The organism is Alteromonas sp. CNT1-28, assembly GCF_022348345.1.
Taxonomy (GTDB): domain Bacteria; phylum Pseudomonadota; class Gammaproteobacteria; order Enterobacterales; family Alteromonadaceae; genus Alteromonas; species Alteromonas macleodii.
Genome location: NZ_JAKREZ010000031.1, coordinates 57,381 through 109,965 on the forward strand (window position 1 = coordinate 57,381; position 52,585 = coordinate 109,965).

At 44.5% G+C, this 52,585-nt stretch carries 41 protein-coding genes (1 of these 41 running past the window's edge); 14 read left to right on the forward strand and 27 right to left on the reverse strand.

Translation table 11 applies throughout. The annotated features are described in order from the left end of the window. The 8 genes from MHN02_RS16775 to MHN02_RS16810 form a co-directional block, all read right to left on the reverse strand. A protein-coding gene (locus tag MHN02_RS16775) for a VWA domain-containing protein (RefSeq protein WP_014977566.1) crosses the window boundary here: on the reverse strand, positions 1-550 show its 5' portion. The gene continues 401 nt to the left of window position 1, outside the view; only the first 550 of its 951 coding nucleotides appear in the window; the start codon lies at positions 548-550; its stop codon lies off the left edge, out of view. Next, positions 550-1,608 (reverse strand): vWA domain-containing protein, encoded by a 1,059-nt coding sequence (locus tag MHN02_RS16780; RefSeq protein WP_014977565.1) that lies wholly within the window; start codon positions 1,606-1,608, stop codon positions 550-552. Before MHN02_RS16780 ends, MHN02_RS16775 begins: the two co-directional genes overlap by 1 nt. Before the next feature lie 15 nt (positions 1,609-1,623). Then, entirely contained in the window at positions 1,624-2,394 is a 771-nt protein-coding gene (locus tag MHN02_RS16785) for a MotA/TolQ/ExbB proton channel family protein (protein WP_014977564.1), read from the reverse strand. 125 nt (positions 2,395-2,519) lie between these two features. After that, positions 2,520-4,502 carry an SUMF1/EgtB/PvdO family nonheme iron enzyme gene (locus MHN02_RS16790; protein ID WP_239247431.1) on the reverse strand — a complete coding sequence of 661 codons (1,983 nt, stop codon included), beginning with the start codon at positions 4,500-4,502 and terminating at the stop codon, positions 2,520-2,522. An 11-nt stretch (positions 4,503-4,513) separates the two neighbouring features. Next, on the reverse strand, positions 4,514-5,962 hold the full coding sequence (locus MHN02_RS16795; RefSeq protein ID WP_239247432.1) for a hypothetical protein: 1,449 nt from the start codon (positions 5,960-5,962) through the stop codon (positions 4,514-4,516). 77 nt (positions 5,963-6,039) lie between these two features. After that, positions 6,040-7,296, reverse strand: coding sequence for a hypothetical protein (locus MHN02_RS16800; protein ID WP_239247434.1), 1,257 nt, complete (start codon positions 7,294-7,296; stop codon positions 6,040-6,042). A 22-nt stretch (positions 7,297-7,318) separates the two neighbouring features. Further along, positions 7,319-7,864 (reverse strand): hypothetical protein, encoded by a 546-nt coding sequence (locus MHN02_RS16805; protein WP_039233996.1) that lies wholly within the window; start codon positions 7,862-7,864, stop codon positions 7,319-7,321. A gap of 237 nt (positions 7,865-8,101) precedes the next feature. After that, on the reverse strand, positions 8,102-11,437 hold the full coding sequence (locus MHN02_RS16810; RefSeq protein ID WP_239247435.1) for an amidohydrolase family protein: 3,336 nt from the start codon (positions 11,435-11,437) through the stop codon (positions 8,102-8,104). 170 nt (positions 11,438-11,607) lie between these two features. On the opposite strand from MHN02_RS16810, the gene MHN02_RS16815 reads away from it, so the two are divergent. The 3 genes from MHN02_RS16815 to MHN02_RS16825 all read left to right on the forward strand — a co-directional run bounded on the left by MHN02_RS16815 (position 11,608) and on the right by MHN02_RS16825 (position 17,337). Next, positions 11,608-12,738, forward strand: a complete 1,131-nt coding sequence (locus MHN02_RS16815) for a PepSY-associated TM helix domain-containing protein (protein WP_171337415.1) — start codon at positions 11,608-11,610, stop codon at positions 12,736-12,738. An 89-nt stretch (positions 12,739-12,827) separates the two neighbouring features. Then, positions 12,828-14,945: a TonB-dependent receptor gene (locus MHN02_RS16820; protein WP_171337414.1), complete on the forward strand. Its 2,118-nt coding sequence runs from the start codon at positions 12,828-12,830 to the stop codon at positions 14,943-14,945. A 130-nt stretch (positions 14,946-15,075) separates the two neighbouring features. Next, positions 15,076-17,337 carry a molybdopterin oxidoreductase family protein gene (locus MHN02_RS16825; protein WP_239247436.1) on the forward strand — a complete coding sequence of 754 codons (2,262 nt, stop codon included), beginning with the start codon at positions 15,076-15,078 and terminating at the stop codon, positions 17,335-17,337. 309 nt (positions 17,338-17,646) lie between these two features. On the opposite strand, the gene MHN02_RS16830 is transcribed toward MHN02_RS16825, so the two are convergent. The 6 genes from MHN02_RS16830 to MHN02_RS16855 form a co-directional block, all read right to left on the reverse strand. Beyond that, positions 17,647-18,096, reverse strand: coding sequence for a hypothetical protein (locus tag MHN02_RS16830; RefSeq protein WP_239247437.1), 450 nt, complete (start codon positions 18,094-18,096; stop codon positions 17,647-17,649). 128 nt (positions 18,097-18,224) lie between these two features. Continuing rightward, the gene (locus tag MHN02_RS16835; protein WP_239247438.1) at positions 18,225-21,332 is read right to left on the reverse strand and encodes a CusA/CzcA family heavy metal efflux RND transporter; all 3,108 of its coding nucleotides are present in this window, start codon (positions 21,330-21,332) and stop codon (positions 18,225-18,227) included. Between the two features lie 60 nt (positions 21,333-21,392). Next, complete coding sequence (locus MHN02_RS16840; RefSeq protein WP_061093929.1) at positions 21,393-22,328, reverse strand: efflux RND transporter periplasmic adaptor subunit; 936 nt, start codon at positions 22,326-22,328, stop codon at positions 21,393-21,395. After that, positions 22,328-23,662 (reverse strand): TolC family protein, encoded by a 1,335-nt coding sequence (locus MHN02_RS16845; RefSeq protein ID WP_029937684.1) that lies wholly within the window; start codon positions 23,660-23,662, stop codon positions 22,328-22,330. The genes MHN02_RS16840 and MHN02_RS16845 overlap by 1 nt, the downstream gene beginning before the upstream one ends. A gap of 72 nt (positions 23,663-23,734) precedes the next feature. Beyond that, a complete protein-coding gene (locus tag MHN02_RS16850) occupies positions 23,735-24,130 on the reverse strand; it encodes a hypothetical protein (protein WP_004588585.1) in 396 nt (131 codons plus the stop codon). Then, a complete protein-coding gene (locus MHN02_RS16855) occupies positions 24,117-24,734 on the reverse strand; it encodes a cation transporter (protein WP_015065928.1) in 618 nt (205 codons plus the stop codon). Before MHN02_RS16855 ends, MHN02_RS16850 begins: the two co-directional genes overlap by 14 nt. Before the next feature lie 79 nt (positions 24,735-24,813). Between MHN02_RS16855 and cadR the strand changes: the two genes are divergently transcribed. Together cadR and MHN02_RS16865 are read left to right on the forward strand one after the other, a co-directional pair. Beyond that, positions 24,814-25,203 (forward strand): Cd(II)/Pb(II)-responsive transcriptional regulator, encoded by a 390-nt coding sequence (cadR, locus tag MHN02_RS16860; RefSeq protein ID WP_015065929.1) that lies wholly within the window; start codon positions 24,814-24,816, stop codon positions 25,201-25,203. 128 nt (positions 25,204-25,331) lie between these two features. Beyond that, complete coding sequence (locus MHN02_RS16865; protein ID WP_239247439.1) at positions 25,332-26,135, forward strand: AraC family transcriptional regulator; 804 nt, start codon at positions 25,332-25,334, stop codon at positions 26,133-26,135. A 344-nt stretch (positions 26,136-26,479) separates the two neighbouring features. Here MHN02_RS16865 and MHN02_RS16870 read toward each other — a convergent pair whose 3' ends face one another. From MHN02_RS16870 to MHN02_RS16910, 9 genes are all read right to left on the reverse strand, one after another. Beyond that, complete coding sequence (locus MHN02_RS16870; protein WP_236547131.1) at positions 26,480-26,896, reverse strand: hypothetical protein; 417 nt, start codon at positions 26,894-26,896, stop codon at positions 26,480-26,482. Beyond that, positions 26,889-28,937: an integrase gene (locus MHN02_RS16875; RefSeq protein ID WP_239247440.1), complete on the reverse strand. Its 2,049-nt coding sequence runs from the start codon at positions 28,935-28,937 to the stop codon at positions 26,889-26,891. Before MHN02_RS16875 ends, MHN02_RS16870 begins: the two co-directional genes overlap by 8 nt. Before the next feature lie 41 nt (positions 28,938-28,978). After that, positions 28,979-30,682, reverse strand: a complete 1,704-nt coding sequence (locus tag MHN02_RS16880; RefSeq protein WP_239247441.1) for a hypothetical protein — start codon at positions 30,680-30,682, stop codon at positions 28,979-28,981. Continuing rightward, positions 30,669-31,865 carry a site-specific integrase gene (locus MHN02_RS16885; protein ID WP_239247443.1) on the reverse strand — a complete coding sequence of 399 codons (1,197 nt, stop codon included), beginning with the start codon at positions 31,863-31,865 and terminating at the stop codon, positions 30,669-30,671. Before MHN02_RS16885 ends, MHN02_RS16880 begins: the two co-directional genes overlap by 14 nt. 89 nt (positions 31,866-31,954) lie before the next feature. After that, a complete protein-coding gene (gene gorA, locus MHN02_RS16890; RefSeq protein WP_239247445.1) occupies positions 31,955-33,301 on the reverse strand; it encodes a glutathione-disulfide reductase in 1,347 nt (448 codons plus the stop codon). Positions 33,302-33,544: 243 nt separating this feature from the next. Beyond that, the gene (locus tag MHN02_RS16895; RefSeq protein ID WP_239247447.1) at positions 33,545-34,852 is read right to left on the reverse strand and encodes a response regulator; all 1,308 of its coding nucleotides are present in this window, start codon (positions 34,850-34,852) and stop codon (positions 33,545-33,547) included. A gap of 70 nt (positions 34,853-34,922) precedes the next feature. Next, on the reverse strand, positions 34,923-36,590 hold the full coding sequence (locus MHN02_RS16900) for an ATP-binding protein (protein WP_239247449.1): 1,668 nt from the start codon (positions 36,588-36,590) through the stop codon (positions 34,923-34,925). Between the two features lie 10 nt (positions 36,591-36,600). Next, positions 36,601-37,425 (reverse strand): phosphate/phosphite/phosphonate ABC transporter substrate-binding protein, encoded by an 825-nt coding sequence (locus tag MHN02_RS16905; RefSeq protein ID WP_168533330.1) that lies wholly within the window; start codon positions 37,423-37,425, stop codon positions 36,601-36,603. Between the two features lie 23 nt (positions 37,426-37,448). Continuing rightward, positions 37,449-38,009 carry a response regulator gene (locus tag MHN02_RS16910; protein WP_014977552.1) on the reverse strand — a complete coding sequence of 187 codons (561 nt, stop codon included), beginning with the start codon at positions 38,007-38,009 and terminating at the stop codon, positions 37,449-37,451. Between the two features lie 316 nt (positions 38,010-38,325). Between MHN02_RS16910 and prlC the strand changes: the two genes are divergently transcribed. The 9 genes from prlC to MHN02_RS16955 all read left to right on the forward strand — a co-directional run bounded on the left by prlC (position 38,326) and on the right by MHN02_RS16955 (position 48,475). Continuing rightward, positions 38,326-40,362 carry an oligopeptidase A gene (prlC, locus tag MHN02_RS16915; RefSeq protein ID WP_014977551.1) on the forward strand — a complete coding sequence of 679 codons (2,037 nt, stop codon included), beginning with the start codon at positions 38,326-38,328 and terminating at the stop codon, positions 40,360-40,362. A gap of 6 nt (positions 40,363-40,368) precedes the next feature. Further along, positions 40,369-41,070 (forward strand): DNA-3-methyladenine glycosylase I, encoded by a 702-nt coding sequence (locus tag MHN02_RS16920; RefSeq protein ID WP_014977550.1) that lies wholly within the window; start codon positions 40,369-40,371, stop codon positions 41,068-41,070. 172 nt (positions 41,071-41,242) lie between these two features. Next, positions 41,243-42,040, forward strand: a complete 798-nt coding sequence (gene ubiE, locus MHN02_RS16925; RefSeq protein WP_014950941.1) for a bifunctional demethylmenaquinone methyltransferase/2-methoxy-6-polyprenyl-1,4-benzoquinol methylase UbiE — start codon at positions 41,243-41,245, stop codon at positions 42,038-42,040. Beyond that, positions 42,040-42,675, forward strand: a complete 636-nt coding sequence (locus MHN02_RS16930; protein WP_239247451.1) for an SCP2 sterol-binding domain-containing protein — start codon at positions 42,040-42,042, stop codon at positions 42,673-42,675. The genes ubiE and MHN02_RS16930 overlap by 1 nt, the downstream gene beginning before the upstream one ends. Before the next feature lie 23 nt (positions 42,676-42,698). After that, positions 42,699-44,327, forward strand: a complete 1,629-nt coding sequence (gene ubiB, locus MHN02_RS16935; RefSeq protein WP_014950939.1) for a ubiquinone biosynthesis regulatory protein kinase UbiB — start codon at positions 42,699-42,701, stop codon at positions 44,325-44,327. Positions 44,328-44,620: 293 nt separating this feature from the next. Beyond that, the gene (locus MHN02_RS16940) at positions 44,621-44,830 is read left to right on the forward strand and encodes a cold-shock protein (RefSeq protein WP_012519905.1); all 210 of its coding nucleotides are present in this window, start codon (positions 44,621-44,623) and stop codon (positions 44,828-44,830) included. Between the two features lie 397 nt (positions 44,831-45,227). Continuing rightward, on the forward strand, positions 45,228-45,872 hold the full coding sequence (locus MHN02_RS16945; protein ID WP_239247453.1) for a hypothetical protein: 645 nt from the start codon (positions 45,228-45,230) through the stop codon (positions 45,870-45,872). Between the two features lie 79 nt (positions 45,873-45,951). Next, a complete protein-coding gene (locus MHN02_RS16950) occupies positions 45,952-46,434 on the forward strand; it encodes an Lrp/AsnC family transcriptional regulator (RefSeq protein ID WP_014977547.1) in 483 nt (160 codons plus the stop codon). A 445-nt stretch (positions 46,435-46,879) separates the two neighbouring features. Next, on the forward strand, positions 46,880-48,475 hold the full coding sequence (locus MHN02_RS16955) for a methyl-accepting chemotaxis protein (RefSeq protein WP_239247455.1): 1,596 nt from the start codon (positions 46,880-46,882) through the stop codon (positions 48,473-48,475). A gap of 34 nt (positions 48,476-48,509) precedes the next feature. Here MHN02_RS16955 and MHN02_RS16960 read toward each other — a convergent pair whose 3' ends face one another. The 4 genes from MHN02_RS16960 to MHN02_RS16975 all read right to left on the reverse strand — a co-directional run bounded on the left by MHN02_RS16960 (position 48,510) and on the right by MHN02_RS16975 (position 52,028). Next, positions 48,510-48,674 carry a hypothetical protein gene (locus tag MHN02_RS16960; protein ID WP_014950935.1) on the reverse strand — a complete coding sequence of 55 codons (165 nt, stop codon included), beginning with the start codon at positions 48,672-48,674 and terminating at the stop codon, positions 48,510-48,512. Between the two features lie 392 nt (positions 48,675-49,066). After that, complete coding sequence (locus MHN02_RS16965) at positions 49,067-50,074, reverse strand: cytochrome d ubiquinol oxidase subunit II (protein ID WP_014950934.1); 1,008 nt, start codon at positions 50,072-50,074, stop codon at positions 49,067-49,069. Between the two features lie 11 nt (positions 50,075-50,085). Beyond that, positions 50,086-51,459 carry a cytochrome ubiquinol oxidase subunit I gene (locus MHN02_RS16970; RefSeq protein WP_014980453.1) on the reverse strand — a complete coding sequence of 458 codons (1,374 nt, stop codon included), beginning with the start codon at positions 51,457-51,459 and terminating at the stop codon, positions 50,086-50,088. Positions 51,460-51,470: 11 nt separating this feature from the next. Next, positions 51,471-52,028 carry a MarR family transcriptional regulator gene (locus tag MHN02_RS16975; protein WP_014999724.1) on the reverse strand — a complete coding sequence of 186 codons (558 nt, stop codon included), beginning with the start codon at positions 52,026-52,028 and terminating at the stop codon, positions 51,471-51,473. Positions 52,029-52,585 lie beyond the last annotated feature (557 nt).

Sequence of the window (52,585 nt, forward strand, 5' to 3'; positions counted from 1 at the left end):
AACCTTTCATTTTAGGATGGTTTTTTAAAATGTCGTTTACGATGGTGATCACGCGATTCCAACCACTGCCAGAGGACATGGAACCCGAGTTATCGATAGCAAAAATAACGTACTCAGCATCGGTGGGAATTCCACCAACATCATCGTCAGGGGTATCTGTCGGATTCGGCGTATTTAACATAGCGGTTGCTTGGCGTATTTCGTTACGCAGCGACGAAGCTTTGTCTTTCAGTTGATTAATGGTTTGTTGTGCGCGTGGTATCGATGAGTCTAAATTGTCTTTCTGTTCCGTGACGGAAGCCGTTTTGCTTTGTGCTGCTTTCAGTTCTTGTTGCTTATCTGACAGTGCGCCTTTGAGCGTTTCCACATCAACTTGAGCCTGTAATACCTGGTCAATAAGAACGCTTACGTTACTAGGGCCGCGCTCGGTGTCTTCAGTACCGTTTTTGGCCAGAAGCACCAGCATAACTACGGCGCCGAAAGCACAGGAAATTATGTCGAGAAAGGCAATGTTGAATACCTCAACGGGGGCTCGTTGAATTTTGCGCATTAAGGCCACTCCGGAGCAGGTGATAGGAAAGTGCCGCTTGTTGCGCGGGTCCATTCCCAGTACATAGGTGAAGCAAAAGGATCGCCCTCAATGGGCAGCAAAATCACATTGTAATGCACGCCTTTCTTAGCGCGCTTAACGGTTTCAACAAATAAGGTCTTACGGCAATCTGATGAAATTGACTTTTTACTACTAATGAAGCTTTTGCAGCTCATAGGTAGTCCGTCACCCAAGGTAGGAAGGCCATCGGTGACAATATACACATCGGTGATGTTTGGGTTAGCTTTAAATAAAATGCTTAAACCTTCTTGAAGATTTGTTCCTCCATTGGGGACGACAGCACCGAGGTCTTTAACTATTGCGTTCATCGAACCGCTGACTTTGGCACTATTTACATCACGAAGGCCTAGTGTGGTAGCGGTGTCTGAAAAAGTCACTACGGTGACTCTTGATTCTAAAGGGACTCGCGCGAGCATCCATTGGGCTACCCGTTTGGTGCGTATCCACTTCGGCGTAGAGACCTTCTGGCTATCACTCAACGCTAACTTGCCTAAAATATCCACCAAGTTGTCGCCCATCATTGACGCACTTTTGTCAATTAGCAGACCTATTTCCGGGCCCTCTATTTTCATGCCAGTGATGTAGTTCTGTTCGCCGGTACCTTGCATTTGAATGTTGGCTGACTTTTCTACTTCTTTAGACAATGCGGCTAGCTGGTTTTCAAGATCAGCCACTACTGCCATTTCTGTAGAGATATCTTGCAGTAGTTTTGACTGGTCTTGCGTTGTATCTGCTTGCGCTTGCTGAGCATCGTCTTGCTTCGCTGACTCAAGGGCAATTTTATCGTTTAATTCGTCAATCGACTTTTTGAGTTTTTGTTGTTCTTGCTCTGCGGCGGCGAGTTCCTGCTCTAATTTTTCTTTCTCTTCAGTTGGTGTAGGTGTAAACGCTTTAAAGTCGACCAGAATGAAAATAAGAATAACCGCGCCAAGGCCACAGGCCATAACGTCTAAAAACGCCAGGTTAAATCCGTCTTCGGCTTTACGCACTTTAGGCATTACTGTCTCGCCTAATTAGTTGTGAAGGTGTGACAGAAGGTGGTGTTCACAAGACTCTTGTGTGCGAATTACCATAGTGTCTTGGCGACCATTTAACAGGTGCATTAACAACATTAATATAAGCGATATAAAAAGCGCGACGAGCGTAGAGTTGAACGCAACGCCCAGCGAAGCCGTCATTCCCGCGATATCACCATCTAGGGCTGCGTCTGCTTGCGCAAGGGCTGCGCCAATACCGCGAACAGTGCCAACGAAACCAATCGAAGGAATAGCCCAGATTATGTAGCGAATCACGTTATTACCACTTTCAAGCTGGGCAGCAATATTTTCTACCGAAGCGTGGATTGCATCGGCAGCATGCTGCACGTTCTGTGTGTTTTTAAAGCGTCTAATGCAGTTTATCCACGTGCTGTATGCGGGGGTGTCGCTATAAGATGAAGACGAAAGCTCATCTAACGCTTTATCTACATTTAGTGGCGTATCTTTGTTGTGCTCAGGCAGTAAGTCTCGTGAGTAAATCTCTTCTTCATCCAGCAGCTTCCAAAGTTTGTAAACCATTAGGAAAATGCAAAACAGCATCAGCGAGATACAAACCTGTTGCTCGATATCTTTAAGAATAACCCAGAAAGAGGATAGGGACGCTGTGCCAGCCGTTGCCATGACTTTTTCGGCCGCGGGGCGAATGACACCGGCAAATAGGAAATGTACCAAGGCAAATATAAATAGAAAGACCCCGCCACTTACAAGAAAGCTGGGGTTCATTGACAACGTATTCTCTTTATTCATCATCATTCCTTGATAGTTAAATGTTAGTTGGAAAGTCTTGCGGCGAATCTAACGATACAAAGTACGCACTTGCGGTGCCCGCAATGGCCAACAATACAGCAGCAATGATCAGTTTCTTTTTCATATTAATTCTCGTATCTCGCTATGCGAAAGCCTATATCGTCAGCAGGTTCAGTCTCACCGCTGCGCGCGCTTGCGCGAATATTTTTAAGCCGACCCGTTTGAAACGACGCGCCTTTTACTACGTGTTTACCTTGTCCAACAGGGCCTAGGTAGTCGTCAAAAGTACCAGACTGGTTTGATGGTGAATTCTGGTAAACATCGTGGACCCACTCACGCACATTGCCATCTAAATCGTAGAATCCACCGCGTTCAGCTTTGAACGAACCAACAGGAGCTTTGTCGGCAAATCCGTCATCGTAGTCTTTTAAAATAAAGGTCTGTTTCCCACTTAGCGACGCATCAGCGAAGTTGCCTTGCTTATCGCGAAGCCTAAACTGATTACCCCAAACAAAGATTGTTGGTGATGCTCGGCGATTCATTTTTGCAACGAATTCCCACTCGGCTTCCGTAGGTAAACGATAGCCTTTCGAGGTTTTATCAATACCCGTTACTCTGCCATTTTGAACAACATAAAACGGTGTTAAACCTTCCTTCTCGCTTAGCCAATTTGTAAACGCAACCGCATCACTCCACGAAACATTCGTGATCGGTAGCTTGCTGCTAGCGCCTTTCCCTGCGAACGCGGCGAACTGCGCCTGAGTAATCTCGTGATTAGACATCCAGAATTTACGCGAAAAAGATACGTCTCTTTGTGTTTCATTGCGCTGGCGATCCTTTTCGTTTGCAGGAGAGCCCATAGTGAAGGCCTTGGGTGTAACAAGCGAAAGTTGAATACCCAGTGTATTTGCAAAAAGCGGCTTACCTTCACGCCGCCTTGCTTCAAACTCTGTAAGCATATCAGCGTGTACTTTCACCGGCTTGTTTGCACTAGGTGTAATAGTCTTGGTAACACTGCGATATCCTTCACGTTCGAATGTTACTGTGTGCGGTAAAGCTTGAAGCGTTAAATTAAGCGGCGTTTGACCTTTAGATGAACCGTCGATGAAAACTTTTGCACTTAACGACGCGCTTATATTCACTTGTCCTCGCTCTTCTTGAAGGTCGAACGTAAGCGCTTTGTTCTCGCCGGGAGCTAGCGTAATCCGCTGGCTTTGTGAAATAAATCCGGTTTTTTCATACTTGACGATATGTGGCGTATTCGCATCCACACGAGATCTTGTATCAGTCGGTTTATTATTGACTGTCAGTACGCCGCCTTGAGGGTCTGTCGAAACTGTTATCTGCGCTTGAAGGGGTTGAAGGTTATAGTTTCTTGTCGGGTTAGGGCGTTGGCTAGTGACTTCAATGGTGTCTTCCAATGGCTCTAGCCCTGACTTTGTCACGACAATTTCGTACTTACCGCCATTCATATTAATAGAAAGTGGCGTGACACCCATATCTTTACCGTCAAGGGAGACATTGGCGCCAGAAGGGCTTGAGTTTATGCTAATTGCGCCCTTAACTGGAGAAAGTGAAATAACTTGTTCAATTTCCTGCGCGATATCTGCATCAAATTGGATCTCACCCGTTTCATAATGCGGATGACTGGCGCTCGCTCTGTAGCTGCCCTTTTTTAATTCCGTCACGTAGGTTCTCGATACCGCTACTTTCTCAGCGTTTAAATGCCAGGTTATTTCACTCAACGAAGGGGAGGTTGATAGGGTGACTTTTGCCGGTAAAGGAACGAGCGTAACATTAATAGTGCTTGGCGAGTTGTCGTTAATAACAACCGTGGCATCTTGATATTTTGGGGCCGAAACCTGGACTTCAGCATGGCTACCAAACACGTAAAGCTTGTCACTAATGAACATCGCACTACCACTTAAAACAGCAAATTGCGGATTTTGTGCTGCACGTTCTGGAGAAACTGCAAAGGCATAACCTTTGGTAAGAAACAGCCAGCCAAAATAAACAACGAGAACGGCGGCCAGTCCTATTAATGAAGCTATAGCAACGCCCTTTCTTCGCTTCTTTCCTTTGGCAATGGCGTCATCAATACTGCTCACTAGATAGGTCCTTATACTTTTTCAGTACATACAACATGTACTGATAGGTTGGTGTCTGACGGTGAAACTACAATCTCTTGAATGGTTGAGCGATAACCCTCGCGGCTCCCTTCAATGCGATATGTACCAGGTTTCAGCTGAATGGTTTTTGTTTTTACTTCCCCCACGAGGCCTACTCCAAGTACCTTAATATAGGTATCGTTATCCGACGTTATTGTTACGGAACGGGGCTGATTGATATTGTCGATCACTTGCTCAAGTGAAGATATTTGGGCACGCAGTTTTGCGCTCTTTTCTGCATGTGAACCTGCTCGCGCAATGTCTTTAAGGGCTAGATTTCTGACATTGTTATCCGATAAACGTTCTGGCCGCCTTTGGTAAGCGCTCAAGCTTTTTTCTGCATCGAGTATGGCTTCGGCATTTTGTTTTGCCTCAAGTAAAGCAGGGCTGGCTGGAAAGCTAGCGAGGCCTTTATTAGCTAGCAGCTTTACGGTTTGCCATTCATCTGCGCTGACAAACAAGGCGACTTGATTTTCAATTTTCTGCTGCTCTTGTGAAGCAACTAAAGACGCGAGCTTTTTACTAATGGTGGCAAGCTCAGTGCTTGAAGCTTTTAGACTTTTGGCGTCATTGAGGAATTCTGCGGCAGCAGGGTAGTCACCTTGCTCGATAGCTCGATTTGCCTGAGCTAGCAGCGTATCAAATCGGCTGTCTTGCAATTGCCGGTTAATAGCATCAAGTGCTTGCTGTGCGTCCTTACGGGCAGGATCTAACTGTACTATTTTTACGTACGCTTCGCGCTGTTTGCTGATGTTGTTTTCGACCTTACCAATGCGTGCCTGCTCGTAGGCGTCTTGCACCTCGTCAAATACATCAATGCGTTGCTGCAAAATGTTAGCTTTTTCGAAATCAGGGTTTATCGTTAGCGACGTTTTATTTAGGTTAAACGCGCTTGAAACATTCCCGTTATTGAAGGCAAGGAGGGCGTCTTCATAAGGTTGAGTGTAGGCGTTTTCGTAGTCAGTATTTATTGTGTCAACTGAGCTCTTTATATCATCCAGTGCATTCATAACTGCGCTGTAGTTGGATGCGCCATATTCATTAAACGCGCTATTCAACTTGCGCTCAACTTCACTCGCTTTTTCTAAGAACATCTGGGAGTGTGAAACGCGACTAACCAAGTCGTTTACACTTTGTTTTGACTCGCTAAGCGCTATTTGAAGGGCTTTTCGTTTTTCTTCATTAACTTCCACAGCGGGTGTGGATTTTGCGGTTTGGGGTACTGCTGTTGTGTCATCCGTGGCGTCCATAACGTTCGATGTGACAGTTGGCATATATGAGATAAGGAGCACGCCTGCGACGCCTATCAACATGATCAGTGAAAAACCGAGCAGTGATTTTTTTATGAGTGCCTTTTTCTTTGCTCTGCTTTGCTCTATTTGTTGCTCAACGCTTGGCATGCGTAACCCTTTACTCTCTAACTTAACAATAGAATAGATATCTTATTTAATGGTTTTGATAACACCAACGACTGGGCTTATAGCGCAGTCATTGGTGTGGATTCCATGTCATAGATATCTTTAAGGCGAGCGCGAAGCTGGTAGTATTGTTCGCTTGCTGTGCCTTGAAGCTCAATTCGTTGATTGTCTATTTCAACAATTTGATCGGCTACCTGAATATCAAGGTTTTGCCCCATTTCATCGAATAGATCCCGTTGGGCGTGAAGCTCTTTGTTAGTTTTGATTGCTTCACTCAGTGTGCCAATTGCGGCAATACCAGCACCTGCAGCGGCTACTTGACCAGCCGTTGAGCTAGAGTTAGAGCCTAAAAGCACTGACGCGACTGCGAATAACCCTGCCGTGACTTGTTGTGTGGTGCGCTCTGCTTCAAGTTCTCTGATTTTCTTGGCTTCAGGAAGTGTCTCTTTCTGGTACTTACGGTATGGCTCTTCAGTGGTTACCCAAAAAGAATCATAGGTTTCTTGAAGGCTATCTATAAATTGTTCATCTTTTGCCTGTATGGCGCGCACGCGACGAAGCATTGGATCGCTATCTGAAGGCGCACTTACTAGCTCAATCTCACCTCTTCTGCCTTGAGTAAGGTATTGGCTAAACGACTCAGGGCTATACATTTGTGCGTAGCGCAGGTCTGACACCATTTGCACTTCTTGCTTGTAGGCATCGGATTTCTTTATAAGCAAATCATAAACGAATTTTGCAATTTGCTCGAAAACTGGGCCGTTAGGGTTTTCGCCGCGAGACATGGCATCGCGATACCAGCCTTCACTTACGCGGTATTCAAATTCTTCTTCACCCCATACTGTGTTTTTAGCGTCCATCACTTTCACGCCAATTTCTACAGTTTCAGTATCTGAGTAATTAATTTTGCCCAGCACGTAAACATCGGCAAGTGCAGAAGTATCTGGCGTTACGTTAATGCTGCCGAAAGATTTGGTTTCACCTAGGGCTTCTTTGGTTGCTATCGCAAAGCGGTTAGCTTCTAAGCGACGCACTTGAGGCCAAATCCCTTCCTCTTCTATTTCATCGTAATCGATAGTGCCATCACGTTCTGTAGGAAAGCCTGGGTCAAATACAGGTATGGCAACATCCATGTAAATTTCGGAGTTGTAGTTGTAGGTATTTTTTTGTGCGCCTAACGCCTGACCGCCTCCTGGGCCTACCATAGATGGTCCTACACTGGTGACATTAGTCTGCGTTGAGCCACATCCGCTCAAGAGTATAAACGATGCTGTTGCGACCACGGTAAACAGGGCCTTGGGTTTAAATGAAGACATATCCTTTCCTTCCTCTGATTTTTTATTTACAACCGTATTGCTCTTTTAATGCTTGGAAATGCGCCTTTTCAGACTCAGTTGTTGCTCCTTGCAAGCCGGCAATTACGGCGTCACATACCGCTGAACTTCCACCTTTCGCTTGTCCTCCAACAGACTGTTTTGAAGGATCTGAACTTGAAGTGGTTGTTTGTGTATTCGTCGATGATTCTTGAGACTCAGTGCTGCTTTGTGAGCTAGACTGCCCAGCGCCTGCCCCCGAAGATGATGTGCTCGAGGTATTACCCGCACCAGCGCCTTGTCCTGTACCTTGACCCGCCGCGCTAGCTACGCTTTGTGCGCTCGATTGCGCCGCTGCGTTCATGCATTCTTCGCTTTGGTTTAGCGCGCCAAATAAGGAGTCGTCTAACGCTTGTATTTTCTCCGCTTCTGTCATCGTAGATAGATCTTGTTCGCCAAAATCGAGAACGGCGCAATCTTGATAATAGGTAGGGGCTTCGCTCGTTTGAGCGCCAGCTGAAGCAAAAATGAGTGCGTTAAGCAGTAATGCTAGTGGCAAATAATACTGCATGGCGAATAAGTCCTTTTAATCTGATTTGGGGTGGTTCATATATTACCCTCCATCCTTAAAGCAGTTATACCACTCTTTTACTTAAGACTAAACTCAGTTTTAAACATGCACAGGTAAGTTTTCATATTCAGAAAATAAAAAGCCGACGAAACAGGAAGCTTTCGTCGGCTTTAGCGTTGGGTTAATTAAGGCCTACTAGTTTATGTTATTTATTACTACAGGCCTTTGGACGCAGAATTAATGCTCCCAATGATAGTGGTGCGCTTTCGCTTCCACATCATCTGCCGTTTGTTGCGGCATAAAGGTGGCATTGTCTTGTTCAAAGAAGAACGGTTTGCGTTTTTTCTTACTGCCCACTTCGTTCATGGTGGCCGACTCGTATACGCGTCCATTTAGTACAGTGTATTCTACGAATTCACTCTTTCTAATGTCGCTTAATACGTCGCCATCAATCACCACTAGGTCAGCAAGTTTACCTTTTTCGATACTGCCAAGATCTTTGCCCATACCTAGGTGTTTCGCGCCATCAATAGTACCGCCGCGTAGCGCTTCCCAAGGCGTGAAGCCGCCTTGTTCCATGATCCACAGCTCCCAGTGAGCAGCTAAGCCTTCACGCTGTCCGTGAGCACCAATATGTACACTGACCCCATTATCTCGGAGTTCTTTGGCGTAGCTTGCTACGTTTTGGTGGTTGTACTGATTTTCTGGCGCAGTAGGTCTGCGGATCGCACGGCTATCTAGAATCGTCGACGGGGTATAGCGAAGAAGACGCGGGTTCTTCCACACTTCAGTTTTATCGTACCAGTATTCTTCACCCATCATGCCGCCGTACGACACAACAAAGGTCGGCGTATAGCCGAACTCCGTGGCTTTCCACAGTTGAGTGACGTCGCTATAGCCTTTTTCCACAGGAATGCTGTGCTCAAGACCCGTATGGCCATCTACCAACATAGTCAGATTCTGCTGAAGCTTACCGCCCCCTTCAGGCACTACCATCATCTCTTGATTTTTTGCTGCCCACAGCACTTGCTGACGCTGGTCACGACGCGGCTGATTGTAGCTTTTCACTGAAATAGCACCGGCTTCTTTCAAGCGCTCTACGTGGAAATAGGCATCTTCATAATTGTTGATAATCGCTTTGTAACCTAGTCCTTCTGCACCGTATAAAATCGTGCCGGTGGAGTAGATACGTGGCGCAACAATATCGCCTTTACGCTGTAATTCTGCCGCAGCAAAAATTTCTGTCGTGTCGTTTGAAGGATCATGAATGGTTGTTACGCCGAACGACACATTCGAGTACTGACTCCAGTTTTGCTGAGGAATAATCTCATTGCGGCCCTGCGAGCCGTGAGCGTGCGCATCAACAAGCCCTGGGATAATGGTTTTACCCGTTGTGTCTATTTTCATTGCATCATCAGGAATGGTCACATCGCCACGTTTACCCACTGCTTCAATGCGGTTGTCTTTAATCAGCACAACGCCATCTTCAATCACCTCTTGGGTGTTGTCGGCATCGCGCATGGTTACCACTTTACCGCCAACCAAAGCTTTGTAACCAGATGGCTTGTCAGCTTTAGTGGTAAACGACAAATCCATACCTTCAGCTACCGGCTCAGGCAGCATTTCCGCTGCGCCATCAACAAAGGCAAAGGCTTCATCGAGTGAACGGCTAAATAGCGTAGGGCCGTTAAACCAGCTAAGGGTTCTATTGTCAGGAGACCACGTTAAGTATTCACCTGCACGGCTTGAGAGCTGCGTTACCGGCAGTGAGGTCATGTTCGGGCCTATGGTGATGCGCTTGCCATTTTCGACAAATGGCGCCACGTACGTTTTGAACTGGTAAACAAACGCAACCCATTTCTTATCGTGTGAAAGTTTGTACTCACTTACTTTATCTGCACCGTAAAGGTGAGTTCGCTTGTCGTTACCCTTAAGGTTAACGCTTGAAAGCTGGGTTTCGTAGTAAGCTTCGCCGCCCGCTGATTCGGTGAAATACACTCGGTCGTCGTTACCCGCGAAATGCGCGTTGTAGCCGCCATCAGAGACTTTTTCTACGGTGTCTTCTTCAAGATCTGCTACGTAAATTCCTGGCTCAACCGAGTATTTGGGGTCTAATAAGTAGCCGCCCGTAAACTTGCGGAAGACGACTTTCTCGCCATCGGCAGAGAACGACGGCTCAATGTAGTGACCTGGCTGCTGGGTAATAACCTTTCCTTTCCCGCCACGAGCAGAAACCACGCGAACGGTGCCTAGGTCTTGGTCATTCCATGTCGTATAAACAATCGACTTTCCGTCGTTAGAAAAGCGCGGATAGTATTCGTCATGGTCGTTTTGTTTCGTTAAACGCTTAATTTTGCCAGATTTAACGTCGCGCACATAAAGTTTACCTAACGCTTGGAAGAGTACGGATTTACCGTTGGGCGACATTTGAGACCAGCGGATCATGCGAACGTCAAATTCATCAGGCGCGACATCTACGTCAAAGCGTAACGCATCGGCAAATTTCACCGTGCCTTCAACGGTCACGTCCATGGTGCTGGTGGATTTATCTTTCACGTTGATAGTGTGGAACTTACCGCCTGTCCAATATACGATTTCGCTGCTGTCTGGCATCCAGTCGAAGTAGGCAAAGTAACCTTCCGAACCAAAGCCTTCCTGCATATCTCGCTCTAGTTCTAACGTCAGTGGTGTTTCTACACCTGTCTTGATGTCTTTAATGAAAAGCGCGGTTCTATCTTTAACGCGACGCACAAAAGCGATGTATTTACCGTCAGGTGAAGGCGTAGGAACCACAGCGCCGCCCGTACCGCTAATATAGCGGCTCTCTTCGCCGGTTTCGCGGTCGTAGCGAGTGATAGCAAAAATGCCTTCTAACGGGTCGCGGTTATATTCAAAGCGGGCGCCCGGAACCGTATTTTCGGTAAAGTAAATATACTTGCCGTCATGAGAGAATACAGGGTCAGCAATGTTTTGTTGGTCGCGCTTTCCGCTGTTACGAGCTTTAATTTGTAGGCCGTCACCACCTGATTTGTGGTACATCCAAATCTCGCCCGCAGGAATACTACGGCTAGACATGATGCCTTTGGTTACCACTAGGTATTCGCCGTCTGGGCTCCATTTAGGAGAGTGGATAAGATTGCTTTTCTCTTTGGTTACCTGACGAAGATTACTACCGTCAATGTCCATAACCCATACGTTACTTAACCCATCTTTATCCGAGATAAATGCGATCTGTTTACCGTCTGGAGAAATTGAAGGGTGAATATTCCATGCGAAGTCTTGGGTCAGCGGGGTCGCATCGCCACCACTCATGCTCACTTTGTACAAGTCGCCCAGCATGTCAAAAACCATAAACTCGCCATTTGGTGCAACGTCTAAGCTAGACCACGTGGTTTCGTTTGTTTTGATAGTGACTTCGTTTAATGCATAAGGTGGGTTGCTGACTTCCCACGTTTCAAGCTCGGATTCTGTTTTTTCTTCACTGTCGTTTTGGGCGTATAAAGTAGGTGCGACGCCCAAGCCCAGGGCGCTTACTAGCGTGATGGCCAGTAAACTTTTCTTTGTCGTTATCATAATTGTGTTTCCAACCGCTTGTTATTTATTTTCTGTCTACATCAGAGTACATGACTTAACATGAAGATACGTACTCTTGAATTGTAAAACTAAGGTTAATCTTACTGCAAAGTAGGATAGATTCATTTAGCTTATGCGATTGTAAGCACGATTTTAGCGTTTAACTTTCATTGACCAATTTTCGAGAATCGTTACTATTCGCGTTTATTTCGCAATTTGTGAGCGCTGTTTTGAAACTTTGGGTACGACGACTGCACCTTCTATTAGCGCTGGTATGTGGGTTATTTATTATTTGCCTTAGCATCACCGGTGCATTGCTAATTTATGCAAAAGATATCCAAACCTTTGTCCAACCAGAGAAGTGGACCATAGAATCTCACGAATCGCCCTTACCCCTTTCTTACATAGTGAATGCGCTGGAAGACGAGACGGGTCAGAAAGTCGAGCTTTTAATGCCCGAGTCAGACCCTGAACTCGCTTGGCAAGGGAAGCTCAACAATGGCGAATACGTAAGCGTAAACCCCAACTCTACCGAAATACTTCATAGATACGATTATTACAGCACGTTTTATGGGTTCACCATGGCTATCCATCGATGGCTGTTGTATCAAGATGGTGACAACGAAAGGCCACTTAGAAATTGGGTGTCTGTTAGTGCCTTAGTTCTACTTCTTGAAGTAATTGTGGGTTTTTACCTTTGGGTAAAGCCAAAAAATAGAATAAAACGCCTTGCGATTAAACGCCGCGCCAAGTTTCGAATTCTCATGTATCAACTTCATACAGTGCTGGGCGTTTATTTGGCTATACCACTAATACTCATCGCTTTTAGTGGCATGGCGTTTAATTGGAAAAGCGCTACGCAGCAGGTGGTGGAAACCGTTACTTTTTCAAAAGTTGAGAAAAGGCCCGTACCTGAACCGTTATCCCACGATGCTAGTAGTGCTTCAGTGGCTATCGATACATCTTATCAAAACGCCATAGCGGTGTTTCCCAATGCGTCACTATTTCGCATTTACTTCCCAAAAAATTCAGGCGAACACATAGGTTTCAGAATGCAAAACCCCGGCGAGTCTCACGCCTACAGCTGGGTTTGGACAAACCCTCAAAATGGAGAAATAACGGGTTATTACGATGCATCAAAAGCGAATGTAGCGACGCAGGTTTGGAACTTCAAATACAAGTTTCACATTGGTGATTTCGCGGGCCCATTGCTTGAATTTATCTGGTTATTAATCGCATTACTCCCTGCGTTTTTTACGATAACAGGGTTTTACTTTTGGTATAAACGCCACTTTAGATAATGAGAATAATTTTCATTATCTTTACATTGTTCTTCTACACCTTTAGTATAACGCGCCTTTCGTAACCTTATTTTCTTAAAAGAGTTTTCATGTTTAGACCATCGCTTACGCTCATTGCCTTAGCCGTTAGTGCGCCTTCTTTTGCTAATGATGCCCAAAAGGATATGGAACGTATTATCGTTTCTGGAAGTCGTGTTATTGAAAGTATTGATGAAGTACCAGCGTCAATCACCGTTATTTCAAGAAAGCAGATTGAAGATCACCTAAAGGTAAATCCCGAGTTACAGAGCTTGTTAGCGCAGATGGTGCCGGGCTTAGCTCCAGATACAGGTAGTTCGAGCAATACTGGCCAGTCTTTGCGCGGACGAGCTCCGCTTGTGATGATTGACGGTGTGCCTCAGTCCACGCCGCTTAGAAATGGCTCGTTAGGTGTGAAAACGATTGACCCTAGCGCGCTTGCTAGAATTGAGGTAATTAAGGGCGCTACGTCTGTTTATGGCAATGGAGCGTCAGGCGGTATTATCAACTACATTACCAAACAAGCAACAGCGCAAGACACGCATGAGGGCCAAGTGAGTTTGTCTTCACGTTTTAGCGCAGTGAAGCTTGAAGAGTCAGCCGGTGCGCGTATTTCAGCTGCGATTAACGGCAAGGTGGAGAATTTCGATTACCTTGTTACCGCCAGTTACGAGGAAAACGGCGTTCAGCGCGATGCAGAAGGCGACATCTTAGGTTTGCAGTACGGCCTGTCAGACGCTGAAACACAGAACTACTTTACCAAATTTGGTTACGATTTCGATCAAGAGAAACGCCTTCAATTTAGCTACAACTACTTTAGCTCTCAACAAAAAACTGATTTGGGAGATGTTCCCGGAGACATCAACGAAGGCGTGAAAACCTACGCTATTCACGTACCTGAAGCTCTGCAAAAACGCGGTAAACCTCAGGGGCCTGACGGAAATGAGAACATCACCTTGAAATACACAGACAGCAATATCTTTGCAAACAGTGAAATGACGCTTGATGTGTACTCGCAAGATATTGAGAACGTATTCTTCTTTTCGCCTAACTTAGCTAACCCCGATGAAGGCTACGACGGCGGCCAGTCTATTATTCGCTCTGAAAAGCGCGGCGCTCGCGCGACGTTTAATACTGCCATTGATTTCGATGGCGTAGAAGCCACGTTTATCTATGGTATCGACGCACTGAAAGACACTACCTCACAACCGCTGGTTGATGGGCGCGTGTGGGTTCCTGAAATGGAAATGGACAGCTTAGCTGGCTTTTTACAAACAAAATGGGTAATTCACGACGACGTTATTGTAAAGGCAGGTGTGAGAAGGGAGAGTATCGATTTATCGGTTGATGACTACGAAACACTGAAGCTGTGTCGCTCTGAAACTCAATGCTCTGTTCCTCTTCAAGTTAAGGGGGACACTATAGATTACGACGCAACCACTTATAACATTGCAATTAAGTATAACTGGAGCGACAGCTTTAGCCCGTTTTTCAATTACTCGCAAGGTTCAGATATCGCTGACATTGGCCGCCTACTGCGCGCTGCAACGGTAGATGATATTGGTCTTATTCAAACGGAAGCTTCTATCATCGATAACTACGAAGTGGGTTTCACTTCTCTTTTCGACCAGGTACGCCTTGAAGTTGCGGCTTACAGAAGTACATCTGAACTTGGTACGACCAATAGTTTCAACGAAGTGACAGGTGTGTATGAGCCTGTACGCGCACCACAGGAAATTTGGGGTTATGAAGGCTTAGTAGACTATCGAATCTCTGAAACGCTCAATGTGATAGCCACATATAGTTACGTTGAAGGGAAAAATACCGAAGCTGATGTGTACCTTGGCTCTCGCCAAATTAGTCCACCCAAAGCAACGGCAAACGTAAACTGGAAGCCATCAGACACTTTATCGTTAACAGTTAGCTATCTGTATGTGGGTGATCGTAAACGCTTCTCGCCAAATGCTGACGGCGACTATGTGGGCGATCAAGGACCTATATCGAGCTATAATATTGTTAACCTAAGTGGACAGTACCAGTTCGCTGAAAACTGGAACGCGTTTATGGGTGTCGAAAACCTGTTTAACAGCGACTACTATCCTGCGCGCGCTCAGTCATACACCTACGGTGGCTACAATATTAAAGGATTAGGCACCACAGCAACCCTTGGTGTGACTTACTCTTTCTAACCAATAGCACCTCGTCTAATTGTGGCGAGGTGCCTTCTCTCTACCATCACTTTCAGTGATGCTTGTCTATTACAGCAATAATCGCTAATTTCGTAACAACTCATTAACAATGAATTGTGTAGGAATTACCGTGAGCAACGCTGAACAACAATTGCATTATTCTACTTGTACGCTTTGTGAAGCAATGTGTGGTATTGAGGTAGCGACGAAAGGCCGTCAAATACTGTCAATAAAAGGGGATAAAGAAAACCCATTTAGCCAAGGTCATATCTGCCCGAAAGCGAGTGCGTTAAAAGACTTGTACGACGATCCTGACCGCTTGAAGCGCCCGGTAAAAAGGGTACGAATTGACGGCGAGGCGAGTGCATCGGAAGACAGTGCATTGGAAGACTGCACCTGGGAAGACAGCGCATGGGAAGAGATAGGGTGGGATGAAGCCTTTGATTTAGTCGCAAGCAAGTTACACCACATCCAGCAGGCACACGGCAATAATGCGGTAGGTGTGTATTTAGGAAATCCCAATGCGCACAATATGGGCTCAATATTATTCGGACCGTATTTCTATCGTGCCCTCAAGTCGCACAACCGCTATTCCGCTACCTCCGTTGACCAGTTGCCCCATCATATTGTTAGTCGACGACTGTTTGGTCATATCTCCCAAATTCCCATTCCTGACATTGATCACACGCAGCACTTTATGATCATCGGCGGGAATCCGCTGGCCTCTAATGGCAGCATTATGACCGTGCCAAACGTGAAAAAGCGTTTAAAGGGCATTCAAAAACGTGGAGGGAAGGTCGTCGTTATCGACCCTAAACGCAGCGAAACTGCCGATATCAGCTGTGAACATCACTTTATTCGTCCAGGCAGTGACGCGCTGTTACTGCTAGCTATGCTGCATGTATTGTTTGAAAAGCAGTTATACAAGGCGGATGAAATTTTACCTTATGCCGAGGATATAAAAGCGGTCGAAAAATACGTTCGCGATTATTCACCACAAAAGGTGAGCGAGCTTACCGGTATTACAGCTTCACAAATCACTCAGCTTGTTTTGGACTTCTGCAATGCTGAGTCTGCAGTTTGTTATGGAAGGATGGGGGCTAGCGTACAAGCGTTTGGTACGCTCACTCAGTATCTCATCATGCTGTTTAATATGCTCACCGGAAACCTAGATAAGCGGGGTGGCATGATGTTTACTCAGCCAGCCGCCGACGTATTACCTGTATCAGGCAAGGGCAGCATGGGCGGATTTACCTCTCGCGTAAGAGGGCTTCCGGCGTTTGCTGGTGAGTATCCGGTGGCGTGTTTAGCCGAGGAAATCTTAACCCCGGGAGAAGGACAAATTAAGGCCATGGTAATTGGTGCAGGTAATCCCGTGGTCACTACACCAAATGCAGAACAGCTTGATAAAGCATTTCCTCAACTCGATTTTATGGTTGCGGTGGATTTTTACGTTACCGAAACCTCCCGACATGCAGATGTGATCCTTCCTCCGGTAACCGCGCTAGAACGCGACCACTACGACATTGTTTTTCACAACTTTGCCGTGCGAAATTTTGCTAAGTATTCGGAAGCGGTGGTGGACATTGACGAAGACCAGCTTAGCGACTGGCAAATATACCTTTCGTTAGCAGAAAGGCTCGATGCGCTAAACGGAAAAAACACCGCACACTATGCTGCGCTTTGGGACAAGCAGCCTAAAGGTGTGGTCGATGATTTGTTGCAAGCAGGTCTTTATGGTCGAGCAGCAAGTAAAAAAGAGGGCGCTGATGCTAACTTAAGCGAAACTTCAACCGCTATCCCGGAAGGCGGGTTGTCGATTGATACGCTTAAAGCACACCCACACGGTATCGACTTGGGGCCGCTACAGCCGTCTTTGCCTCATGCCTTGTTCCATGAAGATAAGAAGATTCACTTAGATTTTGATTACTTCATGGCTGATTTAGACAGGGTTAACACGCATTTTTTTGGAAAAGCGAACCATGGTACGCCGCAAAATCAGCCCGTTGTTTTGATAGGGCGCCGGCATATTAAAACTAATAATTCGTGGCTGCATAACAGCCCTCGTATGGTGAAAGGTAATAACCGCTGTACGCTGCAGCTTCACCCTGATGACGGGGCTAAATATGGCATTACAGATGGCGATGAGGTAAGTGTGAAATCGCGGGTTGGCCGGCTAACCATAGAGGCTGAAATCACAGATGCAATTATGCCTGGCGTGGTATCTATTCCCCATGGATGGGGGCACAACAAAAAAGGCATAAAGTTGTCTGTGGCAAGTCAGCACCCTGGGGTAAACACCAATATTCTTACTGACGATTTACAGGTAGACGAATTATCGGGAAATGCGGTGCTAAATGGCGTGCCCGTGGAGCTAGAAAAAGTAAGTTAAACACATAAAAAAGCCGGCATTAACTAAAAAGCTAATGCCGGCTTTTGTGAGAAAGTGCTCAATTGAGCGCGTCTCTCTAGGTCATCGTACATATTTACTATTTAGTTGTTAATATGGAAAATGTCTGGAAATTGTTTATACACTTGCTCTCTAAGCTTTTTCCATACTTTCCAATTTTAAGACACACATGACGTTTCTTATTGAGGAAATCATTATGCATTTTCCAGAGAAAGTATAACAGGGAAGGTATGGATGAATTGACTATTTGTATTCTCTGCTTGGATTAAGGCATTCATAGTGTTTTGGCATTTATGGTGTTTTGCAAAAAAATATTTTCAGTAGTAGCGGTGACAACAAATGGAGAATGTACTTATTGAACGAACGAGACTTTGCGTAAATCCCGTGGGTAATAAGTGCAGTCGTTTCTTGCTGGTCAACGCCAATACGCCATGAATCTCCCATTTGAATTTGAGACAACAAAGTTACAGCAATTCCGCAGGCGCCAATCAAGGAGCCGAGAAGCTGAAATGGAATTGAAGGAACAAATAGTAGGGGCGCACGTCCTAAGTAACCAAAAAGAACTAGACCAAATGCAAAGCAAAACGTAACCACGAATATAGCCCCTGGTACAATTTCTATTAATGGTGCGTTTATAGATGCTGCTCTTATACCAAAATCACCATTTCTCTTATATTGAACAAAGCTTCTACCGAGGACGGCTAGCGCCAAAAAACTACTAATTAAAATAAGCGAAACCATATCTATCCTTATCGTACATGACGTTAAGAATATGATTGTAAAGTCTATACTTAATAAAGAGTCAATAGGTACCTAAAAATCGTTCAGGTAAAACTTGGGCATTTACGAATAAATGCCCAAGAACACTACTAATCCCCTTTACTATGCACGAGTCGATAGAGTACAGGCAGCACTACCAGTGTTAGCAAGGTTGACGATATTATCCCGCCGATGACCACCGTGGCCAAAGGCCGTTGCACCTCTGCACCTATGCCCGTATTGAGCGCCATGGGCACAAATCCAAGGCTTGCCACTAGTGCTGTCATTAATACCGGACGCAAGCGAATAAGTGCCCCTTCAACAATGCTATTCACTAATTCTCCGGTTTCTAGCAAACGTTGCTTGATGAAGGACAGCATTACCAATCCGTTTAATACGGCAATCCCAGACAACGCGATAAATCCTACCGACGCGGATATGGATAAAGGCATATCCCTTAACCAAAGAGACATTACACCGCCTGTTAATGCCAAAGGGATACCTGTGAAGATAATCAACGCATCGCGTATAGAACCAAACGCAATTACCAGCATTGTCAAAATCACAAACAACGTAACCGGTACCACAATAGTCAATCGTTGACTCGCACTCTCGAGCTGCTCAAAGGTTCCACCATAGTCGAGCCAATAACCAGCAGGTAAATCTACTTCATCATTGATTCTCGCCTGAGCTTCTTCAACAAAAGTGCCAATATCTCTGTCACGCACATTTGCTGTGACAACAATACTACGTTTGCCATTTTCCCGGCTTATTTGGCTAGGTACTTCTTTAAATGCCAGTGTGGCTAATTCGCTTATCGGTACATGCTCACCAGAGGGCGTGACGATGGGAACGCTCTCAAGCTGAGTGAGTTCATTTCGAATGTCGTCGCCATATCGCACGACAATCTCAAAGCGTCTGTCGCCTTCAAAAATCATTCCAGCGGTTTCTCCACCTGTCGCAGCATTGAGCCATAACTGCAAGTCGGCTATATCCAAACCAAAGCGTGCCAATTGATCAGGCTTTGGTGTGACGGTGAAGATTGGAATGCCTTCTACCTGCTCAAGCCTCGCGTCATCAGCTCCTTCAATCGTTGAAATAACGGTCAAAATGTCAGAAGCAGATGCAAAGAGCGTATCTAAGTCATCCCCAAATAGCTTTATCCCCAAATCTGCCCTTACGCCACTAATCAATTCGTTAAAACGCATTTGTATAGGTTGCGTAAATTCATAATTATTGCCGGGCAAAGTAAACAAGTCCTCTTCAAACGTTTCCACTAACTCAGCTTTTGTCATTGATGGATCGGGCCATTGCTCCCGAGGCTTTAAAATAACATAAGTATCTGTAATGTTTGGTGGCATAGGGTCGGTGGCGACCTCACCCGTACCCGTGCGACCGAATACCGTCTGTACTTGCTCATACTGCATAAGTTTCGCTTCAAGAGTTTTTTGCATTTCAACTGCTTGTTCTACCCCTGTCCCAGGGATCCGTATTGCCTGTACTAAGATATCACCTTCATTGAGCTGGGGAATAAACTCGGAGCCTAATTTACTGCCCATCCATAAACTGCCGACAACCAAAGCACTCGCTGCTACTACCACTAGCCATCTAAAACGCAGCGCTCCGGTTAAAACAGGACGATAGACTGCCTTTGCACCTTTAATAATTGGGCTTTCTTTTTCGCTAATTTTACCTCTCATGAAAATTGCTATCGCCGCAGGCACTACGGTAAAACAAAATACCATTGCGGCAAGCAAAGCCATTATCACGGTCGCTGCCATGGGGTGGAACATTTTACCTTCGACGCCAGTGAGCGTGAACAAGGGGATATAAACAATGGTAATGATCAATACACCAAACAAACTGGGACGTATGACTTCATTAGTGGCTTCATATACAACATTCAGTCTTTCTTTGAGCGGTAGAGTTGCGCCGTTTTGCTTCTGGGATTCGGATAATCGCCTGATACAGTTTTCAACAATGATAACTGCGCCATCGACAATCAAGCCAAAATCCAGTGCGCCTAAACTCATTAAGTTAGCAGACACATCGGTTTTGACCATACCCGATATCGTGGCAAGCATTGCCAGGGGTATTACAGCGGCTGTAATAAGTGCAGCTCGCACATTCCCAAGCAAAACGAATAGCACAACGATGACAAGTAAAGCGCCCTCGACGAGGTTTTTCTGTACTGTGTCAATGGTTTTGTCAACGAGGCTTGTTCTATCGTAAACCGCTTCAAGGATAACGCCCTCGGGTAAGCTTGTTTTAATGGTTTCGAGCTTACTGTCCACAGCTTTGGCGACCGTACGAGAGTTTTCTCCCACTAACATCATTGTCGTGCCAATCACTGTTTCTTGGCCATTTAACGTGCCGGCTCCAGAGCGCAGCTCTTTACCGAGGTTGATTTGGGCGATGTCTTGAATTTTTACCGGTATGCCATCAATGATCTTAACAACCACTTGGCCGATATCGTCGATGCCCTTCAGTTGGGCTTCCGATCTGATCAGTACTTGTTGCCCATTTTGTTCTACAAAACCAGCGCCTTGATTCGCATTGTTGCGTTCTAGCGCACTGAGAAGGTCACCTGTACTTATCCCAAAGTTTATCATTGCGACTGGATTAGGATTCACATGATATTGCTTTTCAAATCCGCCTACCGCATAAACCTCGGTCACCCCCTCAACAAGCGACAATTGGGGCTTAACTACCCAATCATGGATCTCCCTTAATGCCATAGCATCATAGGGTTGACCGTTGTCCTGTCGCGCCTGAGGCTCAGCACTTAACGAGTACATGTAAATTTCACCCAAGCCTGTGGCGATAGGGCCCATTTCAGGGGTTAACCCTGTTGGCAATTGCGCCGCGATGGCGGTGAGACGCTCGTTGACGAGATTTCGTGCGAAATATAAATCGGTGCCCTCTTTAAACACGACTGTGACTTGCGACAAGCCATAGCGTGATATCGAGCGGGTATACGATAAATTAGGCAAACCGGCCAGCGAGGTTTCAACTATAAACGTTATGCGTTGCTCAGTCTCCAAAGGCGAGTAACCTGGGGTTGCGGTATTTATCTGCACTTGCACGTTGGTGATATCAGGCACAGCATCAATCGGCAGTTGTTTGTAACTGTACATACCAAAAAAGGCGACAAACAAGGCGAACAACATCATGACACCACGGCGCTCAATCGACAGACGGAGTATTCGTGCAATCATGCTCTCACCTCACCGTTTTTATGGACTTGGCTTTGCTTTTGACAATAAATTCGCAGGTAATTAGTCATCATCGCCCGCCTCCATTTTTAATAAATCAGCTTTTAGTAGATAGCTATTTTCTACAACGACTTGCTGGCCTATTTGAACGCCCTTCACAATCTCTACTAAACGGTTGTCCGTGTTCCCAAGTTTTACTTGGCGGGGGTAAAATCGTTCCCCTTCTTTGACAAAAACAATGGTTTGCCCATCTAACTCTTGTATTGAACTTTTGGGGAGTGCCAGATTGACTTCTTGGAAACCAATCTGAATATAACCCTCTACCATAGCGCCTAAAGGCCAATAACCACTGCCATTATCAACGTTCACAAACGCGATAGAATAGGGTTTGTCATCCGGTGAGGACGTAATGTGGCTTATACTTGATTGTTGCTGCAATTCCTCAAGCCTTAAAGTGACTTCCATATCAGCGGCAATATGAGTACGTTGTTTGGGGAAAATAGCCAATTGAGCAATTGCGCGAGAGTAATTAGCAACAGAAAGCAGCACTTGACCGTTGGTGAGCTCACCATCATTGGCGTGTCTAGCTATGATTTTTCCAGACATCGGTGAGGTGATTGAGTATTGATTTAAACTCTCGTTTGACTCAATGATTGCCAGCGTGTCACCTTTTTCTACTTTATCTCCAATATTCACCATGATACGTTTTACAACACCGTCGAAGCGGGCACGAATATGACTCAGTGACGCAGGATCATGAACTATCCGCCCAAACGTTCTGGTTGTGAGCGATAATGATCCTGACGCGGCTGAAGCAGTCACGATATCGTGTTTAAGCATCCGTTCTTGAGATAATACTACGTACTCGGGTCTTTCTTCGGCTTCCTCATCGTCATCATCAGCCAGGGCGACAGTAGCAAACAATAAAGTAAGTAGCATGGCTAACACGCCAAGCAAGTAACGTGCGCTAGTGAGTAATGTAAATTGTGATGTATTCATTATTTTTTCTCTAGTAATTCTGATGATTGAGCAGACGTCGAGGGAGAGTCAGAAAACACGGGAATTCCCGTAAGTGCCTCTAGATCTGCGCTTCGAAGGTGGACTAAGCCTGCGGCTTTTATCAGTGTTCGTTGCATATCTATGAGTTGCTGTTGCGTTGTCACCCACTCTATATAGTTGTAGCGACCACTTTCATAGCCATCCCGCGCCAATTTCAATGCAGATTCCAATGTGGGAACGACATTGTCTTGAAGGGTCGTAACAGTGAGCAAGGCTTGGTCTTTTGCGCTAATGACTTGATTTAATTGGCGAGTGAGTTCACGAATTTTCGCTTGTTTTTGATAGTCGATACTGTCAAGCAATGCGCGCTGTTGTTCGTATTCTCCTAGATTCCGCTGCTTGGTATTTAACGGCACCGAAATACTGGCGACTAACGCTGTGTCATTAATTCCCTGCATTCTTCGGATACCGGCTTCCCACGCAATGTCGAACTGCTGACTGGCCTGAACCACTCTCAATCTGGCCTCTTGTACCCGATAGTTATCAGCATAAAGCAGAACGTGTGGATTGCTTTGAAGCTGTGAAAGCATATGTTCAAGTGATAGTGAATTTGGAAACGATAACAGTGTCCCTTCAACTTCCGCAAACGCAGCGTTAGTGTCACCCCACATGATGGCCAGGTCGCGTTTATACTCATTGAGTTTTTGTTCACTTATCAATAACGACAAACGCGCCTGCGACAACGCTGACTCTGCACGTTTTTTCTCAAGTGGTGAAGAAGCCCCCGCTTCAACCCGTGTAGAGACTGTCTGAAGCATTGTGCGAGCCAGCATTTCAGCTCGTTGCTCAGTCTTGTGCAACGCTTGTTGGACAATGACATTGATATATCGTCGAGTTGTTTCACCCAAGATGTCCAGCGTACGAATGCGCCGTTGTGTAAGCAGTTGTGCTTTTTTTGAACTCACCACATTCATTCGGCCGCTGACTTTATCGCCCAGTTCGATGACCGACGATAAGGTCAGTGTCAATTCGGCATCTTTGATACCAGACACTTCGCCTGTTCCCAACACATTTTCAACTTCAACCCCAACAGACATTTCAGGTCGTAAGCTGGCCATTTTTGATTCACCATCCAAAGCCGAAGATTTAAATTCGAACACAACTAAATCTGGGTTGTTTGATAATGTGCGTTTGAGCGCATTTTCAAGCGTGATTGAAGACTTTTGCGCATTGGCAGATTGAACAGATATGCTCATGGTTACCAGTGCAGCAGATATCAATTTCAGATACGCTGAGCTAGCTTTTTTTATGCCCAATGGGCGTGAAGAACTCATAAAAGAACCTTTTGTTCATAAGATAACGACATACATGGAAAGCACCCATGCAAACATATAGGAGGGAATGGATTAATGTTGAGGTGGGCGCAAAAGGCCTTCGACTAGGCCGTCAGTGACGTTGCGGGAATAACTGTATTGATTGGTATATAACGGTTTAGATACGTCATTTATTGGGTGTTGTGCCAGAAACTTAATCTGTCCACATTGACACAGCACACAATGGAAACACTTAGACTCTTCACTCGACGTATTATCACCAGCATTTACATTTTTTTCGGGAACATCATAAGTGCCTATCGACTTTGATTGTTCAGGGACTGACGATACCTCCGCAGGGTAGTCATCGCATTGAGCGGCGAACGAAAAGCCCGATTGACACATGAGCAAAGTAATAAGTAGCCATGCCAACCTACGCAGTTTTGATGTGCAATTAAAAATTGGCATTTTCTTATCAACTTTGCGCATTAAGCGCTCGCTGTCTTTCATTTCCAGCATCTTCGAGGATCATTTTTGCCCCGCGCAACACAACGCACGAAACTATCACACCGATAACCAGATCAGGCCATCGAGAATCGAGCCAAAACACCAAAACGCCAGCAAAGATAACACCTAAGTTGGCAATCACATCGTTGGCTGAAAATATCCAGCTTGCCCGCATATGCACTTCTTCATTTCTTTGTTTGCGTATGATCACAAGACAAATGACATTAGCAACCAGTGCAACTGCCCCCATAGCCATCATTAGTCCCGATACAGGTTCGCTACCGTAAATTGACCGTCTTACAATATCAATGATAATCAACACACCCAGTGCCATCTGAAAAAAGCCGCTAATTCTAGCCGCATTGGCTTTGTGCAATAGCGATTTACCAATAGCATAAAGGGCAACACCATAGACAACTGCGTCGGCGAGCATATCAAGTGAATCGGCTATTAATGCGGTTGAATCAGCAAGCAACCCGATCCCCATTTCTATAACAAACATTGTCGCGTTTATTCCCAAAAGCCAATACAAAACCTGTCGTTGAGACTGGTCTTTTATTTCAACTTCGCACCCACATCCGCTCATTAGAAACACACTCTTTACTGATGAATAGTATGAGTATAAAGTCTATACTTGGTATAGAGTCAACGGTTAGGAGAAAAAAATGAAAATTGGTGATGTCGCAAAGACGACAGGTTGTAGTATTCAGACCATTCGTTTTTATGAAAAGAAGGGGCTCTTGCCTGAGCTTAAGCGCTCAAGTGGAAATTATCGTGTCTACGACAAGGGGACTATTGAACAACTCCTGTTTATCAAACAGTGTCGTTCATTAGATATGTCTATCATGGAAGTAAAAACGCTAATGGACAGTCGTTCGAGGCCAGATCAGAGCTGTTCAAATATCAATACGTTAATAGCTAAGCATTTATCAGACGTCATTATTCGCATTGAAGAGCTAAACGCATTAAAGTCATCACTCGAAAATATGGCGTCATCGTGTGACCAAGACAAAACCATTAGGGACTGTGGTATTTTAAATTATTTACACACTTAAAATTGTAAGAAGAACACAATTTCACTGTGCGCGCTCACCTTAACTTGTATCTATCGGCTAACATTCTTCATGCGTATAGATTTATAAGGCAAAAATCAATAGCCTGAACTTTTGATACTGAGTCAGCCATGCATATTCATTTGTGGCCCTACAAAGCGATTTACATCGGAATCAGTCCTGATAATGATGTTCATGCACATCATGCTGTCCAAATTTGCATTGGTTTAGACAAAGACATCTCGGTTCAAGATTACAAGGCACAAAGTATTCACACCGGACAATGTATTGTGATTTTCGAAGATGTCCCTCACAAGATTTTGGCACAGGACAATCAGATTGTAGTCATCTATTTAGAGCCTGAAGATAGGCAAAACCAACAATTTCTCAAAGCCTTACGTCAAGCCAAGAGTGATGGAATTAATACTCTGCCGCTTACTAGCAAAGAATTGGGATCCATTTCTCAGCATCTATTTACTGACGTCGATATCGACAAAGTGTGGAAAACAGTAAATAAAGCGGTAGGGCTAGTCTATAGTCCTGCGCTTTCATCGCGCCCTGAGGATAAACGGGTACGAGCGGTCATCGACATTATTGCTTCGCAGAGAGGTTGTGCAATCGATATGGCGTTTTTATCATCGAAGGTTTTCTTGTCCCCAAGTCGTCTAACACATCTTTTTAAGCAAGAAGTGGGTATACCTATTAGTCGTTTTATTGTCTGGTGGCGTGTGCGCGCCGCAATAGAACAACTGAGTAAGTCAGCAACATTGACTGAGGCTGCCCATGCTTCGGGTTTTTCTGACTTACCTCATATGAGTAAAACGTTTAAACAGCTGTTTGGATTTGCACCTTCTCGTTATTCAAACCGCACACCATTAAAATTCACAGTAATTAGCCGTTTGATACAAGCCGAATTAAGTTTGACTAGGGAATAATATACGCATCAATAAAAACGCGAATGTGTAAATACTATGAGAACGTTGGTCCAATGGATGTTCAGCCCATTATTTTTTTTAAGCTTTATCTTTGCTGCATCCAGTATCTCCCAAAACACAGGATCTGCAACCAATTAACCTAGTATGCTTTTACAGACAAGTTCTTACGCACTAATGGATGCCAATGAGCTTCAATGAGAGTGCGAGCGCAGTATGTGCAATGAGAAACTGTCAGATTTGCGCAAGCTTTCTAGCAATTTTGTTAAATCAAATGTTGCCTACTCCACACAAGCGTGTGAACACCAAGTGATTTCGATGTGACGATACAAGATAAATTAGACATGCTATTCATTTGTTAACTGGTACTCTAATTCTGCCACTCTCTGTTTGTACTCTTCGATGGTTAATGCAAAAGAATTGTGCTGGCTAGCCATATTGGATAGCCTTTCACGAAGCTCAGCTACTTCGCTCTTGTACTTTCTTTTCAATTTAATTTCTTTTTTGAGTCGTAACCTCAGTTTTGAAAGAGCGTCTGAGGAGTGTTCGGGTATCATACTCACTGAATAGCTTTGTTTTTTTAAAGCCCAAATTTTTTCGACAATATCTTCGTAATAGTATATTGAACCGCTGCCTAGGCCTGCTTCCTCCTCAACCGCTTTAACCGAGAGCTTTTGGGAGTACGGGACAATTGTTGTGGCTTTATTCAGTATTCTGTCTAGAGCCTCTTCAATCCTCGCTCTCGTAACTTCTGATTTAGTCATCACTTCCCCCGTCTTGTTTGTACTCAGAAAATGGAATGTTAAAGAAGTGCATGACTCGCTCGGCTGCTTTAATTTGTGAAAGGTAATGGCTTTCAATAGAACTAGAAAAAGAATCTATACTCTTAAGGTATTTTATCTGCTGGATACATTGTTGGTGTCTTATTGACCAGCCCTTCGCTTGTTCTTCATCTATTAACTGATTTTCACATTTAAAACAATTTGCTGGTGAGGCGACCTTGCTCATTTGGCATTGATATCCTGCTAAGCAATAGGAGTGTAACGTTCCTACAAAGTCTATTCTGCCAGCTTTAACGTGATTGTGAATTTCTTGCCAACTTTTATGCTCTGTTGGAATTGACCCTCTATCTTTCATTATTTCAAGGCCGCGCTTGCCAAATAATTTATCTTTTCGGTTGTACCACTTAAAAACAGTTTCAGTAATAACTTCATTACGAACATTTTTTATCAATTCTGACAGCTCGCTATCGGTATTAATCCCTCTAAGTACTGCTGCCGCACCGCCTTCTTCGTACCACTCACTGGTTGGTATATCCAAATGTTTAAACTGTTCTTTAACGGCTATCGTGGAACAGAGGTTGTGGCGTCTTACAAATACGGCAAAAGTTCTTCGAAATTGATGAGAAGTAATGGGCCATATATATCCAAGTGCAATTTTTTTATTAGATAAAACAGAGTTTTGGTTTGGGTTGATCAAGTAAAATTCTTCAAGGGCCTCGTCATCTACAATTGCTCCTGCCTCTTTAGCTATCTCATTAAATTTGTTGCGAAAATGCCCTTCATAGATGATCTTTGGAGCTTCACTTTTCTTTGTTTGAGTAAGCCATAAACAACTCGCCTCGTGGTTTTTCATCGGGTCTGGATGATTGAACAGTTGTTCTCGCATATATTGCGTCAATGCCTCAGCGAGTGAGATGGCGTCTCCTACGATAGTTGTTGTTACCCACTCAGATAGTTGTCCTCGTCCTTGTGTCATCTTGTGGTGGTATGATTGTACAGTGTGAATGATTTTACCGTTGTACGTTCTAGTCTTAAAACTATCGGGATGCAAAGAGTACAGTTCGCTGCGTCGCATTCCTGTAAATGCTGCGCAAACGATATAACAAGCGGCCTGGATTTTTGATAACCACGACTCAAATTGTCGCCAGGGTAAAATATGTTTTTCTAATGGCGTCCCTTGAAGATACAACTCAATAATGGATGAGTAGCTCTGAGGCTTAGCTTTATTTACCTCTACCCTATAGTCTGCGGAATTTGGGGTTAACCACTTCCAACTCCCGTCATTTATTTTGCGATCAACAACCTTTTTGCCTACTTCGTAATTTATGCGCAACTCTCGTATCAGTTCACTTAGCAAAACTCTATACGGATAGAGTTTTTCAATATAATCGATTGCTCTCGAATAAATTTTCTCCATGATACTTGTAGGCATAGCGTAAAACTGATTTGGTTTAGTCTTTTCAACCGCGCAGCATTCAATTGCTAAGGCTTTCGTGCTTTGATCGGTAGGGATTACTAGGCCTATGGGAAGAATGTGATCCGCCCTTTGTACTTTATTCAACATGCTGAATATCTGGACGGTGTTGCCATAACTGTATTGCAAAGATGTTAAGTATGTACAAAATTCATAAAACAAAACGGCATGCGACAGTTTGGAAATGCTAGCCCATTTCATTTTTTCCAAAAACTTATAGACTTGTAGCAACTTACTGTGCTGAAAGATAATTGTTGATGGCTTCAGTGGGTAAGAGTTCCCTCTGCCTGCATTAGTGTAAAGCCAAGAAAAACAAATCATTTTCAACTCTGTAGCAAGTTCAAAAGAACTGATCTCTGAAAAAGTGATTTTATCCTTGTTGGTTATCTTTCTATCTATGTAAGCAGATAAAATCCACTCTTCATCGCCAAAGTAGCTAACTGTAGTCCCCGCATGGTCTTTAGTCACTGGCACGTTATCTAGATACTTGAAGTCCAACTTACTATAGGATTCAAGTACTTTTTGAAAACCATCGAGGTTTTCATTCACTACATTTCCAGGAAGACTAAGAAGTATTTGCATCGTGCTCTCTAAAAGTTGTAATTTATACCTTCAGGCCAAATGGGGTGACGACCTTCCTGTTTGAGCTTTTTAGTTGCTTTACGGCGTACCTTCGGGTCAACGCTAAAAATACACAAGTCTATTTTTTCAACCAGTGAAGCAAAGTTTCTAACGAACTGAGAATGACTTTTATGGTCGATAATTGACTCCTCAATTACTTCCCGAAAACTCATTAAGCACCAAATATCCTCAACTTCTTCGATAATTACCTGATTGGGGCAATCGAAGCAATTCAAGATATCGGCACAAGCCAAGTGATCAACATCAAAGTGCATTGGACTTAAATTCATTTTTCGTTTGTAAACACTAGCTTGTTTACCGAAAGGAGAAATACATCCAGAACCAAGAGCTGTCTTTTGAGAGTGCTTATTTAAGTCACCATACTTAGCAAGAAATTGCTCATAGGGAAGTACTTCAACATCCAGTTTCGATTTTGCATAGCTTTTCGCCTGGGCAAGGTCAGAACATCGTGCAACAGCTTCCAATGTATGAGTGGCAGCTTGTAATTGCCTTTTATTTTCTATCGGATTACCCGTAGTATAGTGCTGACGGAGAGTCTTTGGTGTATTGCCTAATAAAATAGAAGCGCCAGCATAGTCGCCTGTTAAATCTAAGTATCGAGCACTGCCAGTCGCCCTGAATCTCTTTGCCATAGGCCTGAGCGGTAGGTTGTCATCCGTAACTAAATTAAAGGTGGATTGGAGCCAAATACTAGTATGTTTTAGATGACTTGGTTCAAGAGGCTTTAACTTGCCCCTACAAGCCATAAAAAACAAATGCTCGTTATTCGGCGCGATAGTGTGACTTAACTTTAAGAGCTTCTTTATGAATCGCAGTGAATGTTTTGGTACATTTTGACGATTGTTTTCTCCAATTGATATTGTTACGTACTTATTCGCTCTGGCTTTTAAAACGCTTTGTGAGTAAATGTGTTCTTCGTTGAAGTTACTTTCCTTAAACTTTTTCATAGATAATAAGGACGTCATGTTTCCCCAGGTAAAATAAGACATGAGGAAATAACCAAGTGAAAAACATTTTGTGATGGCCCCCGCAACTTCTATTCTCCGGGGCCCGAAAGCAATTTCTGCAGTTGCAACTCTTGGCTCTGTGTACAAGTGCAGTTCTGGAGTGCTGAGTATTTGTTCAAAGAGCTTATTAAACGTTGAGTAGATTGGTTTTAAAAGGGACTTGAGTTCAAAGTCTGAATAGCCCTCAGTAGGGTTCAGCTCGCGTCTGAAAAGACCTCTCGGAGAAAACCAATCCTTGCAAGGTAACCCTAGTATAGTAAGCATGCACTTTATAGAACTTGTTCTTTTTCGAGCTGTATTGACGTTCAAGGAGCCAAGCCTCACTTTTTCGACCTGATGCCTTTCCCACGCAACTATGGACTCGCGTGTTTCCAAGTCGAGATTCGATGAATCTACAAATTTTACATATCTTACAAGATCATTGACGTACCCAAATTTCGTCCTGTCTGAGTAGGTTTGATCATCATAAAGAGCTGTAAACCAGCGTCGAACAAGTTCGTCTCTATTTGCATATTTACCACCAGTTAGTTCCTTTTTTTTTGGCACATTGAAGTATCGAAATCTATTGAAGTCGAATTGCTGATACCGAGCTATCCCTACTTTCAAACTAATGATGAGGCTTTTATCTTGCTCAGATTGACTCATATAGCGACTCTTCAAGAATGGTATCTAGAAAGCTTGCTGCTTCTCTAACGTTTTTTTTACGCTCCAAGAAGTCGACGTACTTCCAAGTTGTTGCTTCACTACTGTGTCCCATCCATGCCATCATTTGTGTTACTGCGTCTTTTTGCATCCCTATCTCTAAAAGCGATGCAAGGCGGTACGTACAGTACGTGGCTCTGAGGTCATGAGTGGTATGAGAAAATAGCGAAGACGTTTCACGCTCAACAGCGTTTCTTAATCTTCTAAACGATTGCTGAACGTTGTTAGGACTAAATGGAGCACCTGATTTCGAGACTAGCAAAAATGAACTATTGTTCTTTTTGAGCCTTAGCCTGCGCCTTTTTGATTTTGCATAGCCAACAAGTAGAGCTCTGAGGCTGGGAGAGATTTCGACTTTTCTTTCTTTTCCATACTTTGTAGCTACACCATTCATCGGACCAATTTTCACTTCTGATTTATCGGAAAACTCAAGTTCCCACGCTAAACATAATGGGAAAGTACATGCTTCCTGTAATCTCAAACCTGATTGTACTTGCAAGAGTTGATGGATTATAAACTCTATGTTGAACGTGGAGAGTGCTTTCGCAAAGGGCTCTAGCTCATTTTTTGATAGCGGATTGAGTGATTGCACTCGCTCTTTTAAAGGAACTTTTACGCGAAGGTCCGTGCTACTGACAATGTAATGAGGGTTAAGATGATTCATCATTCTGGTGTTTCTGATTTTCACCATCTCGTAGTCAAATGGTTTACCGGATTCGTTAACGTTAAGAAATTTTTGGTGAATACACCACTCGTAAAACTTTACGACATGCCTCATGTAAAGAGATGCCGTAGAGAACTGGATTTGTCCTAGCCTTGCGTTTGTTAGTAAATTATCGTTTCTAAACCTATAGGTAGGTCTTAAATATTTAGCAGTCGGAAATTTATCCCAAGATAATGAGTTTTCTTCCAAGAAATTAAAGTAGCGCTTTAAAGCACGAACCGTGGAGTTTAAATCTTTCGCCTTCCTGTAGTTGACTAGATGATTTATCCAAAGATTTACAGGTGTAATATATTCGTGGTTTGAATAGTAAAAAGTTGGGATACCTTCCAGCTTAATATGCCCACTATTGGGTACCGAAAGGGGAAGCACAGAGAAGGGATTTGATTGAATCACGTAAGTCATGTACTACCCCGAATGAATCTAAGAATTTCTAAAGGGTAGTACATTTTCCAGAAAGTGCTCAGCTACAGTCTAACATTCCAGAACGCGATCTACATAGTAACAAACTCTTCTGCACTGGTAGGGTGAATAGCTACACACGCATCAAAGTCAGCTTTAGTCGCGCCCATTTTTATGGCAACGGCGAAGCCTTGCAGAATTTCATCCATGCCGTGCCCAATACCGTGAAGACCTACCACTTTTTGGTCTTTACCCGCGCATACCAGCTTCATCTTTGTCATTTGGCGGTGGCGGGTTACCGCGGTGTACATAGACGCAAAACTAGAGGTGTACACTTTAACGTTGTCTTCACCGTATTCTTCAATAGCTTCTGGCTCGGTTAAGCCAATAGTGCCAATGGGTGGATGACTAAAGACCACGGTTGGAATCATTGAATAATCCATGTGAGCGTCTTTTTGGCCGTTGAATAAGCGTTCGCTTAGCAAGCGACCTGCTTTAACTGCCACTGGAGTAAGCTCTGCTTCACCGGTAATATCACCGACCGCGTAGACATTCTTTGCCGTGGTGTTTTGATATTTGTCGACCTTAACCGTGCCGTTGTCGTTCAGTTCAACGTCGGTATTTTCAATATCAATTTTGTCGGTAGAGGGTTTACGGCCAATCGCCCAAATCAAGCAGTCAGCTTTTAACACTTCGCCATTGGTTAAGTGTACTGATAGCTCGCCATCGTCAGCTTTTTCCACTTTCTCTACGCTAGCATGGTCGTGCAATTTGCAACCTTCAGCGTGGATCATGTCAACCAAAGTTTCGTGAATAATAGGGTCGAAATTTCTAAGCGGAGCGTGTTTGCGAACTACCAGATGCGATTCTGTGCCAAGGGCGTGAAGAACGCCGGCTAATTCCACTCCAATGTAGCCTGCGCCAACCACGACAGCGCGCTTCGGCTGCTCTTTTAAGGCAAAGAAACCATCAGAATCAATACCGTACTCAGCACCTTTAATATCTGGGATGATTGGGCGGCCGCCTACAGCAATCGTAATATGATCAGCCGTGTACTTTTCGCCGTTGACTTCTACCGTGTTGTTATCGATAAACTTCGCGAAACCGCGAATTAAGGTAACGTCATTTGCGGTAAGAGCGCGGTCGTAAGAAGCATGAATACGCTCAATATAAGCCTGGCGGCTGGCAATCAGGCTGTCCCAGCTAAAGTGATTTACCGACAAATCGAACCCGTATTCAGGTGCATAGCGATGTATGGCTTCAGCCACCTGTGCTCCGTACCACATGGCTTTTTTAGGCACGCAGCCAACGTTCACGCAAGTACCGCCAATATCTTTCGCTTCAATGATGGCGGCCTTCTTTCCGTGTTTAGCTGCACGGTTTGCAGATGCGATACCACCGCTGCCACCGCCAATACATATATAATCAAAATGTGTCATTCAAAAAGCCTTCTTTGTCGGTTAGGCGAACATAAACGATAAGCATAGATGCCTTCGGTAGGTTCGCACAGCAAATCATTCTCTATCGGTCTTGTCATAAAGAGTGATTAAAAGACCGAGATTTGCTTTAGGGAATTTCATTTAGTTTATCAATGGGGACAGTGCAGCCTAATTAAAAGGCTAAGACAAAGCGAAGCATATTATGCATCGCTCATCCTGCTTTCAGCACGAAACCTTTAAAGCTTATTCACTTATAGTAGCAGAAAGCTCTTCTGGTTCTATTTGAATACTAAACGCTTTTCCACGTTCTTCTTCAAAGTGTACGAGTTTTTGAATGGTGGCATCACTAAACACATGTCCCTCAGGAAGGATAAGGATGTGACTATCGTTATACAAATTTTGGGCTAGTACCATGCCTGCTTTGAGCTGCGAGGCTTTCAATGATGTAGAAAGCAGTTTAGATGTCGTTACATCTTCTGCTTCGAGCAACAGGTCCAAAAATTCACCGTCATAGCGGGTGTTTCTGTGCTTTTTCATTTCTAGTTTGGCATCGCGAGGGCTCATTTCGATACCGCTCATTCTGCCGGTTACTAAGCGCCAGTAATCTCGGGCTATGGCCAAGATACGCGCGCCAGCAGGAATTTCTTTTGCAACTTTGTTATACAAGCCTGAGCCATTATAGTGCTCGAACTGAAATTCAATAATGTCAGAAACTTGATGTAGTTCGTGCGCCGGAGCAAGTATTAACGCAGCCTGCTTGGTTTGCGATAGATAGTTTTGCTGCTGTTGATATTTAAGCTTTGAAAATGGCGCCTTAAAATCTTCGCTTTCAAGCCCTAGCAGGCCTAGCTCACAAATAAGGCCGGCATAGCGCACTTGTTTTATTTCGTCTTTCTCTAAACGAGCAATACGCGCAAGTTTCGACGCTAACTCACTCACCTCAATAGCAAACTTACCGTTGATGTTTGGATTAATGCTTATCACGTTGAACAGCACCTGCTCCATTGCAAGGTTGTGTTTTTCGATTTTATTTAGCGCCGCTTTTATTTGGCGCGTGCGCTTTTTAACCACTTGTTCTAGTGAAGCATTTACGTCGCGTAGCTTTTTATTTTGCAGTCGTGTTAGTTTTTGAAGACGAAGGTTTTCCGCCTTTAACTTAACGCGTTCTAAGCCTTCTTCTACAACAGCGATAAGCTCTTGGTTGTCCCATGGCTTTTGCAGGTAACGGTGTATCTTGCCTTGGTTTACAGCCTTAATGGTCGATTCAATGTCGGCATAGCCCGTTAGTACAACTCTAAAGGTTTCAGGATAATTGGTAGCGACCTGTTCGAGTAATTCCGCACCTGACATCTGCGGCATTTTCATGTCAGAAATAACAACGTGAACATCGTGTTTACTCATTAAATCTAACGCTTTGGCACCACTATCAGTAAGCAGTAAGGTGATATCCATAGTGAACAGAGCACGCTTAATAGCGCGAAGGATATTCGGTTCGTCGTCGACAAATAGAACCGTGTAGGTCGTGGCTTGTTCCGTAGTACGCTCTGTCATGAATTATTATCCTTATAAGCGACGTTACAACTATTACACGCAATGCTGCTTGATAACACTATTACTTGCTTCATCCTTCGCTCTCTGACTTTTTATCTGAATCTGAATTAATGGGGAGCGCTAAGGTGAATACGCTTCCTTCCCCCTCTTTGCTGGTGGCTGAGAGCGTGCCGCCATGCTCCTGAGCAATGCCAAACGAAATTGAAAGACCTAAGCCAGTGCCTTGCCCTTCAGGTTTAGTTGTAAAAAATGGATTGAAGAGTTTGTCTAAATGACTTGATGGAATACCGCAGCCAGTGTCTTCTACACGAAGCTCGACAAACTTGCCCGCAGTACAGGTGGTAATAGTTATCTTACCGTTCTTACCCGTGCTCTCTATCGCTTGACCCGCGTTAATGAGTAAGTTGGTAACAACCTGAGAAACCTTGCCTACATTCATGGCAACGTCAGGGACTTTGCCTAAATGCGTTTCGACAGTACAAATATACTTTAATTGGTTGTTCACCATGGCAAGGGTAGTGCGTACACAATCATTAATGTTGTGCTGCTGCATGTGGTCACTGTCTACACGAGAGAATAGCTTTAACCCTTTTACAATTTCAGCAACCCGACTTAAACCGTCTCTCGAATCGCTGAGGAGGTCGGTGATATCTTCATTGATAAACGCCATATCCTGATTAGCTAACATTTTTTCTAGTTCTGATAAGGCAGAAGCACGCTTACCCTCGTCTTGCTCATTAAGCACCGCGTTAATTTGTGAGAATGTCATTTGGTAGGTAGCAACGTACTCGCTTAAGGTGGATATGTTGCTGCTGACAAAACCGACAGGATTGTTAATTTCATGGGCGACCCCCGCTGCTAGCTGGCCAACTGACGCCATTTTCTCAGCTTGAAGTAGTTGTACCTGGGTCTCTTTTAGATCTTTATTGGCCTCTTGGAGTTGATAGTTTTTCTGATGCAGCAATGCGGTTCTATCCTGAACCTTTTCTTCAAGTAGCGTGTTAAGCTCTTTAAGCTCATCTTGCGCGTATTGACGCTGCGCATGTTCTTCTTTTAAACGCTCAACCAGTTGATTAAATGCCTCTGCCAGTTCGCTTAACTCATCAGTGCCGCGCACGGGAACAAAAACATCTTGATAGCTGTTGTTTTTCACTGCATCACCTAAACGTTTAGCGCCTTCGTGTAATTGATGAAGCTGCGACATCAGGTAAGAACCAAGTAAGTAAGAGCACAATCCGACCAAAATAAATTCTAGAAAAGCCAGTGTAACTGTCCAGTTTCTCACCCTTGATACAGATTCAGTTACTGAAGCAATGTTAAGCCCAATCTCTACATATCCGTACAAAGTCCTGTTCACCATGATGGGGGCTCGGGTGTTGTAAATACCATCATCAGCGTCCGAAACACTTGTGTCGGCAGTAAAAGGGCGGTTTAGTGCGTTGGTGTTACCCTTTTCTACGAAAACTCTGCCTAATTTGTCTTTAACTTTGACGTAAGCAATATTGGGGTTGGTAAGAATTTCTGAGACGTCGGCATCTAGAGCTGCAAGGTCATAACTTAAAAAGGCATTTTTTGTCGTCGAAACAAAAAGGGCAACTGTGGTGTCGGCTGACTTCTTTATATTACTGTCGACAAGGTCATTAAGTAGCTGAAACACCGTCACAATGAGCACTAGCAGCAAAAGCGCTGCTATTGATGCGATGCCTGTTATTGTTTTTATACGCAACGAAAGTTTCATACGAGTCTACTCATAAATGCGGCCTCGATAGCGATGCTATTCCCAATGCTCTCACGTCGTCCCAATCACTGTCGTTTGACGCTATAAAGCCGTTAAATCCAATACCTTTTAAAATCCAAGACTTACTTGTGTCATTCGACAAAGCAAGTAATGCATTAAGAATAGCTTGTCTGTCAGCGAGTGCCATATTTGGATGGGTTGCGATAGCATGAGGCGTATAACCTTTGCTCTTCCAAAGGACACGTAATTCTTGTTTAACGTCGTCAGGTGAACTGTTAAGCGTACGGACAATGCCACCCCCAGCATTGAAAAAGCCCCTTTGTACTGCGAGGTACACAGAGTCATGAGAATTGACGTAGCGCGGTACAAAAGCAATGCTTTTCATCCGCAAGTGAGCGCTTGTGATAATTGTGGCAGCAAACGCAGCTAGCGCTGGGAAGGCTACTTCGGTACCGCTTAAGTCATCCAGAGAGCGTATGGGGCTGTCTTTATGTACAACAAGTAAGCCGCGAATTTCTTTATCGCGTTGGCGCGCAAGCGCGCGGTATCCCGCAGATTCATTAAAGACCACAAAGTGGTAGGGGTTCATGTAGGCAATATCATATTTGCCGTCGGCGAGATTAGCCTCGAAGGTGGGAATGTCTTTTGCAGTTTTAAAATCAATCTTAAAACCGGTGTAATTGCTCACATAGTCGATTAAGGGTTGCCATGTTTCAGCCATTTTCTTGGCAGACTGCTGAGGTACAACAGCAAAAGTAAGGGGTTTAGCATTTGTCGGTAATGCGCAAACACCTACAAGCAAACTTAAAAGAGCGAATCGCGATAACCAAGCCATAATGTCACTCCCTTTAAATCGATTTACATCGACATAAACTGCTCAAGGACCATTGTTAAGTCATGATTTGAGAACGGCTTTTGTAAGGTGGCATCAGCCCCTATCTCAAGCGCGCGCTCCAGGCTAATTTCATCGAGTGCCGATATGACCACAATTTTGAGATCTTTATATTTACTTTGATCTCGCGTGAATTCGATAACGCTGTAACCGTCCATGCCTGGCATACTTAAATCGAGGGTCATGACTTTGGGCTCGTATTGGCTCAGCATAATCCCCGCTTGGAAGCCGCCTGTAGCGATATACGACTCATAACCCGCCCGTCTGGCCACGCGCTGAATAGACTTGGCAACTGGCATTTCATCGTCAACAATTAATATTGAGGGCGTGGCAATGCCTTTCAATGAATCGGGAATTGGCATGTCGTGTCGTTCAAGAAAGGCGACAAAATCTTCTACTAATACTCTGTTGTTTCCACGCCCAGGAAGTTTGAAGCCTTTCAGCTTGCCGCTTTCGATCCATCGAATTACGGTGCGCAGATTTACATCGCAATACGAGGCTATTTCGCCTGAGGTCAACGTTTTCATATCTATGCCTTGTAGATTTATTAATCGAAATTATAGACGCTGAACAGCGAAGGGACAAAGTAGACAAAAGGATGAAATGTGACATTTGTGACAGCGCTTGGCGGAGCTGACCGTGTTGTTCAGGTTTTATGAGGGGCATTAAGAAAAACGGTGCAGCGGCATTCATTGAATTCGTAAATATAGGCAATAATCATGATCCATGCACGTTGACGGCAAGTAAGTTCAAAATAGGTCAACAGTGGCTAAAACAATAGCTTGCTTTTAATCAGCGAAGCCCCATCATTATTCTATCAAAGTGTTAAGAGTGAAAAAGATTATGACAACCCCTGCAATTGAAATGGTAGATGGTCTACCAATTTTTTCTGCTATTGAACCTGCCTCTATCAAGCCTGCAATTGAAAAAGCCATTGCGGCGTGCAAAAGCGAAATAGATGAGGTCGTGGCGTCGAAAGATTACTCTTACCAGAACTTAGTGCTGCGCCTTGAAGAGGCCGATGATCGTTTAAGTAAAATATTTTCACCCGTTTCTCATATGAATAGCGTGGTGAGCAGCGATGAATTGCGTGAAGCCCACGATGCGTGTTTACCATTATTATCTGAATACGGAACTTGGGTAGGCCAGCACGAAGGCCTTTACAATGCTTACGCTTCCCTCAAAGCGTCTGACGAATTTGCGACCTTAAGCGAAGAGCAGCAGAAAGTGATTGAAAACGCCGTTCGCGATTTCACATTGTCAGGTGTAGCGCTTCCCGCAGAGCAAAAGAAGCGTTTTGCAGAGATTCAGGCAAAGCTTAGCGAGCTATCATCAACCTTTTCCAATAATGTGATGGACGCCACTATGGGCTGGACTAAACACATTACCGATGAAGCTGAACTTGCCGGTATGCCAGAGTCAGCCCTTGAAGCAGCGGCGCAAGCTGCGCACCAAAAAGACTTACAAGGCTGGTTGTTTACGTTAGACATTCCGTCTTATTTGCCAGTCATGCTTTACGCCGATAATCGCGAACTTCGCGAAGAAATGTATCGCGCCTATGCAACAAAAGCGTCTGATCAAGGACCTAATGCGGGTAAGTGGGATAACACCGATATAATCAAAGAAACCTTAACGCTGCGTACTGAACTGGCTGAATTGTTAGGTTTTTCAAGTTATGCAGAGCGTTCACTAGCGACTAAAATGGCGGATTCTACCGATCAGGTCATCGGGTTCTTGCGTGATTTGGCGGCTAAGTCTAAGCCTCAGGCAGAGAAAGAGCTTGAAGAAGTACGAGCGTACGCGAAAGACAAGCATGGTGTCAGCGAGCTAGCGGCATGGGATTTACCGTATTACAGCGAGAAACTGAAACAGGAAAAGTACACGATTTCTGATGAAATGCTTCGGCCTTATTTCCCTGAAGATAAAGTGCTGTCTGGTTTATTCGAAGTTGTACATCGCCTGTACGGCTTAAAAATTATTGAGCAGCCTGGCATTGATACGTGGCATAAAGATGTACGTTACTTCACCATTACTGACGATGCTGATGTGATGCGCGGCAGCTTTTACCTAGACTTGTACGCACGAGCTAAAAAGCGTGGCGGCGCGTGGATGGATGAATGTCGCGTACGTCGTGAAAAAATGAATGGCGAATTGCAGCTACCCGTTGCGTACCTTACCTGTAACTTCAACGCACCTGTAGGGGATAAGCCTGCGCTATTTACCCACGATGAAGTGGTGACCATGTTTCATGAGTTTGGTCATGGAATCCATCACATGCTTACTAAAATGCGCGTAGCGGGTGTATCCGGTATTAACGGTGTGCCATGGGATGCGGTTGAACTGCCAAGTCAGTTTTTAGAAAACTGGTGCTGGGAAGAAGACGCACTTAACTTTATCTCTGGTCACTATGAAACTGGCGAACCGCTTCCTGCTGATTTACTGGAGCGTATGCTTGCTGCACGGGATTACCAGTCAGCGATGCAGATGGTACGCCAGCTTGAATTCAGTCTTTTCGATTTCTTACTGCATAGCGAAAAGGGCAGTGAGGTAGACGTACAGGGCACATTGGATAAAGTGCGTGAAGAGGTGGCCGTGGTCATTCCTCCATCGTTTAACCGTTTCCAAAACGGCTTTGGTCACATATTTGCTGGTGGATACGCAGCGGGCTACTACAGCTATAAGTGGGCCGAGGTGCTTTCTGCCGACGCGTACAGCAAGTTTGAAGAGGATGGCATTTTTAACCGCGATACGGGCAAAGCGTTCTTAGAAAACATTTTAGAAATGGGCGGCAGTAAGCCTCCTATGGACTTGTTTGTTGCTTTTAGAGGGCGCGAGCCGCAAGTTGACGCTTTGCTTCGTCACAGCGGTATTAAAGGCTAGGCACACATGAAAGAGTCTAAGTTAGAGTCTTTTCAATCTATCTACCGCCGAGCGTGCGAGCGCAAAGGCGGTGAAAGGGTGCTTGAAGCCATGCTCCAAGCGCCACTTTCTAAAGCGCAAATTGAAGCAATTCCTGACGACCGCTTTTTAGCGGCGATGACCAAAAAAGTGTTCCAGTCAGGCTTCGTGTGGCGAGTTATCGAGCAAAAATGGCCCGACTTTGAAACCGTATTTTTCGGGTTCGACATTGATAAAGTGTTGTTGATGCCCGATGAAATGCTAGAGCAAAAAGCGTCAGATAAGCGCATTGTTCGCAACTATAAAAAAGTGATGACAGTGCGTGACAATGCCATGATGATCAAAGACGTAGCCCTGGAGCACGGTAGCTTTGGTAAGTTCGTAGCAGGCTTTGAAAAAGACAATATCACAGAGCTTTGGGCGTTTTTGAAAAAACGCGGTGCGCGATTAGGTGGCAACACCGGCCCCTACATGCTTCGTGCACTAGGCATAGACACGTTTTTATTCTCTCGTGACGTGGAAGATTACTTGCGAAAGAATGAAATTATCGACGGTGGCTTAACCTCGAAAAAGTCGCTGTCGGCGGCCAATGCGGCATTTGCGCAATGGCATGAGGAAAGCGGCCGTTCTTTGCAAGAGATCAGTGCCATTGTTGCCTATAGTTGGGGCACAAACAATCAGGTAGCGTAGAGCAAGCTGCTCTAGTTTTCTAAACATGCGAGCTTGTGCCTTGCAGGCTCCGCTTTTGTGAAGGTCAAAGGCTTGATTTACATCAGGAGACAGTCAGGCATAAAGCTTTTGCTTGAGCACACAATCCTATACACTTCGGCATTAATAAAAATATTCAAATTACAGGACTGTCATGAGCGACAATCAAACTCCCGCTACGCAAGCAGACTCTGCAATCGACAATGCTACTGAGCATACAACGCACTTTGGCTTCAAACAGGTGGATAAAGGGCAAAAAGCCTCTTTAGTTGCTAATGTTTTTGACTCTGTTGCAGCAAAGTACGACGTAATGAACGACCTTATGTCGATGGGAGTGCATCGTTTATGGAAGCGTTTCACAATAGACTGCAGCGGTGTTCGCGCTGGCAATAAAGTATTGGATATTGCTGGTGGTACTGGCGATTTAACCGCTAAGTTTTCACGTTTGGTAGGGCCGACAGGACGCGTAACCCTTGCAGATATCAACTTGTCTATGCTGAAAGTAGGCCGTGATAAGCTGCGCGACCGCGGCTTGGTAAGCAATATCGACTATGTGCAAGCTGACGCGGAAGCACTGCCTTTCCCCGACAACCATTTTGATGTGGTGACCATGGCGTTTGGCCTTAGAAACGTAACGGAAAAGCAAAACGCGCTTAATTCTATTTTTCGCGTGTTAAAACCAGGCGGCCGTTTACTGGTATTAGAGTTTTCTAAGCCTACGTCAGAGCAGCTCAGCAAACTTTACGATATGTACTCGTTTCACATTTTGCCAAAAATGGGTCAGCTAGTGGCGAACGATGCAGAAAGCTACCAATACCTTGCGGAAAGCATACGTATGCACCCAGATCAAGAAACCTTGAAGGGGATGTTCGAGCAGGCTGGCTTTGAGCAATGCGATTACCAAAACCTGACTGGCGGTATTGTAGCGCTACATAGAGGTTATAAGTTTTAATGCCTACTTCTGCGCTGGTTACCGCAACGGCTGAATCGGTTTTAAACAAGTTGCTGTCTTTAGACGAAGACAGCGAAGTAAGGCTAAAAGCGCTTGCTGGCGCCAGGCTTACTGCGTTCATTTCGCCGCTTCCTTATGGTATTACGCTGTCGTTTTCTGAGCGTATTGACGTACTCAGCGAACAAGGCTCGTTTGAAGACGCCGTCGCGTCCCTTGGGCCGAAAGACTGTTGTATTAAAACGTCGCTACAAACCTTGCCAGAGTTAAAAGAAACCAGCCAGTTGACTCGTCTTATTCAGCAAAAGGCCCTCTTTTTGGAAGGAGAGCTCAATGTTGCTCAGCAGGTCAGTGCCTTGTTTCAGCAGCTCGATATCGACATTGAAGAGTTGCTGGCACAAAAGACCAACGATGTTATTGCCCATCAGACCGTGAAAACGGTGAAAACCGTGCATGAGAAGTCGATGTCAGCGCTAGCGTACATGGCGAAGGTATTCGGCAACGCCGTAGTAGAAGAAAAGCAGCTTGCTGCACACAAGCTGGCGGTTATGCACTTTAGTGACGAAGTTAATGCGCTTCGCGATCGAGCAGAAAGTGCAGATGCGAGACTGCGCCGCCTAGAAGAAAAATTTAAGTAAGATTGAGAGAAACAGGCTCATAAATGCGTATTGTTAGGTTATACCGAATTAACAAGGTATTGTTGGAACACGGCTTAGACGAACTTATTCCAGCAAAGTGGTTACCCTGGTACGCGCGGGCTATGCGTCATACCATTTTTTGGGTGCGAAACAAGCACAAGGGCAAGTCAGCCGGCGAGCGTATTACCCTTGCACTACAAAACCTTGGGCCTGTTTTTATTAAATTCGGCCAGATGCTCTCTACCCGCCGAGACTTGCTTCCTCCTGCCATTGCTAACGAACTTGCTCGTTTGCAAGACAAAGTTCCGCCGTTTTCATCTGACGCTGCACAAGACATTATCAAGCAAGCGCTAGGGCTTTCTGATTTAAGCGAATTATTCAGTGAATTTGAAAAAGCGCCGCTGGCGTCTGCCTCTATAGCCCAAGTTCACGCGGCAAAGTTGAAGCATAACAACGAAGACGTTGTGGTAAAGGTATTGCGCCCAGATATTCGCGATACCATTGTGGCGGACATGGAGCTGTTATTTAGCTTGGCTAATGTGCTTCAACGCTGGCTTCCTGATGGCAAACGTCTGCGTCCTGTGGAAGTGGTTGTGGAATACCGCAAGACCATTGTTGATGAGCTGGATTTACTACGTGAATCTGCGAATGGCATTCAGTTAGGGCGTAACTTTGAAGGCTCAGACGCCTTATACGTACCTAAAATTTACAGTGACTACTGTCGCAGCAATGTGTTGGTTATGGAGCGTATTTACGGTCTGCCAATCTCGAATATCGACGCATTACTTACCCAAAATACCAACATGAAGAAATTGGCCGAGCGCGGTGTGGAAGTATTTTTCACTCAGGTATTTCGCGACAGTTTTTTCCATGCAGACATGCACCCGGGCAATATCTTTGTTTCTACCGAACACCCTGAAAACCCCAAATATATCGCCATCGATTTTGGCATTGTGGGTACGCTCAATCGTGAAGATAAGCGCTATCTGGCTGAGAACTTTATTGCCTTCTTCAACCGCGACTATCGCAAAGTCGCCCAGCTTCACGCCGACTCAGGCTGGGTACCGCAGGATACCAATATCGATGAATTCGAGATGGCTATCCGCACGGTATGCGAACCTATATTCCAAAAGCCACTTGCTGAAATTTCCTTTGGTAACGTGCTGCTGCAGCTATTTAATACGGCACGACGTTTCAATATGGTCGTGCAGCCACAGCTTGTGCTACTGCAAAAAACATTGCTGTATATCGAAGGCTTAGGCCGTCAGTTGTATCCTCAGCTCGACCTTTGGAAAACCGCTAAGCCGTTTCTTGAAAACTGGATGAAAGAGCAGATTGGCTTTACCGCCATGATGGGAAAGGTGAAAGACAACTTACCTTTCTGGTCTGAAAAACTACCTGAAATGCCAGACCTGCTGTACGACAGTTTACAGCAAATGAAGCGCTTGCCATTGCAACAACAAAGGGCCCATTTGGCACTGCTCCAAGAGCAAAAGAAAACAACTCAGACCACTCATTTAAGCGTAGTGGGCGCCACTTTTGTGTTAATGACAGCAATACTGCCAATGTACGATTTATCATGGTATTTCCCTGCAAGTACAGGCGTAATTGGCGCAATTTGCTGGTATTTAGCCTGGCGGAAAGGGCATTAATTTTTGTTACGCTGCGGTGAAATATTTATGAAATCCGTAGTTTATCAATTAATTTGTATATTAATCGTCCCGAAGAGTGTTATAGTGGCTTTGGCTTTTAGCCAAAGTCTTTAAAGAGACGCGATTTTGTATTATTTGCTATATGTTAAACCACTCGAGTTACCCGGTAATTTGTTGTAAGTTGTTTGTCCATTCGTAAGTAAGACCCAATACTCCGCCAATTTAAAGACTCTAAAGAACTTAGTTACACGCGCTTATGCGCAATTTAATACGATATTTGAGGTCTATACGACATGTCTAAAGTTACAGGCACAGTTAAGTGGTTCAACGCTGATAAAGGTTACGGTTTTCTAACTCAAGATAACGGCGGTAAGGACGTATTCGTTCATTTCCGTGCGATCATCTCTGACGGTTACAAAACGCTTCCAGAAGGTCAGCGAGTAGAATTTGAAGTTGAAGAAGGTCAAAAAGGTCTTCAAGCTGCTAACGTGCAAGCTATCTAAGAATTCAAAAACGGCGGTCATTTGACCGCCGTTTTTCTTTCTAATGTCTGTATTTCCACACCCACGCTAAACGCGCGACAAAGCTTTTAGTCCATACCGCTTTTGGTATATATCATTTCTAACGAATAACGCTTTTCATCAATAGCTAGTCTACCGCGTCGTTATCGCCATCCTTTTTCGGCTACACCACATAAGCACTCGTTCACCCCAATAAATTTGAAGCTCGCAGCATATTCCTAATATCAGTACGCCACGGTATTGCGTAGTCATAGCGTTTAATGCTTTACTCATTACAACGCCCATTTGGGTAATACCAGTCCGCACAGTTAATTACCCACTCAGCGAGACTCAAAGTGTTCGTAATCGCGGCGATAAATACGTCTACAGGGAGTGCTTAATGCGCATGACATCAACTATTCGATCTTCATTGGCCACCGCGCTACTTATTCTAATTTCAAACCTTGCTTATGCTGCTCAGGCAAATGGACAAGTCGATGATCAGGGTGTTTTAGCAATGGTGCTTAATACCGAAATCCGTATGGCAGACGTCGTGCCTAGTGAAGAAGAACGTAAAAACTTGAAGCAGCAAGCGAAAGACAATTACGCAGGTATGCTTGATTATGTGGTCCGTGTAAATGCGTCTAACAGAATTTATGAGCTTGTTTTAGAGGACTATGCAAAACAAAAAGGCATAACGGTTAACCAAACACTGGTAAGCAAGTTTATCGAGAAGTTTGAAGGTCAGGTTTCAAGTGAAACGGCCGCGAAACCCATTAAAGAGATAGCGGCCAAGCAGGTTATACAGTTTCAAACAGAAAAAGCGATGTATGAAGAGTTTGGAGGGCGTGTTATCTTTCGCCAGTCTAACCCGCAAATGCCGATTGACGCTTACAATACACTGTTATCTCGCTATCGCGATGCAGGTGAACTTAGCATAATAGACGAGGACTTGCGGGATGCATTTTGGGATGTATTCACGCCTCCCTTTCAGTACGAAATTTCACCAGAAAATGTCGACTTTAATCAGCCTTGGTGGCTGTAAATAGCCTCCATAAAAGTAAAGCGCCTGACGTAATTCGCTGAAAAACTAAGAACACGGAAATAAAGGGCTACATCTCACTATGCGTAGTGAAAAAACAAGCGGTATAGACACAATAGATAAAGCCATTTTGGCCATGCTACAGAATAACGCTGACACGCCTGTCGCAGAAATCGCTGAGCAAATTGGGCTTACGGTAACGCCCTGCTGGCGGCGTATTCAAAAGCTAGAAGAGAAGGGCATAATCTCTAGGCGAGTAGCGCTATTGCAAGCAAAACACCTGGGGCTGGCCATGACCGTTTTCGTGCAAGTAAAAGCGGGCAGACATGATGGTAAGTGGCTGGCAAGTTTCGCCAAGCACGCCGCGTCGTTTGATGAAGTTGTTGAATGCTATCGTATGTCTGGCGAATACGATTACCTGCTAAAAGTCCTCGTTACCGATATGGATTGCTTTGATCATTTTTATAAGCGATTGGTTAACGGTATAGAATTTTCCGACGTCACTTCAAGCTTTGCAATGGAGCAGATTAAGTACACAACCTCGGTACCGCTTAACCATATTTAACCCCTCATAATTAGCATTGGTTTTCTCAATACCTTCGGTGATAGATGAGGCAATTTGCAGTTGAAGACACTAAGTAATACCAGTCCGCATAGATCATTACCCACTCAGCGAGAGTTAAAATGTTCGTAATCGCGGCGTGTTACCGCAGGTATAGTGGTTCTACATCAAGGTGACACTGGGAATTTGAAAGGGAACAGCCATTCCTGCATTCCCACGCTTTGCTAGGAAACTTGCCAGCGCCTTCTGAGTGGGCAATTATCTAAGCGGATTGGTACAACATAAATTCGATAACTTCCCGATTAAAAATCTGAAAGAAAAAAGCAACCGTAGCGGTCTATTTTTGTTCAATTGTAGGAGAAGTAAATATATTGTCCTACCACGAATAGAAAAGGGTGCAGAGACGTGCGACAAGTATAGGCGTGCCCCTAAATAATATGGGGGTTATATGTTTAAAACCATCAAGCAAAGAATCTTGCTCGGTTATCTTCTCGTTGTAATTGTGTCGCTCATCGCGGCAATTGTATTGACAAAGAACAACGCCAATGTCGAAAACTTAGTAGAAGCCTACGTGGATGAAACATTACCCTCGTTAAGCGCTATCGATGATATACAAACTCAAAGTAAAGAGCTGGTGCTTATCGCGTATTCCTTATACGGAACCACAATAAATAGTCTCGAATATAACGGACAGAAAGACCGGCTCGTCGACGAGACCAACGCCAAATTTTCCCAATTCAGCTATATGGGAAGCGATGCCGCTCAAGAAAAATTTGATGTACTGGTTGCGTCAGCTGCGTCTTTACAGCAAACGATGTCAGCAACATCTATAGATTGGGATATTGCACGGGAAAATCTTCAAGTTATTACCCAAGCAGCATCTGAACTAAATGCACTTTTAACTGGGGTACGCTCGGGTGTTGAGCGTGCTGCGAACTCTCGAACCATGGCTATTTCTGCTGAACTCAGTGTGAGCCAGTTCACTATCTACAGCCTAATCATATTGCTACTGGCTGTATCCATAATGGGCTACATACTTGCTAAGCGGAATATCGCAAGTCCTATCGAAGAGATGGCTAAGAGGCTTGACGATATTGCAAAAACACGCAATTTACAGTCACGTCTACCTACTCAAAATTTACAAGAACTCCACGCGATAACGCATAGCGTTCAAGGTCTACTAGCCGTATTTCACAAGGGAATGACTGACCTTCAACATGCAGTGAATGACCTGAACCACTCATCACAAACACTTAACAGTGCAACATCACACTCTTCAACCGCTATTCTAAGCTTTCAAGGAGACATCAAGCAGCTAGTGTCAGTCATGGATAATCTGTCTGATGAAATGGAACAAAGTCTTACTCTATCTATAAAAGCTGCGGAACAAGCGAAAGGTAGTGCCCACCAGATAGCGCAAGGTAAGGTGGATGTGGAAACCACAGCGCGCGCCATCTCTGATTTAACCCTGAACATTGATAAAACTGCTACTACGTTAGATAAGCTGCAAAGCGATGGAAAAAACGTATCGAGTGTGGTGAAAACCATTGCTGAGATTGCTGATCAAACTAACTTATTGGCACTTAATGCTGCAATAGAAGCGGCAAGAGCAGGAGAGTCGGGTAGAGGTTTCGCGGTGGTGGCGGATGAAGTGCGTACGCTAGCATCAAGAACTCATCAATCGACAGTTGAAATTAATGCCATGTTAGAAAAAATAGTGCAGTCAATTCGTGATTCTGTACAAACTATGACTTCGAATAAAGACAAGGCACACAACGCATTGGGGCTTGCCAATGAGCTGGTGATTACGTTGGAAGACGGACGCAAAAGTGTTTTATCGTTAGTTGAGGTGAGCAATGAGGCTTCGGCTCTTGTACAACACGCTAAAGATCAGGTGCAAGTTGCACGCGAAGGGGCACTAGATTTTCAAATGCTGGGCGATCAAGTAAAAGCCGCGAATACCAATGTGAATAGTGAAGCGAAAAGCTTATTCAGCCTGGCTGAGAACCTTCAGGAAAACGTTAATAGATTTAAATTGAGCTAAAAAAATGGGGCCGGTTTTACGGGCCCCATATAAATTAATGATTTTGGTCTTCAACGTGCTGGTCGGCAAATATCTTGGATTTCTTTTTGATTTTACATCCTAAGATACGCTGCGCATTTTTACGGCCGATATAGTGAGCGACTGTATAGGGGTGCGCGCGCTTGAAGAACCGTGAGAACGAATGGAATACATTTTCCATGGTATTGGCTCCTTCTATTAAAAATTGCCCCAAATAAAATATAGTAATATTACAGTTTGATGTCAACAAAATATTTAACGGTAAGTAACGTTTAAATTTTGATCACACCTTAAGGGTAGACTAGCTAACGCTAAACATCCTCTAATCATTGGTATACATTGTTCGAGGGAAAGGATCATATTTTGATCGCAGGTTTTCAGATCGAGTTCGTGGATTGGGGATACTGGTCGCCGCAAATGCCCCAAGCACAGGAAAGGCGTCGGGAACCGCAAGAAACTCGCAATGTACAGCGTTTAGTATAGCGCTGAATAGAAAGTGAACACCATTGAATTTCAATGATGTTCACTATTGTTTCAAGTAATTGGGATCTGCTGCGATCCCATTAACAAAGGCTAGTAGTAAGAAAGCTTCTCTGATTTACCGGAGAATATCTTATATACCATGGCCGTATAAGCCAAAATAATAGGTACTACAATAACTACGCCAACAAGCAAGAAGCGCAGAGAGCTTGCATCACTAAGCGCATCCATCACCGTCATCTGTCCAGGGATGATAAACGGATAGTAGCTTATGCCAAATGCGGTGAAACAAAGTAAAAATACTAGAAGGGCAATAAAGAACGGAAGCCATTCGCCTTTCCCTTGTGCATCAGGCAGTTTTTTAAGCAACACACCACATAGTGCTAGAAGCGCAAAACACGCTACTGGAATAGCGAAAAGCACATAGCCCCAAGGAGCAGACAACCATAAGTCTCGCACGTCATCGTGTAAGGTTAGGTTTGCGATACTTACCGCGACAATCCCTACTGCCAGTACCCCTAAACCTCTTCTGGCCCAGTAATACGCTTTTTGTTGAAGCTCACCTTCGCCTTTAAGTATTAACCAGCACGAGCCAATAAACGCATAAGCAGCCGTAACACCAAATGCAGCGAGAAGTGCAAAGCCTTGCGCCCAAATATCTGTGCGAAGCCCCGTCACGTATATACCTAACATATACCCTTGAGCTAATGTGGTTAAAAGCGAACCGTATTTGAATACCATGTCCCACTTACGCTTTTTCACCTGTACAACCTTGGCGCGAAAATCGAACGCTACGCCGCGCAAAATAAGCCCTAATAACATGAAGGTTGCAGGCAAGTACAAGGTTTGTAAAAACTCACTATGGGCTTCAGGGAAAGCAATAAGCAGTAGACCTATGGCGAGCACAAGCCACGTCTCATTAGCATCCCAGTAAGGGCCTATGGAGGCTATCATGTCATCGCGAAACGCTTCTGTTCTTGGCGGAATAAGTACACCCACACCCAAGTCGTAGCCATCTAAAATGGCGTACAGCAATACAGATAGACCAAGTAAACCCACATAAATATTTCCGAGCATTTCTGCTGATACATTTTCAAACATGTTTGCTCTCCTTAAACCGTGCTTGGGTCTGGGTCAGTAGGTTGCATTTTTGCCTTGGCAACTTCGCGCTCTTCCGTCGTTATCTCTTCAATTTCAACGGCTCTTCTGCACATCAACATAAGTGTTCCCATGTATGCGATTAGAAGCACCGTATAGATAACAAGATAAAGCGTGAACGACAGCGCAATATTCGCCGGTGGTAACTGGGTAACGGCATCAGCGGTTCTTAATACACCACTTACCAAATAGGGCTGACGGCCTATTTCCGTTACGTACCAGCCTGCTAACGTAGCAATCCAGCCGCTAAACGCCATGCCTGCAAACGTGCGTTTAAGCCAAATTGGGAAGTCTTTGTTACGCATAAGGTAAAGACTGCCAAGCCATGACACAGCGAGCATCAACATGCCCATACCCACCATAACCCTAAAACCGAAGAAAACAGGAGCAACGGGCGGATGCTCTCCTTCAAACTCATTTAACCCCTTAATCTCGCCCTTAAGTTCGTGAGTAAGAATTAAACTTGCACCATAGGGAATGGGAATTTCAAAATGATTCTCTTTGCTTTCTTCGTCAGGAATTGCAAAAAGTAACAAAGGTGCACCTTCAGTGGTCTCCCAAAGTCCTTCCATCGCCGCTACTTTCTGAGGCTGATGCTCAAGCGTATTTAAACCATGCATGTCGCCAGCAAAAATTTGTAGCGGGATTAACACTGCCGCCGTATAGGTGGCGGTTTTAAGCGCGAGCTTAGGCGCAAGCTTGTCGTCGCCTTTAAGCATGCGGTAGGCCGAAAGCCCAGCTATCAGGAAGCTGGCCGTCAGTCCAGACGCTAACATCATATGTACAAAGCGGTAAGGGAAAGATGGGTTAAAGATAATTTCTTTCCAGTTTGTGGCATACACAACGCCGTCGACCACTTCAAAACCCTGTGGGGTTTGCATCCAGCTATTTAAAGCTAGTATCCAGAACGCAGAAGTAGTGGTGCCAAGTGCAACAATAAGGGTTGAAGCCGTATGCAGCCAGTTCGGAACACGGCGTATGCCAAACAGCATGATGCCTAAAAACGTGGCTTCTAAGAAAAAGGCGGTAAGTACCTCATAACCGAGTAGTGGCCCCGCCACATTACCTACTTTCTCCATAAATCCAGGCCAGTTAGTACCAAACTGAAATGACATGGTGACGCCGCTTACTACACCTAAGGCGAAGCTTAGGGCAAAGACACGTACCCAAAAGCGATACATACGCATCCACACAGGGTGACCTGAAATATTAGAGCGCAGCTTAAAGTAAAATAGAAACCAGCCCATCGCCATGGTGATGGTTGGAAACAAAATATGAAAACTAATATTTAACGCAAATTGTAAACGAGACAGCAAGAATGCATCCACAGAAGGCCCCCTTAGTTAACGCTGTTTTTCCCCGGAAGTAGCTTGTCCTTAAGCTCAAGCATACGGCCCACGCCAGAACCCAACTTCATCAACGTGTTTAACTTTTCAGGCCCAAGATTTTGAAGCTCTTCAGACCATGCCGTAATTGATTCGAGTAAATCGTGAATTTCGTTCAGTTTATGTTGTGCATTTGCCTCTTTTTCATTGGCAGGTGCGTCAAGCAACAAATCACGCAGTAGACTCATGGTTGGGTCTATCTCGCGCTTTCTTCGTTCTTCAAATACTCTATTGGCCAGTGTCCAAATATCGCCAGCCGGAATAAAAAACTCTTTTCTCTCACCAGGAACAAGATGCTGTTTAACTAAGCGCCATGACTGAAGCTCTTTTAAACCCATGCTGGTATTGCCTCTGGATATGTTGAGCGCATCTGCAATTTCCTGCGCCGAAATGGGCTCTTCGTTTAAAACAATAAGCGCAAGAATTTGCCCAACTGTTCTGTTGAAACCCCAACGACTTCCCATTTCGCCAAAGTGCATAACCGCAGATGTAATTAAAGGCGTCATTTTCATTTTTACCTTCCAGAAGTTTCAGAAATTACTGAAAGTTTAGTTGTTAGTTTGATCAAGATCAATAGAAAGGGAATGAAAATAAGAAAAGTTTAATAGTGCTGAACGGTTATAAAAAAAAGCAGCGCAAGGAACGCTCGGTTTATTTGAGTAATAAATAACGTTTGAAAACTAAAATAGTGTCAAGACATAACGTCTAATGAAATTTTTTTTTCTTTCATCTTTATGTTCTGCGAGTGATGAGAGAGCACGGCCCTTAAAAAGATAAGAGTTTGCTCAAAACACGAATTTTTAAGCTCTGGTTAAAAGTGACGCTAAATTTTGTGATTAAATTATATACGTGAGTATTTATTTTAATACCAATGTGAAAAGTATGGGTGTTAGATGAATAGCTCGATATTAACTCTATGACTCTCACAGCTAATGAAAATTGAGGATTTAGTAATTGCTATAGGGACTAACCCCAGGGTAAGAGCGTGATCATTTTTTAAGCAGTTATCACTTTTTCAAGATACGCAGTATCCATAGCCGCAATGCGCTGTTTACGTCGGATGCTGGCC

Bases quoted from the DNA above. Each gene is read 5' to 3' on its own strand.
- MHN02_RS16780 (WP_014977565.1), bottom strand. From the start codon at position 1,608: ATGCCTAAAGTGCGTAAAGCCGAAGACGGATTTAACCTGGCGTTTTTA.
- MHN02_RS16785 (WP_014977564.1), bottom strand. From the start codon at position 2,394: ATGAATAAAGAGAATACGTTGTCAATGAACCCCAGCTTTCTTGTAAGT.
- MHN02_RS16795 (WP_239247432.1), bottom strand. From the start codon at position 5,962: ATGCCAAGCGTTGAGCAACAAATAGAGCAAAGCAGAGCAAAGAAAAAG.
- MHN02_RS16800 (WP_239247434.1), bottom strand. From the start codon at position 7,296: ATGTCTTCATTTAAACCCAAGGCCCTGTTTACCGTGGTCGCAACAGCA.
- MHN02_RS16805 (WP_039233996.1), bottom strand. From the start codon at position 7,864: ATGCAGTATTATTTGCCACTAGCATTACTGCTTAACGCACTCATTTTT.
- MHN02_RS16810 (WP_239247435.1), bottom strand. From the start codon at position 11,437: ATGATAACGACAAAGAAAAGTTTACTGGCCATCACGCTAGTAAGCGCC.
- MHN02_RS16820 (WP_171337414.1), top strand. From the start codon at position 12,828: ATGTTTAGACCATCGCTTACGCTCATTGCCTTAGCCGTTAGTGCGCCT.
- MHN02_RS16830 (WP_239247437.1), bottom strand. From the start codon at position 18,096: ATGGTTTCGCTTATTTTAATTAGTAGTTTTTTGGCGCTAGCCGTCCTC.
- MHN02_RS16835 (WP_239247438.1), bottom strand. From the start codon at position 21,332: ATGATTGCACGAATACTCCGTCTGTCGATTGAGCGCCGTGGTGTCATG.
- MHN02_RS16840 (WP_061093929.1), bottom strand. From the start codon at position 22,328: ATGAATACATCACAATTTACATTACTCACTAGCGCACGTTACTTGCTT.
- MHN02_RS16845 (WP_029937684.1), bottom strand. From the start codon at position 23,662: ATGAGTTCTTCACGCCCATTGGGCATAAAAAAAGCTAGCTCAGCGTAT.
- MHN02_RS16850 (WP_004588585.1), bottom strand. From the start codon at position 24,130: ATGCGCAAAGTTGATAAGAAAATGCCAATTTTTAATTGCACATCAAAA.
- MHN02_RS16855 (WP_015065928.1), bottom strand. From the start codon at position 24,734: ATGAGCGGATGTGGGTGCGAAGTTGAAATAAAAGACCAGTCTCAACGA.
- cadR (WP_015065929.1), top strand. From the start codon at position 24,814: ATGAAAATTGGTGATGTCGCAAAGACGACAGGTTGTAGTATTCAGACC.
- MHN02_RS16865 (WP_239247439.1), top strand. From the start codon at position 25,332: ATGCATATTCATTTGTGGCCCTACAAAGCGATTTACATCGGAATCAGT.
- MHN02_RS16870 (WP_236547131.1), bottom strand. From the start codon at position 26,896: ATGACTAAATCAGAAGTTACGAGAGCGAGGATTGAAGAGGCTCTAGAC.
- MHN02_RS16880 (WP_239247441.1), bottom strand. From the start codon at position 30,682: ATGAGTCAATCTGAGCAAGATAAAAGCCTCATCATTAGTTTGAAAGTA.
- MHN02_RS16885 (WP_239247443.1), bottom strand. From the start codon at position 31,865: ATGACTTACGTGATTCAATCAAATCCCTTCTCTGTGCTTCCCCTTTCG.
- gorA (WP_239247445.1), bottom strand. From the start codon at position 33,301: ATGACACATTTTGATTATATATGTATTGGCGGTGGCAGCGGTGGTATC.
- MHN02_RS16895 (WP_239247447.1), bottom strand. From the start codon at position 34,852: ATGACAGAGCGTACTACGGAACAAGCCACGACCTACACGGTTCTATTT.
- MHN02_RS16900 (WP_239247449.1), bottom strand. From the start codon at position 36,590: ATGAAACTTTCGTTGCGTATAAAAACAATAACAGGCATCGCATCAATA.
- MHN02_RS16905 (WP_168533330.1), bottom strand. From the start codon at position 37,425: ATGGCTTGGTTATCGCGATTCGCTCTTTTAAGTTTGCTTGTAGGTGTT.
- MHN02_RS16910 (WP_014977552.1), bottom strand. From the start codon at position 38,009: ATGAAAACGTTGACCTCAGGCGAAATAGCCTCGTATTGCGATGTAAAT.
- prlC (WP_014977551.1), top strand. From the start codon at position 38,326: ATGACAACCCCTGCAATTGAAATGGTAGATGGTCTACCAATTTTTTCT.
- MHN02_RS16920 (WP_014977550.1), top strand. From the start codon at position 40,369: ATGAAAGAGTCTAAGTTAGAGTCTTTTCAATCTATCTACCGCCGAGCG.
- ubiE (WP_014950941.1), top strand. From the start codon at position 41,243: ATGAGCGACAATCAAACTCCCGCTACGCAAGCAGACTCTGCAATCGAC.
- MHN02_RS16930 (WP_239247451.1), top strand. From the start codon at position 42,040: ATGCCTACTTCTGCGCTGGTTACCGCAACGGCTGAATCGGTTTTAAAC.
- ubiB (WP_014950939.1), top strand. From the start codon at position 42,699: ATGCGTATTGTTAGGTTATACCGAATTAACAAGGTATTGTTGGAACAC.
- MHN02_RS16940 (WP_012519905.1), top strand. From the start codon at position 44,621: ATGTCTAAAGTTACAGGCACAGTTAAGTGGTTCAACGCTGATAAAGGT.
- MHN02_RS16945 (WP_239247453.1), top strand. From the start codon at position 45,228: ATGCGCATGACATCAACTATTCGATCTTCATTGGCCACCGCGCTACTT.
- MHN02_RS16950 (WP_014977547.1), top strand. From the start codon at position 45,952: ATGCGTAGTGAAAAAACAAGCGGTATAGACACAATAGATAAAGCCATT.
- MHN02_RS16955 (WP_239247455.1), top strand. From the start codon at position 46,880: ATGTTTAAAACCATCAAGCAAAGAATCTTGCTCGGTTATCTTCTCGTT.
- MHN02_RS16960 (WP_014950935.1), bottom strand. From the start codon at position 48,674: ATGGAAAATGTATTCCATTCGTTCTCACGGTTCTTCAAGCGCGCGCAC.
- MHN02_RS16965 (WP_014950934.1), bottom strand. From the start codon at position 50,074: ATGTTTGAAAATGTATCAGCAGAAATGCTCGGAAATATTTATGTGGGT.
- MHN02_RS16975 (WP_014999724.1), bottom strand. From the start codon at position 52,028: ATGAAAATGACGCCTTTAATTACATCTGCGGTTATGCACTTTGGCGAA.